Source organism: Nitrincola nitratireducens (assembly GCF_000585235.1).
Classification (GTDB): Bacteria; Pseudomonadota; Gammaproteobacteria; order Pseudomonadales; family Balneatricaceae; genus Nitrincola; species Nitrincola alkalisediminis.
Map to the genome: position 1 here is coordinate 1 of NZ_AONB01000017.1, position 57,671 is coordinate 57,671.

Annotated in this window: 50 protein-coding genes and 5 pseudogenes (1 of these 55 running past the window's edge); 25 read left to right on the forward strand and 30 right to left on the reverse strand. The window is 46.9% G+C overall.

Annotated features, from left to right (window positions below; all coding sequences use genetic code 11):
• Positions 1 to 405, reverse strand: a 405-nt coding sequence (locus tag D791_RS13540; protein WP_036512689.1) for a metal ABC transporter solute-binding protein, Zn/Mn family, incomplete at its 3' end; no start/stop codon positions are given.
• Positions 406 to 476: 71 nt separating this feature from the next.
• Between D791_RS13540 and D791_RS13545 the strand changes: the two genes are divergently transcribed.
• The 5 genes from D791_RS13545 (at position 477) to D791_RS13560 (ending at position 3,905) form a co-directional block, all read left to right on the forward strand.
• Positions 477 to 995 carry a Fur family transcriptional regulator gene (locus D791_RS13545; RefSeq protein WP_036512693.1) on the forward strand — a complete coding sequence of 173 codons (519 nt, stop codon included), beginning with the start codon at positions 477 to 479 and terminating at the stop codon, positions 993 to 995.
• Positions 979 to 1,239, forward strand: coding sequence for an ATP-binding cassette domain-containing protein (locus D791_RS22205; RefSeq protein ID WP_475096698.1), 261 nt, complete (start codon positions 979 to 981; stop codon positions 1,237 to 1,239). The genes D791_RS13545 and D791_RS22205 overlap by 17 nt, the downstream gene beginning before the upstream one ends.
• Positions 1,170 to 1,766 carry an ATP-binding cassette domain-containing protein gene (locus tag D791_RS13550; RefSeq protein ID WP_475096701.1) on the forward strand — a complete coding sequence of 199 codons (597 nt, stop codon included), beginning with the start codon at positions 1,170 to 1,172 and terminating at the stop codon, positions 1,764 to 1,766. The genes D791_RS22205 and D791_RS13550 overlap by 70 nt, the downstream gene beginning before the upstream one ends.
• On the forward strand, positions 1,759 to 2,553 hold the full coding sequence (gene znuB, locus D791_RS13555; protein ID WP_036512696.1) for a zinc ABC transporter permease subunit ZnuB: 795 nt from the start codon (positions 1,759 to 1,761) through the stop codon (positions 2,551 to 2,553). Before D791_RS13550 ends, znuB begins: the two co-directional genes overlap by 8 nt.
• An 80-nt stretch (positions 2,554 to 2,633) precedes the next feature.
• Positions 2,634 to 3,905, forward strand: a complete 1,272-nt coding sequence (locus tag D791_RS13560; protein WP_237748651.1) for an MATE family efflux transporter — start codon at positions 2,634 to 2,636, stop codon at positions 3,903 to 3,905.
• A 63-nt stretch (positions 3,906 to 3,968) separates the two neighbouring features.
• Here D791_RS13560 and D791_RS13565 read toward each other — a convergent pair whose 3' ends face one another.
• Together D791_RS13565 and prlC are read right to left on the reverse strand one after the other, a co-directional pair.
• On the reverse strand, positions 3,969 to 4,262 hold the full coding sequence (locus D791_RS13565) for a YheV family putative zinc ribbon protein (protein ID WP_036512699.1): 294 nt from the start codon (positions 4,260 to 4,262) through the stop codon (positions 3,969 to 3,971).
• A 4-nt stretch (positions 4,263 to 4,266) separates the two neighbouring features.
• Positions 4,267 to 6,301, reverse strand: a pseudogene (prlC, locus tag D791_RS13570) (oligopeptidase A).
• A gap of 104 nt (positions 6,302 to 6,405) precedes the next feature.
• On the opposite strand from prlC, the gene D791_RS13575 reads away from it, so the two are divergent.
• Positions 6,406 to 6,948, forward strand: coding sequence for a gamma carbonic anhydrase family protein (locus D791_RS13575; protein WP_036512702.1), 543 nt, complete (start codon positions 6,406 to 6,408; stop codon positions 6,946 to 6,948).
• 108 nt (positions 6,949 to 7,056) lie between these two features.
• Here D791_RS13575 and D791_RS13580 read toward each other — a convergent pair whose 3' ends face one another.
• From D791_RS13580 to D791_RS13630, 12 genes and pseudogenes are all read right to left on the reverse strand, one after another.
• Positions 7,057 to 9,156 (reverse strand): ATP-binding protein, encoded by a 2,100-nt coding sequence (locus tag D791_RS13580; RefSeq protein WP_051514533.1) that lies wholly within the window; start codon positions 9,154 to 9,156, stop codon positions 7,057 to 7,059.
• 221 nt (positions 9,157 to 9,377) lie between these two features.
• Entirely contained in the window at positions 9,378 to 10,097 is a 720-nt protein-coding gene (locus D791_RS13585) for an LrgB family protein (RefSeq protein ID WP_036512705.1), read from the reverse strand.
• Entirely contained in the window at positions 10,091 to 10,462 is a 372-nt protein-coding gene (locus tag D791_RS13590) for a CidA/LrgA family protein (protein ID WP_036512707.1), read from the reverse strand. Before D791_RS13590 ends, D791_RS13585 begins: the two co-directional genes overlap by 7 nt.
• A gap of 9 nt (positions 10,463 to 10,471) precedes the next feature.
• Positions 10,472 to 12,850: a Lon protease family protein gene (locus tag D791_RS13595; protein WP_036512710.1), complete on the reverse strand. Its 2,379-nt coding sequence runs from the start codon at positions 12,848 to 12,850 to the stop codon at positions 10,472 to 10,474.
• 74 nt (positions 12,851 to 12,924) lie between these two features.
• Positions 12,925 to 13,767 (reverse strand): shikimate dehydrogenase, encoded by an 843-nt coding sequence (gene aroE, locus D791_RS13600; protein ID WP_089503638.1) that lies wholly within the window; start codon positions 13,765 to 13,767, stop codon positions 12,925 to 12,927.
• Positions 13,760 to 14,683, reverse strand: coding sequence for an oxygen-dependent coproporphyrinogen oxidase (hemF, locus tag D791_RS13605; RefSeq protein WP_036512862.1), 924 nt, complete (start codon positions 14,681 to 14,683; stop codon positions 13,760 to 13,762). Before hemF ends, aroE begins: the two co-directional genes overlap by 8 nt.
• A gap of 26 nt (positions 14,684 to 14,709) precedes the next feature.
• On the reverse strand, positions 14,710 to 15,267 hold the full coding sequence (gene tsaC / locus D791_RS13610; RefSeq protein ID WP_036512713.1) for an L-threonylcarbamoyladenylate synthase type 1 TsaC: 558 nt from the start codon (positions 15,265 to 15,267) through the stop codon (positions 14,710 to 14,712).
• A gap of 20 nt (positions 15,268 to 15,287) precedes the next feature.
• A complete protein-coding gene (locus D791_RS21835) occupies positions 15,288 to 15,626 on the reverse strand; it encodes an ATP-grasp domain-containing protein (protein ID WP_420329347.1) in 339 nt (112 codons plus the stop codon).
• Positions 15,624 to 16,411 (reverse strand): annotated as a pseudogene (locus tag D791_RS13615) (ATP-grasp domain-containing protein); the annotation flags it as partial. The pseudogene D791_RS13615 and the gene D791_RS21835, both read right to left, overlap by 3 nt.
• A gap of 21 nt (positions 16,412 to 16,432) precedes the next feature.
• Entirely contained in the window at positions 16,433 to 16,921 is a 489-nt protein-coding gene (gene purE / locus D791_RS13620; protein WP_036512715.1) for a 5-(carboxyamino)imidazole ribonucleotide mutase, read from the reverse strand.
• 83 nt (positions 16,922 to 17,004) lie between these two features.
• Positions 17,005 to 18,123 carry a DNA-processing protein DprA gene (gene dprA, locus D791_RS13625; RefSeq protein WP_051514534.1) on the reverse strand — a complete coding sequence of 373 codons (1,119 nt, stop codon included), beginning with the start codon at positions 18,121 to 18,123 and terminating at the stop codon, positions 17,005 to 17,007.
• Positions 18,124 to 18,146: 23 nt separating this feature from the next.
• The gene (locus tag D791_RS13630) at positions 18,147 to 19,178 is read right to left on the reverse strand and encodes a LysM peptidoglycan-binding domain-containing protein (RefSeq protein ID WP_036512718.1); all 1,032 of its coding nucleotides are present in this window, start codon (positions 19,176 to 19,178) and stop codon (positions 18,147 to 18,149) included.
• A gap of 162 nt (positions 19,179 to 19,340) precedes the next feature.
• Between D791_RS13630 and def the strand changes: the two genes are divergently transcribed.
• From def to rsmB, 4 genes are all read left to right on the forward strand, one after another.
• The gene (def, locus tag D791_RS13635) at positions 19,341 to 19,859 is read left to right on the forward strand and encodes a peptide deformylase (protein WP_036512721.1); all 519 of its coding nucleotides are present in this window, start codon (positions 19,341 to 19,343) and stop codon (positions 19,857 to 19,859) included.
• Positions 19,860 to 20,438, forward strand: coding sequence for a methionyl-tRNA formyltransferase (fmt, locus tag D791_RS21840; RefSeq protein WP_337588658.1), 579 nt, complete (start codon positions 19,860 to 19,862; stop codon positions 20,436 to 20,438). It begins immediately after the preceding gene.
• Positions 20,439 to 20,527: 89 nt separating this feature from the next.
• Positions 20,528 to 20,806: a hypothetical protein gene (locus tag D791_RS21845; RefSeq protein WP_337588659.1), complete on the forward strand. Its 279-nt coding sequence runs from the start codon at positions 20,528 to 20,530 to the stop codon at positions 20,804 to 20,806.
• 1 nt (position 20,807) lies between these two features.
• Positions 20,808 to 22,115, forward strand: coding sequence for a 16S rRNA (cytosine(967)-C(5))-methyltransferase RsmB (gene rsmB, locus D791_RS13645; RefSeq protein ID WP_036512724.1), 1,308 nt, complete (start codon positions 20,808 to 20,810; stop codon positions 22,113 to 22,115).
• A 48-nt stretch (positions 22,116 to 22,163) separates the two neighbouring features.
• Here rsmB and D791_RS13650 read toward each other — a convergent pair whose 3' ends face one another.
• The gene (locus tag D791_RS13650) at positions 22,164 to 23,060 is read right to left on the reverse strand and encodes a lysophospholipid acyltransferase family protein (RefSeq protein ID WP_036512727.1); all 897 of its coding nucleotides are present in this window, start codon (positions 23,058 to 23,060) and stop codon (positions 22,164 to 22,166) included.
• Between the two features lie 150 nt (positions 23,061 to 23,210).
• Between D791_RS13650 and glyQ the strand changes: the two genes are divergently transcribed.
• Both glyQ and glyS read left to right on the forward strand, forming a co-directional pair.
• Positions 23,211 to 24,164, forward strand: a complete 954-nt coding sequence (gene glyQ / locus D791_RS13655; protein WP_420329346.1) for a glycine--tRNA ligase subunit alpha — start codon at positions 23,211 to 23,213, stop codon at positions 24,162 to 24,164.
• Positions 24,164 to 26,209, forward strand: coding sequence for a glycine--tRNA ligase subunit beta (glyS, locus tag D791_RS13660; protein WP_036512733.1), 2,046 nt, complete (start codon positions 24,164 to 24,166; stop codon positions 26,207 to 26,209). The genes glyQ and glyS overlap by 1 nt, the downstream gene beginning before the upstream one ends.
• Before the next feature lie 76 nt (positions 26,210 to 26,285).
• On the opposite strand, the gene D791_RS13665 is transcribed toward glyS, so the two are convergent.
• Positions 26,286 to 26,978, reverse strand: coding sequence for a P-loop NTPase family protein (locus D791_RS13665; protein WP_036512736.1), 693 nt, complete (start codon positions 26,976 to 26,978; stop codon positions 26,286 to 26,288).
• Positions 26,979 to 27,451: 473 nt separating this feature from the next.
• Between D791_RS13665 and D791_RS13670 the strand changes: the two genes are divergently transcribed.
• Both D791_RS13670 and D791_RS13675 read left to right on the forward strand, forming a co-directional pair.
• Positions 27,452 to 27,757, forward strand: a complete 306-nt coding sequence (locus tag D791_RS13670; RefSeq protein ID WP_051514535.1) for a type II toxin-antitoxin system TacA family antitoxin — start codon at positions 27,452 to 27,454, stop codon at positions 27,755 to 27,757.
• Positions 27,735 to 28,256, forward strand: a complete 522-nt coding sequence (locus tag D791_RS13675) for a GNAT family N-acetyltransferase (protein WP_051514536.1) — start codon at positions 27,735 to 27,737, stop codon at positions 28,254 to 28,256. The genes D791_RS13670 and D791_RS13675 overlap by 23 nt, the downstream gene beginning before the upstream one ends.
• Before the next feature lie 346 nt (positions 28,257 to 28,602).
• On the opposite strand, the gene gyrB is transcribed toward D791_RS13675, so the two are convergent.
• The 4 genes from gyrB to dnaA are packed head-to-tail and all read right to left on the reverse strand — an operon-like array spanning position 28,603 to position 34,905.
• On the reverse strand, positions 28,603 to 31,029 hold the full coding sequence (gene gyrB / locus D791_RS13680) for a DNA topoisomerase (ATP-hydrolyzing) subunit B (RefSeq protein WP_036512739.1): 2,427 nt from the start codon (positions 31,027 to 31,029) through the stop codon (positions 28,603 to 28,605).
• Between the two features lies 1 nt (position 31,030).
• The gene (recF, locus tag D791_RS13685; protein ID WP_036512742.1) at positions 31,031 to 32,134 is read right to left on the reverse strand and encodes a DNA replication/repair protein RecF; all 1,104 of its coding nucleotides are present in this window, start codon (positions 32,132 to 32,134) and stop codon (positions 31,031 to 31,033) included.
• A gap of 56 nt (positions 32,135 to 32,190) precedes the next feature.
• Positions 32,191 to 33,294 (reverse strand): DNA polymerase III subunit beta, encoded by a 1,104-nt coding sequence (dnaN, locus tag D791_RS13690; RefSeq protein ID WP_036512745.1) that lies wholly within the window; start codon positions 33,292 to 33,294, stop codon positions 32,191 to 32,193.
• 30 nt (positions 33,295 to 33,324) lie between these two features.
• Positions 33,325 to 34,905: a chromosomal replication initiator protein DnaA gene (dnaA, locus tag D791_RS13695; protein WP_036512747.1), complete on the reverse strand. Its 1,581-nt coding sequence runs from the start codon at positions 34,903 to 34,905 to the stop codon at positions 33,325 to 33,327.
• Between the two features lie 294 nt (positions 34,906 to 35,199).
• Between dnaA and rpmH the strand changes: the two genes are divergently transcribed.
• The 4 genes and pseudogenes from rpmH to mnmE all read left to right on the forward strand — a co-directional run bounded on the left by rpmH (position 35,200) and on the right by mnmE (position 38,867).
• Complete coding sequence (rpmH, locus tag D791_RS13700) at positions 35,200 to 35,334, forward strand: 50S ribosomal protein L34 (RefSeq protein WP_036512751.1); 135 nt, start codon at positions 35,200 to 35,202, stop codon at positions 35,332 to 35,334.
• Positions 35,335 to 35,358: 24 nt separating this feature from the next.
• Positions 35,359 to 35,733, forward strand: coding sequence for a ribonuclease P protein component (rnpA, locus tag D791_RS13705; protein WP_036512754.1), 375 nt, complete (start codon positions 35,359 to 35,361; stop codon positions 35,731 to 35,733).
• 13 nt (positions 35,734 to 35,746) lie between these two features.
• On the forward strand, positions 35,747 to 37,417 hold the full coding sequence (gene yidC / locus D791_RS13710; RefSeq protein ID WP_036512756.1) for a membrane protein insertase YidC: 1,671 nt from the start codon (positions 35,747 to 35,749) through the stop codon (positions 37,415 to 37,417).
• A gap of 83 nt (positions 37,418 to 37,500) precedes the next feature.
• Positions 37,501 to 38,867, forward strand: a pseudogene (gene mnmE / locus D791_RS13715) (tRNA uridine-5-carboxymethylaminomethyl(34) synthesis GTPase MnmE).
• Positions 38,868 to 38,918: 51 nt separating this feature from the next.
• Here mnmE and D791_RS13720 read toward each other — a convergent pair.
• Genes D791_RS13720 through D791_RS13735 form a run of 4 tightly spaced genes read right to left on the reverse strand, consistent with a single transcriptional unit; the run spans position 38,919 to position 46,471 of the window.
• On the reverse strand, positions 38,919 to 41,546 hold the full coding sequence (locus D791_RS13720) for an ATP-binding protein (protein ID WP_089503640.1): 2,628 nt from the start codon (positions 41,544 to 41,546) through the stop codon (positions 38,919 to 38,921).
• Positions 41,543 to 44,404, reverse strand: a complete 2,862-nt coding sequence (locus tag D791_RS13725) for a PAS domain-containing protein (RefSeq protein ID WP_036512759.1) — start codon at positions 44,402 to 44,404, stop codon at positions 41,543 to 41,545. Before D791_RS13725 ends, D791_RS13720 begins: the two co-directional genes overlap by 4 nt.
• A 35-nt stretch (positions 44,405 to 44,439) precedes the next feature.
• Entirely contained in the window at positions 44,440 to 46,089 is a 1,650-nt protein-coding gene (locus D791_RS13730; RefSeq protein ID WP_036512762.1) for a response regulator, read from the reverse strand.
• Complete coding sequence (locus tag D791_RS13735) at positions 46,082 to 46,471, reverse strand: response regulator (RefSeq protein ID WP_036512765.1); 390 nt, start codon at positions 46,469 to 46,471, stop codon at positions 46,082 to 46,084. Before D791_RS13735 ends, D791_RS13730 begins: the two co-directional genes overlap by 8 nt.
• A 135-nt stretch (positions 46,472 to 46,606) precedes the next feature.
• Between D791_RS13735 and D791_RS13740 the strand changes: the two genes are divergently transcribed.
• Positions 46,607 to 47,071 carry an EVE domain-containing protein gene (locus D791_RS13740; RefSeq protein ID WP_036512768.1) on the forward strand — a complete coding sequence of 155 codons (465 nt, stop codon included), beginning with the start codon at positions 46,607 to 46,609 and terminating at the stop codon, positions 47,069 to 47,071.
• Here the strand turns inward: D791_RS13740 and D791_RS13745 are convergent.
• From D791_RS13745 to D791_RS13755, 4 genes and pseudogenes are all read right to left on the reverse strand, one after another.
• Positions 47,054 to 47,533, reverse strand: coding sequence for an MOSC domain-containing protein (locus tag D791_RS13745; RefSeq protein WP_337588662.1), 480 nt, complete (start codon positions 47,531 to 47,533; stop codon positions 47,054 to 47,056). The genes D791_RS13740 and D791_RS13745 overlap by 18 nt on opposite strands.
• Before the next feature lie 75 nt (positions 47,534 to 47,608).
• Positions 47,609 to 47,898: pseudogene (locus D791_RS19125) on the reverse strand (MOSC domain-containing protein); the annotation flags it as partial.
• 8 nt (positions 47,899 to 47,906) lie between these two features.
• Positions 47,907 to 48,155, reverse strand: a complete 249-nt coding sequence (locus D791_RS13750; protein ID WP_036512771.1) for a GNAT family N-acetyltransferase — start codon at positions 48,153 to 48,155, stop codon at positions 47,907 to 47,909.
• Between the two features lie 78 nt (positions 48,156 to 48,233).
• The gene (locus tag D791_RS13755; protein WP_036512774.1) at positions 48,234 to 49,268 is read right to left on the reverse strand and encodes an NAD(P)H-dependent flavin oxidoreductase; all 1,035 of its coding nucleotides are present in this window, start codon (positions 49,266 to 49,268) and stop codon (positions 48,234 to 48,236) included.
• A 196-nt stretch (positions 49,269 to 49,464) separates the two neighbouring features.
• On the opposite strand from D791_RS13755, the gene D791_RS13760 reads away from it, so the two are divergent.
• The 3 genes from D791_RS13760 to D791_RS19130 are packed head-to-tail and all read left to right on the forward strand — an operon-like array spanning position 49,465 to position 52,030.
• Positions 49,465 to 50,061, forward strand: coding sequence for a LemA family protein (locus D791_RS13760; protein ID WP_036512777.1), 597 nt, complete (start codon positions 49,465 to 49,467; stop codon positions 50,059 to 50,061).
• Positions 50,062 to 50,090: 29 nt separating this feature from the next.
• On the forward strand, positions 50,091 to 51,545 hold the full coding sequence (locus D791_RS13765; RefSeq protein ID WP_051514539.1) for a M48 family metallopeptidase: 1,455 nt from the start codon (positions 50,091 to 50,093) through the stop codon (positions 51,543 to 51,545).
• 41 nt (positions 51,546 to 51,586) lie between these two features.
• Positions 51,587 to 52,030, forward strand: coding sequence for a hypothetical protein (locus D791_RS19130; RefSeq protein WP_051514540.1), 444 nt, complete (start codon positions 51,587 to 51,589; stop codon positions 52,028 to 52,030).
• A 12-nt stretch (positions 52,031 to 52,042) separates the two neighbouring features.
• Here the strand turns inward: D791_RS19130 and D791_RS13770 are convergent.
• Positions 52,043 to 54,020, reverse strand: a pseudogene (locus tag D791_RS13770) (sigma-54-dependent Fis family transcriptional regulator).
• A 394-nt stretch (positions 54,021 to 54,414) separates the two neighbouring features.
• Here D791_RS13770 and D791_RS13775 point away from each other — a divergent pair.
• The 3 genes from D791_RS13775 to D791_RS19135 form a co-directional block, all read left to right on the forward strand.
• Positions 54,415 to 56,229, forward strand: coding sequence for an NAD(P)/FAD-dependent oxidoreductase (locus tag D791_RS13775; protein ID WP_036512779.1), 1,815 nt, complete (start codon positions 54,415 to 54,417; stop codon positions 56,227 to 56,229).
• A 143-nt stretch (positions 56,230 to 56,372) separates the two neighbouring features.
• Positions 56,373 to 57,284 carry a DMT family transporter gene (locus D791_RS13780; RefSeq protein ID WP_036512782.1) on the forward strand — a complete coding sequence of 304 codons (912 nt, stop codon included), beginning with the start codon at positions 56,373 to 56,375 and terminating at the stop codon, positions 57,282 to 57,284.
• A 298-nt stretch (positions 57,285 to 57,582) separates the two neighbouring features.
• A protein-coding gene (locus tag D791_RS19135) for a deoxyribodipyrimidine photo-lyase (protein ID WP_051514541.1) crosses the window boundary here: on the forward strand, positions 57,583 to 57,671 show its 5' portion. It continues 778 nt past the right edge of the window; 89 of the gene's 867 nt are visible here — the first part of the coding sequence; the start codon lies at positions 57,583 to 57,585; its stop codon lies beyond the right edge, outside the window.

Sequence of the window (57,671 nt, forward strand, 5' to 3'; positions counted from 1 at the left end):
CGCTTCGTGCTTGGCATGATCCTGGTCGTGGCCGTGATGCGCTTCGTGCTTGGCATGATCATGATCATGATCGTGGTCGTGGTCATCTGAATGATAAAGTGCGACAACCTGAGCGGACGTTCTTTCTAGAGGACGTGTTAAAAACTGCTCCATGTCAGGCCCTATCCAAAAAAACACGTCCGCTTGTGTCAACACTTGCATATCGGATGGCTTCAACGCATACGTATGAGGAGATGCATTTGAAGGCAGAAACTGAACGGGCTCAACAATTCCATCGGTAACCGCAGTTGCGATCAAATGTATTGGCTTGATACTTGATACAATCGACTGAGCGGATACGGATGCTGAAAAAAACAATGCGGCGGCTAAGGGTAAAATACGGACGCAAGGAAATAGTTTTGGCATGATAGTATTTGATCCCAATTAAACTTTTTTAAAGTTATACTATAACATTGTTAATCGGAACTTAGGTGACCATGTCTAAAAAAAATCCGACATTTATTTGCCATCATGATCATCAACACTGCATTGACGATGCGCTGACATCCGCAAAACGTATTTGTAAAGATCGACAGCAACGTCTCACACCCATCCGAGAGTTAGTCTTACGTATGATCTGGTCAAGCCACAAACCCCTTGGGGCTTACGATCTTTTACCGAGCTTGGCCAATGCTGGTTTTAACTCGGCACCGCCAACCGTCTACCGCGCATTGGAGTTTTTACAAGAACTGGGCCTCGTGCATCGTTTAGCATCATTGAATGCATTTGTTGGCTGTGCTCATCCTGAAAAGGCACACTCAGGCCATTTTTTTATCTGCAAACAATGCCAACAAGCCCATGAAATCACATCATCTGACGTAAACTTAGCGCTAGAAACGCACGCTCAACAACTCGGTTTTTCAATTGAACAAGAAACCGTTGAAATACTGGGAACCTGTCCAGAATGCCAGTTAGCCAATCAAAAGAGTGAAGAACACAATGCCAATCTATCCTGACTTGGTTAGGCTTGAACAGGTCAGCGTTCGTTTCGGACGCCAAGAAACACTTAAAAACATTTCCTTATCCTTGCATGATAACTGTATTACCACGCTCATTGGGCCTAACGGAGCAGGTAAAACCACTCTGGTTAGGGTCGTGCTCGGTCTTATCAAGCCTACCTCTGGAAATCTATGGTGTACTCCTGGATTGAAAGTCGCTACATGCCACAAAAGCTACAAATTGATAAAACCATGCCGCTGACCGTTAAACGTTTTTTAACCCTGGGGGCTCAAAACGCATCAGCAGCTGTCTTGGAAAAAACCCTGGATCAGGTGGGCGCACAACATCTCTTGATGCACTCATTCCATGATCTCTCCGGTGGTGAAACGCAACGAGTGATGCTGGCACGTGCATTGTTACGTGATCCCAAACTACTGGTCTTGGATGAGCCCGTTCAAGGAGTCGATGTGAATGGACAAACCGAGCTTTACGCGCTCATTACAGCCATCCGCGAACAACGCAAATGCGGTATTTTAATGATCTCTCACGATTTGCATTTGGTCATGTCATCGACGGATCACGTCATCTGCTTAAATCAGCACGTCTGCTGCTCAGGCCACCCTGCACGCGTTAGCAATGATCCTTCATTTATTGAGCTGTTTGGCCGCTCACAAGCGGATGCATTTGCGCTGTATAATCATCAACATGATCATTGTCACGATACGCACGGTGAAGTGATTATTGATCATCCCTCATTATCCGAAAAAGAGGTCACAACGCGTGCCTGATTTTTTATTACTGGCTCTATTCGGTGGGCTTGGTGTTGCCGCCATTACAGGTCCCTTAGGTGCGTTTGTTGTCTGGCGACGCATGGCCTATTTCGGTGACACCTTAGCGCACTCAGCGTTGATGGGCGTCGCGTTAGGGTTTTTGTTCAGTATTAACCTTAATTTAGCGGTTATGGTCTGCTGCGTATTGCTATCGATTCTACTTGTCGCGTTACAAAAGCAACACTGGGTTGCAACCGATACCTTACTGGGAATCATGGCGCACAGTGCTCTATCAATCGGTTTAGTCGCTGTATCCCTTCTCGACCATATTCGTATTGATTTGATGGAGTACTTATTTGGTGATTTATTGGCCATTGCTCCTACCGATCTGCTCTGGGTTTATGGTGGTGGGAGTGTGGTCCTTATACTCTTATGGCGGTTATGGAATCCATTATTAGCGATCACGATCAATGAAGAGCTGGCCAGAGTCGAAGGCATCCCCGTCACACGGGTGCGGCTTCTCTTAATGTTAATGATCGCCATCGTGATTGCAGTCGCAATGAAACTGGTGGGTATTTTATTAATCACCTCTTTATTGATCATTCCTGCCGCTGCGGCGCGTAAGTTATCCACAACGCCTGAACAAATGGCCTGTATTGCTTCCGTTTTAGGAATGCTATCGGTCACTGGCGGGATATGGGCTTCGTGGACATTTGATACGCCAGCAGGTCCTTCGGTTGTGGTCACATCCTTACTTGTCTTTTTAATCCTATACACCTTACCTGCTCGCCGTTCATCTTCATGAAAACCTCATACCCTTATTGGCCAGATAAAGTGCTAAACAAGCAAGTTTGGCAACTTGCCTGGCCAATAATGCTATCGAACATGACCGTTCCTTTACTGGGTCTAGCAGATACCGCAATACTTGGTCACCTACCAGACCCTCGCTATTTAGCGGCAATTGCCGTTGCTGGCGTTCTGTTTTCGACCTTGTTTTGGGCGTTCGGTTTTTTACGCATGGGTACTACGGGCTTGGTTGCACAGGCGGTGGGACGTGACGATGGTTCATCAAACCGTACTACACTGGCGCAATCGCTTATTTTAGCCTTGGCCATTGCAAGTACGATTCTGTTGCTACAAGCCCCATTAATCCAGCTTGCATTGACACTTGCCGCCGCCAGTCCCGATGTAACAGAGCAAGCGTGGGCCTATGCCAATATTCGGATTTGGGGAGCACCTGCTGTCTTGTGCAATTATGTTTTACTGGGCTGGTTTGTTGGCAATCAAAACACTCGCATTCCTCTGCTTTTGTTAACGCTGACCAACCTCATTAATATTTTATTAAACCTCCTCTTTGTCTTAGGCTTTTCAATGAGGGCAGAAGGTGTGGCATTCGGTACTGTGATTGCCGAATACATTAGCTTGCTGCTTGGCTTGTTTTTCTGCCGACGGCATCTACGTTTAATACCAGGTCATTTTATCCTTGCCAAACTTCGATATTTAGCGGAATACACACAACTACTTAAGATTAATCGTTATTTATTTATTCGGACGCTGAGTCTATTGCTGTGTTTTGCTTTTTTTACCGCTCAGGGTTCCCGACAAGGTGCCGATGTCCTCGCCGCGAATGCCGTCTTACTGACCTTTCTCATGCTCATTTCAAATGCATTAGATGGATTTGCGCATGCAACTGAAGCACTCTCTGGGCGTATTTTAGGTGAGCGAAATACCATCCGATTTTACCAACTGGTGACAGCCACCGCGTTATGGTCATTGGCAAGTGCAGTACTGCTGACACTGGCATTTGGCGTCTTCGGCATTCCAATTATTCATTTACTGACCAATATTGCGAGCGTACGTGAGCTTGCTAGCCTGTATCTGCCTTGGCTGATCATCTTACCACTGGTAGGGGTTTGGGGGTTTTTACTGGATGGGATTTTTATTGGTACATCTCAAGCCAAAGCCATGCAAAATACCATGCTGGTCTCTGTGTTCTTTGTATTTTTTCCCGTTTGGTGGCTAACCCAAAGCTATGGCAATCATGGCTTATGGTCAGCCCTAGTCTGCCTATTTATCGCGCGCGCTGACGGGACTTTGGGTCTACCGTCAATTATGTCGACACAACCGCTGGGGGTTTTAACGAAGGTGACTGGGTAGAAAGGCTCCAAAAAAGAGGGGCAAATCGGCCCCCCCCAATCATCACTCTCTGTCAAACAATCGTTAATGACGATTGTTCCCCTCATCAGCCGCCTTTTTCGGTTTCGTAAAAAACTTGATCGGCTGAGCTTTCACTTCCGGCTCTGACCTGATGCTCGCTGGCGTTTTTGTGTCGCCATTCACACGAGTATTCAGCTCAGAGGGTTCAGGACGCCCATCCAAACGAAGCGAATCGGCAAATCCACACTCAATGCACTCTCGATGCTCGCGTTCTTCATCGCGGTACATTCGAACACAATCCATTTTTCCACAGCGTGGACACACCGCACCTGCAATAAATCGCTTTATCTGACTCATGGCGTTACCTTGTAATCCCGTTATGGCGAAGAAGGGCATCGACACTCGGTTCCCGACCTCTAAACGCGACAAATAGATTCATCGGTTCATCAGAGCCGCCTTTTTCCAATACCTGTGTTCTAAAATCAGCCCCCGCTTGACTGTTAAAAATCCCTTCTTCTTCAAAGCGAGAAAAGGCGTCAGCGATAAAACTTCAGCCCACTTATAACTGTAATAGCCTGCAGCATAACCGCCGGAAAAGATGTGGCCAAAACTGTGTTGAAAGCGATTTTCAGCAGGGGGCAGCAAGACAGACACCTGTGATCTAACCTCATCCAAGAGAGTTTGTACCTCTGTAACACCTGGCTGATATTCGGAATGAAGACGGAAATCAAATAATGAGAACTCTAATTGACGCACCATCATCATACCCGCTTGAAAATGCTTAGCCGCTAGCATCTTGTCGAGCAACTCTTGCGGCAAGGCATCTCCCGTTTCGTAATGCCCTGACATCAAGGCTAGCCCTTCAGGCTCCCAACACCAATTCTCCATAAATTGGCTGGGTAGCTCGACAGCATCCCACGCCACACCATGAATACCACTGATATCGGAGTATTCCATTTTTGTCAGCATATGATGCAATCCATGACCAAACTCATGGAAGAGGGTGGTCACTTCATCATGGGTCAAGAGGGCAGGTTTATCGCCAACAGGCGGCGTAAAATTACAGACAAGATAAGCCACTGGCAGCTGTATCGAGCCCTCTAAACGACGACGGCGCCCCCGACAATCGCCCATCCAAGCGCCTCCCCGTTTATTCGCGCGCGCAAAGGGATCTAGATAACAGTAAGCAATGACCTCACCCTGACGTGACACTTCAAAAAAGCGAACGTCCTTATGCCAAACCTCTGAATTGGGTTGTTCGGTTAATGTCACGCCAAACAAACGCTGCACTATCTCAAACAGTCCAGACAAAACCTTTGGTAAAGGGAAGTAGGGTTTCAGCATTTGCTGAGACACTTGGTAGCGCTGCTGCTTCAGCTTTTCAGCATAAAAACTGATATCCCATGGCATGAGTTCCATGCGACCATCAAGCGTCTGTGCAAAGGCTTTTAACTCGGCTAAGTCTTGCTCCGCCACAGGTTTGCTGCGAGTGGCGAGGTCTTCTAAAAACTGAATAACTTGCGCGGGCGAATCCGCCATTTTAGTGGCTAAGGAGTAATCGGCATACGAGGCAAAGCCTAATAACGAGGCAAGCTCATGACGAAGCGTCAGAATCTCATTAATAATCTCGGTATTATCCCACTGACCAGCGGTAGGCCCTTGATCTGAGGCACGGGTCGAGTACGCGCGATATAGGGTTTCACGCAGCTTTGCATCCTCGGCATAGGTCATCACCGCGTAGTACGCAGGGAAGTCCAAGGTAATCACATAACCTTGTAAATCTCGACTGCTCGCTGCCGATTTTGCCGCCGCTATCGCATCTTCGGGTAAGCCCGCTAAGGACGCTATGTCATCGGTGGCATAATACCAGCCTTGTGTTGCATCCAGCACATTCTCAGAGAACTTGTTGGTCAGCTCAGACAGGCGCTTTTGAATCTCAGCGTAACGCGCCTTGTCATCTCCCTCTAATGCAATGCCGGACAACTTAAAGTCTCTAAGCGCATTATCAATAACACGTTTTTGAATGGCATTGAGTGTTCGATACTCCTCACTCTCGGCTAAGCGTGCGTAGCATCGAACAATGCCTTGTTTTGCCCCATTTCCGTCCAGTATTCAGAAAGCTTAGGTAAGCAGCGATTGTAGACTTCTCTTAATTCGTCAGAATTCATCACGCTGTTTAAATGCGATGCAACCGACCAAGCATTCGATAAACGATCCCCGGCTTCATCCAACGTCATCACCAACGATTGCCAATCATGTGCATCTGTCTTCGCCGTAATGTCTTCGATCAACAACCTGTTCTCGGCCAACAAATGATCAAGCGCTGGCTCAATGTGTGACGCTTGAATACTAGAGAAAGGCGGCAACTGATGCTGCTCTAATAACGGATTACTCATAACTCTGGATGCTCCAATTCGATGATCGCAAGAAGTGCGCATACACGATTTACTATACAATGAGGCAGGTTTTCTCGCTTTTCAACTCATTAAGGATTTTTATTATGTCTATACGTAGCTATCAGGGTATTATGCCCAAGATTGGAAAAAAAGTTTTTATTGACGCAACCGCCGTAATCATTGGTGACGTATCGATTAGCGATGATTCATCCATTTGGCCATTAGTGGTGATTCGCGGCGATATGCATCATATAAAGATTGGCGCAAAAACCAGTATTCAAGATGGGTCTGTATTGCATATCACACATGCGGGACCTTTTAATCCCGACGGTTATCCATTAATTATCGGGGATGAAGTGACCGTGGGGCATCAAGCCATGTTGCATGGCTGCACCCTTGGCAATCGTATCTTGGTTGGTATGGGCAGCATGGTCATGGACGGCGCGGTTGTAGAGGATGAGGTGGTGATTGGAGCGGGCAGTCTGGTGCCGCCTGGCAAACGACTCGAGTCCGGTTTTTTATACGTGGGTCGTCCGGTGAAGCAAATCCGAGCACTGAGCGATCAAGAAAAGGCCTTTTTTTCCTACAGTGCCCAGAATTACTCGCGTCTAAAAGATACCTATCTAGACGAACAGGAGCCTCGTTGATCAGGTGCTGGTTGAAACACTAAACACCATGCAATCGGTAAGAAAGGCGACGCAAACACCGCCGTCAGCTCCATCCCTGAGGATGAAAACACACTGGCGGCAGACTACTCAGAAACGCGCTTGGATATTAAACGCTCCCTCTTGAGCTTCTGGTAACCAGCGCAGCAAGGTTTGAGCTAAGTCATTTGCATTTAAAGGTTTTGTTAAATAATCACTCATTCCAGCAGCTAAACACTGTTCTTTATCCTCAAGAAAAGCTCCCGCTGTTAAGGCGATAATCGGTACCGGATTGAATCCCATCTCAGCTTCCCAAGACCGGATCCCCTGAGTCGCACCAAGACCATCTAATACAGGCATCTGAACATCCATTAATACTGCATTAAAAGGTTGCGTTGCCGTCATAACTTTTTCAATCGCGATTTGCCCGTTATCCGCCACACTAATATCAAGTCCTAGCTTTTTAAGCAGTATAGTCGCAACCATTTGATTCGTTTTATTATCTTCAACGAGTAAAATTCGACCTTCCAACCGAATACCCGCAGGATTGATCCCTTTATGGCTCATGTTAGTCTTTAATGGTGCTTGCTCAGCTTGATCAGTTAGAAGCGTTTCTTCAAAAACTTCCAGTTTTACCCTAAACCAGAAACGAGATCCTTTATTTTCTTCACTTTGGATACCGACTTCTCCATCCATCAGTTGAGCCAAACTTTTTACAATCGATAACCCAAGACCCGTACCACCAAACTGACGCGTACTAGAGTCATCCACTTGACTAAAAGGCCGAAACAATAAATTTTGTTTTTCCTCAGGAATCCCCATACCCGTATCGGCCACTGAAAACTCAACGACCGCCCAATTGTTTTCTCGACTGATTTCAGTCGCTTCAATCATCACATCACCGCTAAGCGTAAATTTTATGGCGTTATTCGTTAAATTAGACAACATTTGCTGCAAACGATTTGCATCGCCTTGATAGCGACGATCAACGGGACCTTTCCAAGCCGTAGACATGTTGAGACCTTTTGCATTGGCGTTACTAATAAATAACGCATAGATGCTTTGCAGTAAGTCTTCTGGTGCTAATACGTTTTTATGGAGTGTTTGATTACCTGACTCTACTTTCGAAAGATCAAGAATATCATTTAACAACACAAGCAGTGACTGCCCCGAGTGCAAGATGGTTCGGGCATAGTGATTCACTTCCTCATTTGTTGCTGGTTTATCTAACAAGAGTTGCGCCATTCCCAAAACTCCATTCATTGGTGTTCTAAGCTCATGACTCATGGTTGCTAAAAAACGACTTTTCGCTTGATTTGCCGCTTCAGCAGCTTCCAAGGCATGACTTAATTCTGCCGTACGTTGCTCCACTATTTCTTCTAAATGTTCGCGATTTCGAGCCAACTCATTGGATCTATTTTCTACAAGTACCATCATTCGATCAAAGGCAGCTGCCGTTTTAGCGACCTCATCCTCACCAACGACAGCCACTCGTTTGGTATAGTCACCGCTTTGTTCTACCTGAATAATCGTGTTGAATAAACTTGTCAGTGGGTTGGTGATGGAATAGACCAGACGTGCGAGAAAGAAGCTAACAAAAATCAATACCAAGGTGATAACTACCGCCAATACAATCTTTACCTGAGCAATAATATCTCTTGCATCTGTTAATGTTTGGTTCATTAGATAGCGCTGCCACTCTTTTTGATCAGCAATATACTCAAGCATACGATTGCGAGCAGGCACAATTTCACGTGTTAAAAGTGCATAGGCATCGGCAGTTTGTCCCGCTTTCGCCAACTCAACGATTTGTTGAGAAAGCTGCCAAAACACCGTATCAGCTTCACGAATGCTAGAGATGATATCTCTTCCTACATCCGTTGATAAATTCGCTTCCGTTTCATTAATCAAGCTGATTAAAGTCTGACGATCGTCGGCCACACGAACCAGAGTCGCCGACAGTTCTTGCTCATCATCAACAGAAAGTATGGCATGACGAGCTTCTAGTGAAATTTTAACTAATAGCAACTCAGCCCGTGTCATCCTGTCTACTTGGGGTTCAAACATTTCGATAATTTGCTCAGCATGTGATTGGACTTTATTAAGTGCAAGCCAACTTAACGCAGCTACACCGATCAAGAAAAAACCCAATAATGCAAAACCGAGGAGAAGTCTGAAGCGAATGGACAAGTTTGCAAAATATTTTTTCATAAGACGCCCAATGACGAAAATGACATTAAGTCAAATGCTTGAGCTGAAAGCGTATTAACGGGTTCAAAGAAGGCAATACGATGTCAGCTTTTCAAATCATCTTAGCACCAAAACCTCAAAGACACGTATCATTCACTGCAACCTTAATTGAACTCGATTAACCTGTTCTTGACGTTGTCAAAAACCACGATGAACCAACACGCTTTCTAGTCTGACACGGGTTAAAACATCAAACGCCATGCAATTGGTAAGAAAAGCGCCGTGAACACCGCCGTCAGTCCCATCCCTAAGGATGAAAACGCGCCAGCGGTCGGGCTTAACTCGAAGGCTCTAACCGTCCCGATGGCATGGCCATTAATGCCCAACGCAAAGCCGATTACACGGTGATCCTGAATATTCAGAATTTTAACCAAAACGGACACCCAAAAGGTTGCCATCACCCCTGTAATCAACAGTCCACCCATTAGAACCGGGATTGAGCCACCCAGTTGCTCCGTAATACTAATGGCAATCGGTGCGGTCACGGATTTAGGAGCAAGGGAGGCCATGACTTCGGGGGTCGCACCCGCCAGCCATGCCAGCAGCACAGAATACACAGCCGCCAATATCGCAGCCGGGGGGAGGGTGAAGAGTATAGGCTTCCACAGGGCACGAATATGATGCATTTGCTGATACAAGGGTATCCCAAGTGCAACGGTCGCTGGCCCCAAGAGCAACACCAACCAAGCAGCGCCTTGCTGATAGACTTCATAGTTAACGGATAACAAGACAAGCGTTAACACGACGATCAGCGCCGCAATTAAAATGCCCGGACACCAACTGGGTCGCCCCATCCATTGAAACACTTGGTTACCTGCAAAAAAGGCCAACAAGGTCAGCGCGATAGCCGCTATCGGCGTTTCGAACAGATGATTGGGTAAAGCGAGTAGGCTGTCTAACATGACCTATCCTCATCCTTTGCAGGCTCTTTGGGGGTAAAGCGCGACATCAGAATCAAGGTCGTGAGCACACTCAGAAACGTGCCGACCACTAGAGCCGCAACAAACGCCAACCATTGATCAGCGTAACGCCCCGCCACAAAGAACACACCCACAACCCCTGGCATAATGAGCATGGCCAACACAGCAATCAGAGGCTGACTGGCAAGCGCAACATCCTCTTGCATGCGCCCACGCAACATGAACCAAAGCGTAATCAGCAACATACCCGCGACCCCTGCTGAAATTGGAAGATTCAGCAGGGTCACCAGCGCATCGCCCGACAACAAAAACAATAATAGAATCAAAAACCCTTTAATGACGTGCACGTGTCAATCTCATGCTTTTGCCTTGGCCACTTCTCTTAAGCGTTTAACCACTTCGGCGTTAATGCTGCGTTGGGAAAAACTACCATCTGCTTTGAGTTGGCCGGCTTTACGCCCCATGAGCAGCTCTAAGCACTCATCCACATTGCTAACGGCGTAAATAGCAAAGTCTCCGTCAGCAACCGCTTTGACGACCTCTTTTTTTAACATTAAGTTACGCACATTTGCTTTCGGAATAATGACAGACTGAGTGCCCGTCAGGCCACGCATTTGGCAAAGTTTAAAGAAGCCCTCAATTTTTTCATTCACGCCCCCTATGGCCTGCACCTCACCATATTGGTTTATTGAACCCGTTGTTGCAAAAGACTGTCGGATCGGAATGTCCGTGAGCGCGGAAATTAAGGTGCAAATTTCGGCCAGCGATGCACTGTCACCATCGATATAACCGTAGGATTGTTCCATAGCGATACTCGCCGACAGGCTAATCGGGAACTGCCGTGCGTATTTATGCCCTAAGTACCCAGATAGAATCAGAACGCCTTTCGAATGAATCGGCTGTCCTAACGTGACCTCGCGCTCAATATCGACAATACCCTTACTGCCAGGATGCACCGTCACGGTAATTCTAGCAGGTGTACCAAACGCGACATCCCCGACTTGCAGAACGGTCAGGCCATTCGCGCACCCCACACTTTCACCATCGGTATCTATCAAAACTGTACGATTTAAAATCCCTTCAAGGATTTTTTCCGAAAGTCGACCCGTGCGCTTTTCTTTTGCTTGGAGCGCGGCTTCAACATGTGGGGCATTAATGAGTTCGTCCCCTTTTTGCTTGCGTCGGAAATCGGCTTCACATAACAAGTCCACCAACTCACCTATGTGTGCTGATAGCATCTCCTGGTCTTCGGCTAGGCGAGAACTGTGCTCAACCAAGCGCGCAACGGCTTCACGCTTGAGCGGAGCTAAACCTTCCTCTGTTGCAAGCGTCTTCATTAAACGTGCGTAATTACGAATACTGGAAGGGGTACGGCGCACATCTTCATCAAAATCCACCACCACGCGAAACATCTTCTCAAAATCGTGGTCAAGTTCTTGCAGCAAGTAATAGGTGTCACGTCCGCCCACCAGCACCACCTTCACATTCAACTTGATGGGCTGTGGGTTCAGCGTAATGGTACTGACGCCTGTGTATTCGTTGATCGGATTTTCAATGCGTATTTCATGTGATTTAAGCGCACGCTTCAACGCACTGTATACAAACGGCTGCTCGATCAACTTTTCGGCTTCTAAAAGCAGATACCCGCCATTTGCACGATGCAAGGCACCGGGACGAATGAGTTGATAATTGGTCACCAGTGCGCCCATTTCACTGTTGTACTCAACACGTCCAAACAAGTTCTCGTAACTTGGGTGTGCTTCATACACAACCGGAGCACCTTTGGTTTTATGGTTATCCACCATTAAGTTGATGCCATAGTTTTCCTGAAAGAAGTTAATACGCATTTGGTCGGTGCGGGTTTCCAGTGTTCCCCCTTCACCGGCAATATCAGACGCATTTTTAATCAAATCGCGTTCAATGTGCGTCAAGTAATTCACAACATTCGCTTGATGCACATAGCGCTCTTTAAGGCCCGCAAATAGAGGGGCTAAGGAGCGTTGCGCCGTTTCTCGGTCCAGCGCTTTGATCTGACCTGCCGCCTCACGCCGCCATTTCGGCAGTTCGGTTAAGGCTTCATTGAGCTCTTCTTCGAGGAAATCGATGTTTCGCTGAAAGGCTTCACGTTCATCTTCTGGCAATTGTGAAAATCCAGCCTCATCCATCGCTTGGCCTTCCGAGACGGGTGTAAAGCCGATGCTGCCCGCATCTCGATACACAGCAATACTAAACTCACGTGCTTTGCGCTCAACCGAATCCACCGCTTGGTCATAACGTCGCGTAAAATCACGCTCAATTCGACTCTTACTGCGTTGGTAACCTGGGCTTTCAAATGCGGCGGGCAAGTCCGTTAAAATACTTTCGAGAAGCGTATCAACATCTTTACGCAACTGCGCCGCCTTTCCTGCGGGCAACTCTAATATAACAGGGTAACGGGAATCAGATAAATTATTGAGGTAGCACCAGTCACTCGGCTTGGAGTTTTCTTTTTTGGCGTAATTCTTAAGATTTTCAATCGCAAACGAAAAACGACCCGTATGAGGGTTGCCCATCACAAATAGATTATAACCGGGCCGACGCATGCTAACGCCAAACTCCATCGCCTCAATGGCACGCTCCTGACCAAAAAAACCACTAAAATTCTCAAGGGTTTCAGTGGTTCGGAAAGGAAGGTCTTGGTGATCGCAGACCTTGTACAACTGATCGACGCTTAATGCTTGCATTGTCTCTGACATTATCAATATCCAGTACTCAACCTTGTTTAGCAAGGTTATAGCTTGTATTAAGCGTTTGATTCAAGCCCTGTTTATTATTGATGACTTAAACTTTGTCGCAATAGCTCAATAACCGGAGCCGTATCAGGTTTAACGCCGCGCCAAATTGAGAAGGACTCTGCCGCTTGTTCAACCAACATGCCAAGCCCATCAAACACACGCTCAGCACCTTGTGAGCGTGCCCAGCGACAGAAGGCCGTTTGCGTGTTGGAATACATCATGTCATAACAGAGTGTGTGAGCACTCACTACACCTTCTGGAACAGGCGGTACATCACCTTGGATACTGGCAGAGGTTCCATTAATGACAATGTCTACGCGAGGGCTTGGAGATAACGCCGCAAACTCACATGCGTCAACGCTGACACCAGGCTGGGCCAGCTCACTGAAGATGTCAGCCAACTGTTTTGCTTTGGCAAAGGTTCGGTTCGCGATCACGATGGATGCACAACCGCTGTCCAACAAAGGTTTGATCACACCTCTAACAGCTCCACCCGCACCCAACACGACTAGGTGACGTCCTTTTAACGTTGCACCACAGTTATTTAATAAATCGTTTACCAAGCCTACGCCATCGGTATTGTCGGCATGCAGAAGGTTGTCCTGCATCCAAAGGGTATTGGCGGCACCGGCCAATTGCGCTGCCTCACTTAAGCGCTCAGCCATTTTCCAAGCCATTTCTTTGAACGGCAGTGTTACGTTCGTGCCTTTTCCACCTTGTGCAAAAAAGTGCTGAATGTCCTGTTCAAACCTATCCACATCCGACAGATGAGCCGAATACTCCAAACGTTGCTGCAACTGCTCAGCAAACAAGCGATGGATGGTCGGTGATTTACTATGGGAAATAGGGTTACCAAAGACGGCGTACTGATCAATCATTCTCTGTTTCCTCTGCCCAGTTTCGTGGCACTAAATACCGCTCATACAGGTTCGCCTCGGCGGTATCGTGCGCGGGTTTCCAGTCATAGCTCCAGCGGACCTCAGGTGGCAATGACATCAGGATCGATTCTGTTCGGCCACCGGACTGCAAACCAAACAGTGTGCCCCGATCATACACCAGATTAAATTCGACATAGCGCCCACGACGATGCAGTTGAAAGTCTCGTTCAACGTCGGAGTAGGGAAGGTGATGACGTTTTTTGACGATTGGCACATAGGCCTCAAGGTACGCATCACCGATGGCAGACATTAAAGCAAAACTGGTCTCAAAATCTGGCTCATTCAAGTCATCAAAAAAGAGTCCGCCGACACCGCGAGGCTCCCCTCTGTGTCGAAGGTAGAAATACTCATCGCACCAAGTCTTAAATTTTGGATAAATATCCGTACCAAAAGGATCGCACGCGGCTTTCGCCGTTTTATGCCAATGAATGCAGTCTTCATCAAAGCCATAATAAGGCGTGAGATCAAATCCGCCGCCAAACCACCAAACAGGCGCTTCACCGTCTTTCTCCGCAATAAAAAAGCGGACATTGGCATGTGAGGTGGGTACAAATGGGTTACGTGGATGAATGACTAAAGAAACACCCATCGCTTGAAAATTCCGTCCCGCCAACTCGGGCCGATGCGCTGTTGCTGAGGCGGGCAGCTTGTCACCAAACACATGAGAAAAATTCACGCCGCCTTTTTCAATAATCTGCCCATTTGCCAGTACGCGTGTCCGTCCACCACCACCCGCTTCACGATCCCATTGGTCCTCAACGAATTTAACGCCATCTAATATCTCGAGCTCTCGACAAATACGATCCTGAAGCGATAACAGATAGTCTTTTACACATGCGATATCGGGCTGAGACACAAACATCCTCCGTAGTAAGTATTCACTTACATTCTAATAACTTTAAAATCTAGAATTGAACGTATGGTACTTGGCTTGTCTGCTCCGCCCGTTGCACCATTCAATATATAATCGACATTAGAGCCGAAGTAAGTCATTACTTTCATCTTATTTCTTGCTGGAAGAGCCGTTGACCGATTTGCAGAGGTTGAGACAACAGGCCCTCCCCAACGCTCACAAAGAGACCTCACAAGTGAGTGATTGCTCACTCTCACAGCAACGGATGTATGTTGTCCTTTAATCCAGCGTGGAATACAATTTTTTGGATCAGGCAACAACCATGTATTCGGGCCAGGCCAGGTTGCATCCAATTCAGCACGCTGTGCCGATGATAGCCCATCCAACAAGGGTTGAATTTGCTCAATAGACGATGCAACCAGAATCAATCCTTTATGTTCAGGTCGGTGTTTAATCGCCAAGAGGCGCTGTACAGCGGCCTCATTGTAAGGGTCACACCCTAACCCCCAAACAGCTTCCGTCGGGTAGGCGATAATCCCCCCTTGATGCATCACTTCACAGGCTTTTTGAATCTGCCAAGGCTTCATAATGACTCACCCTAATGCAATTAAAAACTGAATTCAGGAGCGGGTGCATCGGGCAATAACTGCGCGACCTGATCAACTTTGCGTTTTAAGTCATCAATACTATCGGCAACGAGATTGATGTGTCCGAGTTTGCGACCCGCGCGCTCACTTTTACCATAGAGATGCAGATGGCTATCCTCTATTTTGAGGATATCGTCGTAGTTACCATTTTTACCGATGATGTTAATCATACAGGTCAGCGCTTTTGCATGTGTCGAGCCCAAAGGTAAACCTTGAACTGCGCGCAAATGGTTTTCAAACTGGCTGGTCATCGATCCATTTTGAGTCCAGTGGCCAGAATTATGGACACGCGGTGCCATTTCGTTGGCGAGCAAGCGACCGTCCGCCTGTTGGAACAGCTCCAGAGTTAAAACACCCACATATTCCAGCTCATCGAGCAATGCATGAATGTAGCCTCGGCCTGCGCTTGAGCCTCTTGACTGAAATTGGGAACTGGCGCCAAGGAATAGCGTAAAATACCTTCAACATGATGATTTTCAGCAACAGGATAAAACACAACATCACCGGTCTGACCTCGTACGGCAATAATTGATACTTCCCGAACAAAATCGACAAAGGCTTCAACAATTAAACGAGGGTGGCCAATACGCTGCCAAGCTGCAGTAGCCTCGCCAGGCCCCCTCAAGACCGCTTGTCCCTTGCCGTCATATCCCTCTGTGATTGACTTGGCAACAACTGCCTGCGCACCTGCGGCCATCAACTCTTGGCAGGCTTGCGCCAGCTCATCGGCTGAGTTAACCAGACGATAGTCAGCGACGGGAATACGCAATTGATCAAAGAGAGCCTTCTCGGCTTCTCTATTTTGGCAAACCTGCAAGGCCTTAACACTGGGAAACAAAGGCTTTTGCTCGGCAATGACTTTTACCAATGGTAAGGGCAGATGTTCAAACTCGTAGGTGACACAATCCACCTGTGCCAAAAAATCGGCTAGGGCGCTGTCAGCTTCACTATGGGTAAACAAACATCCTATATCAGCACTTGCATTTGCACTGGTATCCAAAAAGGAAAAACGACTCCCTAACGGATAACCTGCTAGCGCCAACATTTGGCCCAATTGACCTGCACCAAGAATACCGATTTTCATGTAAAACTCTCTCTTTACCGCTTAACCACGAGGGTCGGGATTGTCTATAACCGTTTGTGTTTGCTGTTGACGAAATGCAACGAGTGCTGCTTTAACTGCGGGATCGTGTAATGCCACAATTTGAGCAGCCATAATGCCTGCATTGGTCGCACCTGCTTTTCCAATCGCTAAAGTGCCGACAGGAATCCCGCCGGGCATTTGAACGATGGATAATAATGAATCCATGCCACTTAGGGCCTTCGATTCAACAGGCACACCTAAAACGGGCAAGGCCGTTTGTGATGCCACCATGCCGGGTAAATGCGCTGCACCACCGGCACCAGCAATAATCACTTGCAGACCGCGAGCATCAGCAGACTTAGCATATTCAAATAGTAAATCGGGTGTTCTGTGAGCAGACACAACTCGTGTTTCATACGCAACACCTAACTGGTCCAACATCGCAACGGCATGCTCCATTGTTGGCCAATCAGACTTGGATCCCATTATTACGCCCACTTTTGGTTGCATTGTTTTCGTCCTGTTAATAAGTTCTCAATCTGTAAAACAAGCCAAGCAGGATACCGCTAAATGCCGTTTGGGAAAAGTCAAACCTAGGTAATTCCTGCCGAATCCGTTTGAATCAAGTAGACGCCATCCTGTGTCACAAGACCCGCTAAAACCAACTCCATTATGACATTTTGCAGAGCCGAATACTGCATATTCGTTTTCTGCACCAAATCGTCAAACGTCATTTGATCGTAGGACAGTGTGTGAAGGACTTGTGCCCATTCGGGTTTGATGGAGATAGATACTCTAGGCTTTTCAGTGCTCTGGCTTTCACTTAAATAGCCCAACAATGCCCCCAAATGCTCAGTGATATGCTGTGTGGAATCCACCAAAGTGGCCCCTTGGCGGATTAACTCATGGCAACCTTTACTCATCGGATTGCTGATAGGTCCAGGAAGGGCGAATACCTCACGACCTTGCTCCATGGCCAAGCGTGCCGTAATCAGAGATCCACTGCGCGTTGCCGCTTCCACAACGAGTGTTCCAACGCTTAACCCACTAATAATTCGATTACGGCGAGGAAAGTGGGCACTCAATGGGGCAGATCCCGGCATCAACTCGGAGACTAAACACCCGCCGTTGTCTAGAATCTCACTCGCGAGGTTCGCATTGCTTTTAGGATACATTAACTCAGGACTCGTCCCCATCACCGCTAATGTAATGCCACCTGAGGACAAACACCCTTTATGTGCTTGAGTATCAATGCCCAAGGCTAAGCCACTGGTTATCGCAAAACCTGACTTCGCCAGTTCAGCGGCAAAATGATAGGCAAGACGTGCACCAGACTGACTTGGTTTGCGGCTACCAACCACCGCTAGCTGGGGTAAATACAGTGACGGTTTACGTCCTTTAAACCAGAGTACAGGGGGAGGATCAGGAAGGTTTTTGAGCAGAGGAGGATAATCTTCAGCACCAAGACAGACACATTCAATCTGATGTTGGTCCGCTTGGTCCTGTATGTGTTGCGCTTGATCTAACCAAAAACTTGCCGGCTTCTGGCGCAAGGCCATGGCCGTATCTGGACGTAATCGAATACCCTCCGGTAGATTTCCGTCTAAAAGATCACGTAAATTGACATCGAATTCTACAAGTCGCGAAAGCGTACCGGGGCCAAGCCCAGGTACGAGGAGTAACGCGATCCATTCCCTTGGATCTATCTTCATAATTCCCTCTGAGGGTTAAGTGTTTAAGGACGCGTTATTTCATCACCAATCGATATCGCATTCGTTGCGCGCATCACCAAGCCATAGCTTACTTTGTCGTATACTTTAAAAATCATCATAATACCGGCGCGCTCAGACGGTAACTGAATCACTTCATTGGTCACTGGGTCATTGAGCACTTCACCCTTACGGCGAATACTAAAGACATGGCCTGACTCTAAACCATCACGCTCACCTAAGTTCACAACAACAGCATCAAACTGGCCAATATACCCCACTCCTTGAAGCACATCGATGATCAAACCATCTGTATCAAAAGGTGCTGGTTTAGGGTAAAACACAGATTGAACGCGGGTGGTCTCGGATGGAAGCAAACGGTAACCCGCGCGAACCTCTTCAGTCGTGCCTAATAAGCGCAGCGTGGTAATGTCATTCTCAGTTCCGGTGATCCGTGCATCTGCAACCTTGAACAGTTCGTAACCTAAAAACTCACCCGTAACTGGATCGATATACTCCGTGGATGGGCGATATAGAATCTGCTGCGCATCCTCACTCAACAGCTCACCGCGAATATAGACACGATCCCCTGCACCCGAAACCAAGCGACGATTGTCACCCGCTACAACATAGGGTGCGTTCGATAAAACATCATCATCTGCCACACGGTTATCATTAAGGAAGCTGACAATATCCTTTAAAGGAATGGCTGGCACCGCCTGATCTAAGGCCGTTTCACGAATTTGGGGGGAGAGTTTACGCACGCCGGGGGTGAGTCCTAACCTTGGACGACCATCAACCCACGTCAGATACACGGTATCACCTGGATAGATTAAGTGCGGATTTTGTATTTGAGGATTCACCCCCCAAATTTCAGGCCACTGCCAAGGTTGGTCCAAAAATCGACCCGATATTCCCCATAGTGTGTCGCCTCTCACTACGGTGTATTCGGTTGGGTGTCCCTCTCTCAGCTGAAGTGGTGCTTCGTTGCGTTGAGCCTGTGCATTACCGGTTAGAATACAGGCAGCTGCCAGTAATCCTATTAGCAGTTGTTTCATTTGCAGTTCCCTATGATGAGACACCTTCGAACACCTTTTCTATCTGTGACGCAGGCATCATAACAATGCATTCAATTGAGTATTCAGTATAATATGACTTATACGCATTGGCGTCACCTATCTGACGACATTATATAGACACTTTATGAAAGTTTGAGACCTATGGCTATCTTAACAATTCTTGAATTTCCTGACCCTCGGCTCCGGACAATTGCAACCCCTGTCGAGCAGGTTGACGATTCCGTTCGTCAGATTATAGACGATATGTTCGAAACCATGTACGACGCTCCCGGTATCGGCTTAGCGGCGTCACAAGTCAACATCCATAAACAGATTGTAGTGATTGATATTTCGGAAGACAAATCTGAACCCTTGGTGCTCATTAATCCGAGTTTTAAGGTGGTTGACCCCGAGCTTGAAGAGATGCAAGAGGGTTGCTTGTCCGTGCCTGGCTTTTATGAAACGGTCAAACGCCCAAATAAAATTGAAGTCACGTCATTGGATCGCGAGGGTAACCCACAAAACTTCATTGCTGAAGATCTGTTGGCGGTTTGTATTCAGCACGAGCTAGACCACTTGAATGGAAAACTGTTTGTTGATTATTTATCGACCCTGAAGCGCAATCGAATTCGCTCCAAGCTTGAAAAAAAACATAAGTTAGAACAAATGGATAATGCCTGAATGACAGCTCCCTTGCGTATTATTTTTGCAGGCACGCCGGAGTTTGCCGCCACGAGCCTCGCCAGCTTGCTCAAGACCTCGCATGACATTGTTGCAGTCTATACTCAACCGGATCGTCCTGCAGGCCGAGGTCGAAAGTTAACCGCAAGCCCTGTTAAACAATTGGCACTTGAGCATAACCTGCCAGTGATTCAGCCTCTTTCTTTAAAAACCGAAAGTGCTCAAGCTGAGTTGGCGGACTTTAATGCCGATCTGATGATTGTCGTAGCCTACGGTCTTATTCTTCCCAAAATCGTGTTAGATACCCCTCGGTTTGGTTGCATCAATGTGCATGCATCCCTACTGCCCAGATGGCGTGGCGCCGCACCTATTCACCGAGCCTTATTGGCTGGGGATCAGGAAACCGGCATTACCATCATGCAGATGGATGTCGGCCTGGATACTGGCAACATGCTGTGCAAATCAACAACGCCCATCTATGACACAGACACCAGTCAGTCGTTACATGACCGTTTAGCGGCGCTCGGTGCGGAGACCTTACTCCAGTCATTAGATCAGCTGGCCGAAGCTCTTGGATAGGCGAAGTTCAAGATGAAGCGCTCGCCTGTTACGCCGAAAAACTGCAAAAAGAAGAGGGGCGTTTAGACTGGACACAATCGGCTGTGCACTTGGCGCGTCACGTTCGTGGTCTAAATCCTTGGCCCGTGGCCTGGTGTCAGCTCAACGACCAGATCCTTCGTGTATGGGATGCTCAGGCGATTGATACCAATACACCCCATGCTGAACCGGGCACGCTAGTGGCAATAACGAAAGAGCAGTTAATCATTGCAGTAGGTGAGGGCGCGCTTGCGCTTAACACCATCCAACTACCCGGACACAAAGCGCAACCCGTATCCGCTTTATTAAACGGTAAACATCCTTTCTTACTTCAGCAGAGATTTTATTAATTTGAAGAATGTTCGTGAAGCCGCGGCAATTGTCATCAGTCACCTCATTCAGCAGCAGGGGTCACTATCGACCCTTCTCTCTGATCAGTTTGAGACGATTCCTGAAAGAGACAAAGCGCTGCTGCAACAACTTTGCTATGGAACGGCTCGCGATTACTATCGACTCTATGCCTTGGCAGGCCAGTTCTTAAAGCAACCCTGTGACCAAACAGATACGGATGTTCTTGCATTGGTTTTACTGGGCTTGTATCAGCTGCGTGACATGCGTATTCCTGCCCATGCAGCCATCAGTGAAACCGTCTCGGCAATCAGCGCACTGGGTAAACCTTGGGCCAAGGGCTTGATCAATGCCATCTTACGTCGCTATCAGCGAGAGGGGGCTGACATTGAGAAAACACTGGCACTTAACGATGCGTCCTATCAGTTTAACCATCCTACGTGGATGATCGAAAAGCTGCGCCATAACTGGCCGGAGCACTGGCAAAGCCTATTGCAAAACAATGATGTTAAAGGTCCACTTTGCCTCAGGATCAACGCACTGAGATCATCCATGGATCAGTGGGATGCGCAGGCGCAAGCCCATAGTATCGCTTATCAATCCGGGCGTTTTAGTGAGCAGGCGATCTATCTTGAGGAAGCCACCGATGTTCATCTGATCCCGGGGTTTGATGAAGGGCTTCTGAGCATTCAGGATGAAGCTGCCCAATTAGCGTCACCGTTATTAAAGCTCGCACCTGGACAACGTGTCTTAGACGCCTGTGCGGCACCGGGTGGTAAGCTTTGCCATCTACTCGAATCTGAGGCCGGATTATCAGATGTCATCGCTCTGGAGCTTAACGAAGGCCGCATAGACCGGATATATCAAAACCTAGAGCGTTTAGACTTACAAACCCGCTGCCAGGTTTTGCAAGCGGATGCGTCAAGCCTGGACTGGTGGGATGGGCAACTCTTCGATCGCATTTTGCTGGATACTCCTTGCAGTGGCACGGGCGTCATTCGACGCAATCCCGACATAAAGATTTTAAGGCAGAATGAAAATATCCTGCATCTGGCTAAGTTGCAGTTGGATATTTTGGAAAATCTTTGGCAAGTTCTGAAAGTGGATGGTGTGCTGGTTTACGCAACCTGCTCAGTTTTCCCACAAGAGAATGAGCGCATTATCGAGCGCTTTTGCAAACTGCACAGTGATGCACATCACGATCCCATCGAAGCCGAGTGGGGGATTGAAAGACCCTATGGAAGACAGCTCTTTCCGCAGACGGCAGGCCATGATGGTTTTTTCTACGCGCGCTTAATTAAAAAGGCGTAATGGCTGACGCTCGGGGTGTAAAGTCCCGAGCAAGCTGTAGCGTTCAATTTATTGGTAAATATCCACTTCACCTTCCGGCCGTGAACTAAAGCGTTTGTATTCCCATTGATACTGCCAAGGCGCCTGTCGTACACAGTGCTCAACCGTTCGATTCATTGCCGCAGCGGCAACGGATACGTCTTTTTGATTGATATCTGGGTCTCCCTCATAAAAATAAATCTCAAAGCCCTGTGCATCTGGCAGACGCTTAGCAAAACCACATACCACACTCGCACCGGTTTGCGCCGCCAACTGGGGTAGGAGCTTCATCGTAAGGGCAGGCGAGTTAAAAAATGGAACGTAGACACCACTTTCTAGATCCGGCTCTTGATCCGGCAAAATACCCACCATTTCTCCACGCTTCAACGCCTTCATAACCATCCTCACGCCCTGCACATTCGCAGGCGCCATCCGTGAACCTAGACGTGCTCGCATACGTTTAATCAGCTTATCCATAGCGGGTTGTTTAGGTGGCTTATACATGGCGGTGAAACTGTACTTATTGGATAGGTATAAATTTAACACTTCCCAATTGCCTAGATGCGGTGCTATAAAAATAACGCCTTTGCCCTTCGCTAACGCATTTGTAATGAGTTCTTCATGGTGTATCTTGACGATCTTCTTCAAGGTTCGCTGGGGTGGCCATAGCCAAGACATGCCCATTTCAGACACAGACTTACCTGTTTCAATCAGACTGGCTTGCACGGCCGCCTGACGCTCAACATCGCTCAATTCAGGAAAGCAGTGCGCAATATTACTCTGCGTAAATCGGTACCATTTATTTTTATCCCCTTGTCGATAAAAATAACGTCCTAGTCGTATCCCCAAGCACTGAGCCCAAGACAACGGCAACAGCGCCATTAATCCCAGAAAACTGATGGCCAAAATACTCTTAATTTTCTTCACGGCATAATCCTGTATTTTTTCATTGCAAAAGTATACCTCTTCGTAAGGGTCGACTAAACCAAGATAATGACCTTAGATAGACGCTTAGCGCTTCATGTTGATGTATAATTTGGCCTTTATTTTGATCAATTAATAGCTAAGGTGATTCTCGTGACTGACAAGGCGACTCCAGACGTTAGCACATTTCAGGGGCTTATCCTCGCATTGCAGCAATACTGGGGCGACCAGGGTTGTGTTCTGGTGCAGCCTCTGGATCTTGAAGTAGGGGCCGGAACCTTCCATCCCGCTACCTTTTTACGTGCCATTGGCCCTGAGTATTGGCGTTCGGCCTATGTACAACCCAGTCGACGTCCTACGGACGGTCGCTATGGTGAAAACCCAAATCGACTTCAACATTACTATCAGTTTCAGGTGGTGATGAAGCCCTCACCTGATAACTTTCAGGATCTTTTTTTAGGATCCTTGATGCACATAGGCTTAGACCCCAGCGTTCATGACATTCGCTTTGTTGAGGATAACTGGGAATCACCAACACTCGGTGCGTGGGGCCTGGGTTGGGAGATTTGGTTAAACGGCATGGAAGTGACCCAATTCACCTATTTCCAGCAAGCCGGTGGCTTGGAATGTTACCCCGTCACAGGTGAGTTAACCTACGGCTTAGAGCGTATCGCCATGTACCTTCAGGAAGTGGACAGTGTCTATGATCTGATCTGGGCCAAGCAACCTGACGGCAGTGTTGTTACCTACGGTGATGTGTATCATCAAAATGAAGTCGAGATGTCGACGTACAATTTTGAACACGCTGATGTTCCTCAACTTTTCCTCAACTTCGACCACTATGAAAAAGAGTGCCTAAAGTTGCTTGAGGCGTCGCTTCCTTTACCCGCGTACGAAATGGTATTAAAAGCCTCTCATACCTTTAACCTGCTCGATTCACGCCATGCGATATCCGTCACGGAGCGTCAGCGCTTTATTCTTCGAGTGCGCACGCTTGCCCGAAATGTTGCCCACGCGTACTTTGATAAACGTCGTGCATTAGGCTTCCCCTTGGCACCTGAAGCCTTGCGTCTAGAAGTGTTATCGGCTTATGAGGAGTCTAAATAATGGTTGATCAACAAGATTTTCTCGTTGAATTAGGAACAGAAGAGCTGCCACCCAAGGCACTTAAAACCCTATCCAATGCGTTTTTAGCTGGCATCGAAAGTGGTTTACAGCAAAATGCCATTCAATATGATTCAGCACGCGCCTATGCATCTCCTCGCCGTTTAGCTGTGATTGTATCGGGTTTAAGTACCCAGCAACCAGACCGTGTTTTTGAAAAGCGCGGTCCCGCCACTTCAGCTCCTGAAAAAGCCGTTCAGGGTTTTGCTGGGTCCTGCGGTGTAACCCTTGCCGAACTTGAGACCATGGAGGTTGGGAAGGGGACGTATTATGTGTATCGTGGCACTGAAGCCGGAAAGCAAACACAAGATCTGTTACCTGAAATTGTGGCCCAGTCACTCAACGCACTGCCCATTCCAAAACGGATGCGCTGGGGCGCACGTCGTACTGAGTTTGTAAGACCCGTTCATTGGCTGGTCATGTTGATGGGTGACCAAGTCATCCCCTGTGAAATTCTCGGCTTAACCTCCGGCAATACAACCCGCGGGCATCGCTTCCACTTTAATCAAACAATTGAACTTGCGTCAGCGGCTGAGTACGAAGCCAAACTGCTGAGCCCAGGTAAAGTCATTGTTGATTTTGATCGCCGTATGCAGACCATTGAAGCGCGAGTTCTGGCTGAAGCTCGGAAACTCAATGCAAGAGTTGTCATTGATCCCAGCTTACTGGAAGAGGTGGCGGCACTGAATGAGTGGCCAGTCGCACTGACAGGACGTTTTGAAGAGCGTTTTCTTGATGTGCCTTCAGAGGCATTAATCTCGTCAATGAAAGCCAACCAGAAGTACTTCCATTTGGTGGATACAAACAACCAACTGCTTCCATACTTCATTACAGTGGCCAACATTGAATCCAACGATCCAGCTCAGATTATTTCCGGTAATGAAAAGGTTATTCGCCCGCGCTTAGCGGATGCCGCTTTCTTCTTTAACCAAGATAAGCAGCACCCACTCATTTCTCGTAGCGAGAAGCTGAAAAGCATCGTCTTCCAACATGACCTGGGCACGGTCTTTGAAAAGACACAGCGTATTGAGACGTTAGCTACAGCGATTTCTGAACGCATTGGTGGCAACCCTGCGTTTGCAGCACGTGCGGCTCAGTTATCAAAGTGTGATTTAATGACCGATATGGTTTTTGAGTTCACCGAGTTGCAAGGGCTCATGGGCTATCATTATGCACTGCATGATGGCGAGCCAGCCGAGGTTGCCAGCGCCTTGAACGAGCAGTATATGCCACGCTTCTCTGGTGACGAACTGCCGCAAACACGTACAGGCATTGCCATAGCCTTAGCGGATCGTTTAGACACGCTGACAGGCTTATTTGGCATCAATCAGCCACCCACAGGTTCTAAAGATCCATTTGCCTTGCGTCGGCAGTCACTCGGCATTCTTAGAATCATCATCGAGCATCAGCTGGATTTAGACCTAGTTGAATTAACCAACCTAGCGGCAAATCAATATGGCCAACTTCCTGGCCAAGCGGATGTCGCTCAGCGTGTAGTTGATTTCATGCTAGATCGTTTTAAAGCCTGGTACGATGAGCAAGCGATTTCGGCTGAGATCTACTTATCCGTCCATGCTTTACGGCCCACACAGCCACTCGATTTTGATAAACGTATTCAGGCTGTTGCTGCATTTACTCAGCTGCCAGAAGCAAAAGACCTTGCTGCAGCGAATAAGCGCGTATCAAATATTTTATCTAAGCAGGGCACTAGCGATGCTGAGGTTAACGAAAACCTGCTTGTCGAGGTTGCAGAGAAGACTCTCTATCAACTGATGTCTGAAATCGAGCCTGACGTTAATCACTTGTTTTCGACGGGTGCCTATACGGAAGCCATGCAGCGTTTAGCAAAACTGAATGACCCAATCAATCAGTTCTTTGATGATGTGATGGTAATGGCCGAAGATGAAGCGCTGCGTTTGAATCGTCTTGCGCTCCTCTCCAAGCTACGTAAACTCTTCTTGGGCGTTGCAGATATTTCTTTGCTCTAACCCTCTATATGCTCCACAAAAAACCGTATCAACTGATACGGTTTTTTTTGCTTCACGTGAAGCATTTCAGATCATTTTAAACTGACTTGGACTCAAGCGCAGAGTTCAATGCGGCATAGGCTTTTTTCAACCACACTTTCACACGTTGACGTTCCATAATACCAAGATGGTTTTCACCTTCTTTAATATTGGCTGCACCCCAAAAACTGAAGGAGGAGTGTTCAATTTTGCGCATGGTCGCTGCATGTAAGCAGGGCAGCTCAATCGAGGTCGCCTTAGTTAAGTCACTTGTTAGAAAGGCATCAACCTTTGAAAAATCAGAACCTCTGCCCAAATTTTTGACTACGACACACTTCAACTGATCAGAGTAACGTTGACTGAATGCTTTTAATAACGACAAGGAATCCAGACCATCATCCACCACATACCATGCCAGCAATTCAATATTTAACTCTTCGCAAAGTTCCGCCACACCATTCTCGTTCATCCAAAGGTCAAGAAATCGTTCACTCTGAGCTGGCAAGTCAATTAGGACATCAACATCCTTTTCAACAACCGTTTCAATAATCTGGTCGGCACCTTCAAAATCGTCCAACACAATACGCCGTGTAGACTGTCCGTACGACCGCGTTAAGGTTGCATGGGACTGATCGGCATCCATACCGATAAAAGGCATAGCATTATCCAAAAAATACTGCGACAGTAAGCGCGAAAGAACCGATTTACCAACTCCGCCTTTCTCTCCGCCAACAAAATGAACACGACGCATATCGATCTCCTAAAGAGCATAAATTCATTAATGGGGCAGGTCTAATCATATTATTAGTATATGAAGGTTAGTGTACAAAGAAATGGCTATAGATGCAGAATTAATTTTCGGCATCTTAGCTGAATCTAGAATGAAGCTCTTATGATCGAGGCAATATGAAGGGGGAAGGGATTAAGATAATGTCAAAGCTGGAAACTAACACACCCGAATAGAATAAAGATCTATCTGTGCAGATAAAACCCGTTTGTCGACTTACAAATAGAGTGAAATTAATCGAGAACGTTTTTCACCGATCAGGTAAATAACCACCTTAGCGATCTTTTTAATCTTGTGTGCCTATATAGCACACACCCTTGACAACTTGGATTCGTATGCCATAATGACACACAATGCTGATTAATATGATTAACCCTAGTGAATGACAGCATTCGCCACTTATGGCGAAAAACTAAGACCAAAAATAGGAGAAAACAATGACCGTCGTAGCACCAAAGGACGCAAGGCTAGTTGCACGTGTTTCGCAGGATGTTCAGGAATTTGTAAAAAATGCTGCGGATCTGTCTGGTGCAACACTGTCTCAATTTATCGTAGAGGCCGTAACAACCAAGGCCCGATCGGTTTACGAAAGTGAGCATAGCATTCGCCTCTCAATGCAGGGAGCAGAAACTGTTTTTGCCGCTCTAGACAATCCGCCACCAATCAATAGCAAACTTTTGGCCGCTGCCAAAACGTTTAACGAAAAAGGTGGTTTTAAATATGCTGAAGACAGTGCAACTTGATAAGAAACAACACGACCGTAACAACTTTGATTGCGGTGTTGAAGCTTTAAACGTCTACCTAGCGAAACATGCCAGCAGTTCAGATCAACGCTCACTGACTAAAACGTTTGTTCTCGTTGATTCTGAACAACCTAAGAGAGTCATCGGTTTTTATACACTGGCTTATGCAACTGTATCTGTACGAGATGGCTTTCCTCGACTCAAAAACTATCCTCACCCCGTGCCAGCCTTAAAGCTAGCTCGTATGGCTGTAGATAAAAATTTCAAAAACCATCGCTTCGGTGAACAGCTGCTACTTGAATGCATTAGAAAAACAGCACTTGCTGCTCAACCTGATAGTCCTGCAGCAGTAATAGGACTCTTTGTTGACGCGAAAGAAGATACTGTTGATTTTTACAAACAATATGGCTTTATCGAAGCTAGCTGCGAAAACACACACAGCCTCTACCTCCCCATAAAGACTTGCGAGAAGACAGCTTTAGCCATGGAAAACGGTTAAACGTGAAAATTGATCAGGCTTGTGATCCACCTGATCGCAGTCGTCTTCGCCTGATAATCGCTTTCGAGGAAAGAGTTAAGCAGACTCTATCCATTCAACAGGGGTATTGGAGGAGAGTTGAATGATCTGAGAATGAATGGAGCTCATCGATGCTGAGAAATAACTGCTGAATAGACACAAAAAATCCGATTAAAAAGCTTAATCGGATTTTCTGAGGCTATTTAACTAAATGCATTTCTTAAGTGAACAGCATTAGCCATTCGACTGTTTTTTTATTCCGGTTTCATTTTATATGAAACGCCATTTCACTATAGAAAGCATTTTACTTCAAATGAGATCTGATAGCTTAAACATCCAAGTTAGAAACATTCAGCGCATTATGCTCAATAAACGCTCTACGGGGCTCAACATCATCACCCATCAGTGTCGCGAATAGCTGATCAGCCGCAATCGCATCATCAATGGTAACCTGTAGCATGCGTCTTGCATCGGGGTCCATGGTGGTTTCCCAGAGCTGGTCTGGGTTCATTTCACCCAATCCTTTGTAACGCTGAATCGAGTTTCCTTTACGAGAGATCTCCAACAACCACTTGATCCCATCACCCAAGTTTCTTAGGGGATACTTACGCTCGCCACGTTGCAAGAATGCGCCTTCTTCAAGCAAGGCTTGCATCTCGGCACCTAACTCGGCAATTGCCTTGTAATCTCTTGATCTAAAGAAGTCTTGGTCAAACGTATAACGCGTATCCACACCGTGCTGCGTCAAGATCACTTGAGGAATAAACTGGCTATGCTCGCGGTCTTCAATGACTGAGCAGCCATACCAAGCAGAGCTTGAACTCACGTAGTCCATTAAGTAGGTCGACAGGGTATCTACCCATGCTTGGACTGCTTCACGTGAAGCAAGTGAATCAACGCTCAGCTGCGGCAAATACAGCAACTGTGACAAAACTGAACTCGGATACACACGACTGATACGTGCAATAAGCGACTCAACATGACGATAACGTGAGATCAAAGACTCCAGTGCTGCACCAAGGATTGGAGGCGCTTCAGCACTTGGGAATAGGGACGTGCCATCTAAAGCACCTTGGAGAAGGTACTGTTCCAGTGCGGCTTCATCTTTTAGGTATTGCTCTTGCTTACCTTTCTTCACTTTATACAAAGGTGGCTGAGCAATGTAGATATGCCCGCGCTCGATGATGGATGGCATTTGACGGAAGAAAAAGGTCAATAGCAGGGTGCGGATATGCGAACCATCGACGTCAGCATCTGTCATGATAATGATGCTGTGATAACGCAATTTATCGGCATTAAACTCTTCACGACCTATCCCACAGCCTAACGCCGTGATCAAGGTACCCACTTCAGTTGAGGTCAGCATCTTATCAAAACGTGCTTTTTCAACATTCAAGATTTTACCTTTGAGTGGCAAAATAGCTTGTGTACGGCGGTCACGACCTTGCTTAGCAGAACCACCCGCCGAGTCACCCTCCACCAGGTAGAGTTCAGACAACGCAGGGTCTTTTTCTTGGCAGTCAGCCAATTTACCAGGCAAGCCTGCGATATCCAACGCACCTTTACGACGCGTCATTTCACGCGCCTTGCGGGCAGCCTCACGCGCACGTGCCGCATCTATCATTTTAGACACGATGGCTTTGGCATCTGAAGGGCTCTCCAACAGATAATCAGACAAGTGCTGCGCCATCAGCTGTTCAACCGCCGTCTTTACTTCAGATGAAACCAGTTTATCTTTGGTTTGCGAGGAGAACTTTGGATCCGGCACTTTAACCGAAATGATGGCATTTAAGCCTTCACGGCTATCATCACCCGTGGTTGCCACTTTGCCGTTTTTATTCAGCTGCTCAGACTCAATGTAGTTGTTTAAACAACGTGTCAGCGATGCTCTAAAGCCCGACAGGTGAGTCCCGCCATCACGCTGAGGAATGTTGTTTGCAAAACAGTGAATGCTCTCCTGGAAACCGTCATTCCACTGCATGGCCACTTCAACACCCACACCGTTCTCATGCATGGCATTAAAATGAAATACAGAGTTAACCGTGGATTTATTCTGGTTGAGATAGGCAACAAAAGACGCAAGGCCCCCTTCGTATTCGAAAATCTCTTCACGGCCTGCACGCTCATCTTTTAAGCGGATACGAACACCCGAATTTAGAAAAGACAGCTCACGCAAACGCTTTGCTAAGATATCAAATTGGAAGTGGATATTGCTAAACGTTTCTTCAGACGGCTTGAAGCGAACAATCGTTCCTGTGGAATCTGTTTCACCTACGATTTTCAAAGGCGCTTGTGGCACACCGTGGTGATAGATCTGCTCATGCACCTTACCATCACGACGTATGGACAGTTTAAGCTCACTGGAGAGCGCATTTACAACGGATACACCCACACCATGCAAACCACCCGACACCTTGTAAGTATTGTCATCAAACTTACCGCCGGCGTGCAAAACAGTCATAATCACTTCAGCGGCTGAAACACCTTCACCTTCGTGAATGTCCGTCGGAATACCACGACCATTGTCGGCAACAGAGACGCTTTCATCCGGATGGATAATTACCGTCACTTCAGAACAGTAACCCGCCAGCGCTTCGTCAATTCCATTATCAACTAACTCAAACACCATATGATGAAGACCACTGCCATCATCGGTATCACCGATATACATACCCGGGCGTTTTCTAACCGCATCAAGCCCTTTTAGGACTTTAATACTAGTTGAGTCATAACTATTATGGTTTTCACCACTCATTTTAATCTCCTAGCGCAACCTTGTGCGATAACCGTCCAGAATCCAGATGAAAGAGCGACAGATCGATATCCGCAGCCCAAAATTGCGTCATAGTGTCAGGATCGACACAGGTTATAAAACATTGATCCAAACTTTGACTGATAAAATCACAGAATAAACGACAGTGTTTATCATCAAGCTCAGAAGGCAAATCATCGAATAAATAAATACAGGGGCGATTCGAATATCGACGATACAGGGATCCTTGTGCCAACTTCAGGGCGCTGACAACCAGTTTCTTCTGACCACGTGATAGGATATCAGCCGCATTCTTCTGCTCCAGGCGAAAACGCAAATCAGCTCTCTGTGGCCCCAAATGTGTGAAGCCATGCTGTAGATCACGAGCAAAGTTTTCTTCAAGCATATCAGCCAACGCACGCTTGCGATCCCAGCCAGCCGAAAAGCCAAGTCGTATTGGAACGTCACCTAATAAAACAGACAGAATCTGCTCGAACTCAGGAATCAGCGCTTGAATGTATCGGTCTCGAAGATCCGTTAGGGCTTGCCCTTGCTCGACAAATTCTCGGTTCCACACCTGCATTTGTACTGGGTCTATCTTACCATATTTCAGCAATGAATTCCGTTGTTTCAGCGCACGTTTAAAGCTCCTCCAGCACGTAATAAACGCTGACTCAGAGTGAAAACAACCCCAATCCAAAAACTGTCGGCGTACCGTGGGACTTCCGTCTAGTAACTCAAAGGTACCTGAGTGAATAACTTGCACAGGCAACAATGCGGCTAGCTCTGCCGAATCGAGCGTACGACCATCATAACGCGCTTTAACACCGCCTTGATCGTCACGCTCAACACCTAGCGCCGACAAGCGCTGCTCAGAAAATGGATCAATACGCGCAAACACCAGAGCGTGATGAGCCCCTTGAGACATTAGATGACGAAACTGACTGGTGCGAAAAGAACGTGTGGTGGCTAGAAAATGAATGGCCTCCAAGACACTGGTTTTACCACTGCCATTCGCACCATATAGAATATTTACACGAGAGACAGGCGTTAAATCAGCCTGACTTAGATTGCGGATATTCGTAATTTTAATTCGTTTTAGGGTCATTGATGAGATCATAACGAGCGACTGCAGGTATCAGTCGCTCGCTGTCAGACGGTTGACTACATGCGCATCGGCATTACAACATACATCGCATCGGTTTCATCAAACCCTTGGATCAATGCACTGCTATTGGAATCCGATAAGTTAAAACGTACTACATCCGTATTTAGAATCGACAAGACATCTAAAAGGTAATTGACGTTAAACCCTATCTCGATACTTTGCCCCTCAAAATCAACGGACAAAGACTCTTCCGCTTCTTCCTGTTCAGGGTTGTTTGCCGACACTTGCAGCAAGCCGTCATTGATGTTTAAACGCACACCACGATACTTCTCATTGGATAAAATCGCGATACGCGTAAATACCTGGCGTAACTCCAAACGATCGCCCAGCAGCGTTTTATCACTGTTACGCGGAATAACGCGGTTGTAATCCGGAAACTTGCCATCTACGAGTTTAGAGGTAAAAGTGAAATCTCCGACAACGGCACGAATGTGGTTTGCACCAATCACCAACTGAACGGGGGTGTCGCCACCTTGCAATAAGCGAGCAAGTTCAAGAATCCCTTTTCTTGGCACAATGATTTGGTGGAACAGTGTCGAGTCTACATCAACCGCCGCAGAACAGGTCGCTAGTCGATGGCCATCTGTGGAGACAGCTCGAAGCAGACCGTCTTTAACTTCCAACAGCATTCCGTTCAAATAATAACGAACGTCCTGTTGCGCCATAGAAAAACCCGTTCGTTCGATTAAATGACGCAGGGAAGATTGAGGCAACGAAAGGGTTAAGGCTTCAGGACTGTCTTCAACATTTGGAAAGTCAGCCGCTGGCAAGGTCGACAAAGAGAATCGACTGCGACCCGAACGTAACGACGCCTTCGCACCATCACACTCGATCTCGATGCGCGCATCGTCGGCTAACGACTTACAGATATCCATCAGTTTTCGAGCAGGAAGCGTAACAGCTCCTGGTTCAACCACTTCGGCAACAGGAATCCGAGCCACTAGCTCGACTTCTAAATCGGTACCGGTCAAGGACAATTGGCCTTGATCCGCAACCAATAGGACGTTTGACAGTACCGGCATTGTCTGACGGCGCTCTACGACACCTGCCACTAACTGAAGTGGCTTTATTAGTGCTTCTCTGGAAATAACGAATCTCATGGCTGTCTTACCTTAGTCAGGATCCGGACGCTACGCCGTCAGGTGACGCAGCAGGTTTTTATAATCTTCACTGATGTCAGCATCGGTTTCCCTAAGCTCTTTGATTTTACGACACGCATGAAGAACGGTTGTATGGTCTCGTCCACCAAAAGCATTCCCAATTTCGGGAAGACTATGGTTCGTCAACTCTTTCGAAATGCTCATTGCAACTTGACGAGGCCTAGCCACTGAACGACTTCTACGCTTGGATAGAAGGTCAGCGATCTTAATCTTATAGTACTCAGCGACCACTCTCTGAATATTATCAATGCTGACTTGCTTATCCTGTAAGGCCAACAAGTCTTTTAAAGACTCTTTAATGAAAGGTGTTGATATAGTGCTACCGGTGAAGTGAGCATTCGCTATCACTCGCTTAAGCGCACCTTCAAGCTCTCTTACATTAGAGCGTATCTTTTGTGCGAGAAAAAACGCAGAATCATGGGGTAACTGAATCCTCGCTTCCTGCGCCTTTTTCATCAAAATTGCAACACGTGTCTCAAGCTCGGGAGGCTCAATTGGAACCGTTAGTCCCCAGCCAAAACGCGATTTAAGACGCTCTTCAACACCACTAATTTCTTTTGGATAACGATCACTGGTTAAAATTAATTGCTGACCACCTTCCAAAAGCGCATTGAAGGTGTGGAAAAACTCTTCTTGTGAACGCTCCTTGCCAGCAAAGAATTGAATATCATCGATGAGCAACGCATCAACAGATCGATAATAACGCTTAAAATCATTAAAGGCATTTAATTGTAAGGCTTTTACCATATCCGCGACGAAACGCTCAGAGTGCAAATAAAGAATCCGAGCATTTGGATTGCGACGCAGCATCTCACAACCCACGGCATGCATTAAGTGTGTTTTACCTAAGCCAACACCGCCATATATAAAGAGAGGGTTGTAGCCACCACCAGGGTTGTCAGCAACCTGTTGCGCCGCGGCCAGTGCCAACTGGTTCGATTTACCTTGAACAAATGCCTGAAACGTAAATGCCGGATTAAGGTTTGATTGATGCTTGACACCACCTTCGACATCGACTTTGCGCGGTTTACGTTTACGCGTATCTTCTGCAGGCAGCATTTCGAGCTCAAGTTGAGGCTCAGGCATGGCTTGCATATCCGAAGCGGATTCAGAACCAACAGAAGGTATATCGTATGACGTCGTTGACAAAGACTCACTATAGTGAGCCTCCTGAGCGGGCACATACACCGGATCATTTGACAAGACTGTCGGCGTCACAGGTGCGGGACTTCTTGCATCCGTTGTTTGAGCAACTGGCACTGATGCTACTGGATTCGACGGTCTTAGCAAAGGCTGCGCGGAGCCAGACTGAGCAATTTCAATCATCACTTCAGCACTAATGCTACCGGTCAAATGGCTAAAGGCTTGCCTGATATGACTTAAGTACTTATCGCTCACCCAATCTTTAACAAAACGGTTAGGCGCCAATAAGACGAGAAGATCGGTTTGACACTGAGCTAATCTAAGTGGCCTAATCCAGGTATTGTACTGCTGAGCCGGAAACTCATCCCGCAGACTGGACAGGCAGCGCTCCCATAACTCGTCAGACATGAATAACCTCTGTCAACACACATTAACCCATCGATAATAAACGTCTATTCTATCGGTTCATCGTAAACTTATCCACAATGAATCGCACCCTCAACCCTGACAGAGCAAGAATTAAATAAAATAACAAAGTATTTGCAAGCACAAGCAAGGGCGAATATAATCTCGCGTCTGATTTTTTATATAAAACGTGGCAACTAACGTGGAAAACCGTGGTAAACGTGCAAATAACACGCGCGGCAACCCTAAATCACGTAGCTAACACGTAAGAGCTCTCACGTAAGCAGGACTGGTGCAATGAAAAGAACATTTCAACCTAGCGTTTTAAAGCGCGCTCGTACACATGGTTTCCGTGCTCGCATGGCAACAAAAAACGGCCGTCAGGTTTTAAACCGTCGCCGTGCTAAAGGCCGCAAAAGTCTGACTGTTTAATTCAGTTCAGCGGTTTTCGACTCAATGGCCGAATTCGGATACCCCCGTCAGTTACGTCTGTTAACTGGCGGGGACTTCAAACAGGTATTCGACAGAGCCAGTCTAAAAGTATCAGACCCCTCTCTGTTGATCCTTGCGAATCCAAATCAGCTTGGTCACCCACGCATCGGCTTCGTTATTTCAAAAAAAAATGTACGCCGGGCTGTTAAACGTAACCGCATTAGACGTATTATTCGCGAATCCTTTCGACTCCAGCAACATGATTTACCAGCAATTGATATGGTAATCCTTGCTCGCAAGGGATTGGATACCCTCTCTAATGAAGAGATTGTAGCCTTAATTAACCGAAGCTGGTCAAAGCTGAAACGAAAAGCTTCTAACGTCCTTAAAGAAAACTAATGGTTTAATCGCGATGGATGTACAGCGAGTCATATTATTATCCGTATTGTCAGTGCTAACGTATTTTCTGTTTCTCCAGTGGAATCAGGACTACAATCAACCTGTTGCGCAAGAAATCAGTAGCAGTCCTGTGGTTGCACGTTCAGCATCTGATCTCCCTTCGGCTGAGTCAGTGTCCGCTGATATTCCAGCGGTTGTGACGAATGAACCCACTTCTATAGCGTCCGAACAGGCAACGTCACAAGCGTCTGTCATTAGCGTTATTACCGATGTCCTGGACATTCGTATTGATGCCAGAGGCGGCGATATCATTTATGCAGCCTTGCCAGAGCACAAAGCCCAATTAAACTCTCCGCAATCGTTTGTACTTTTAGAGCAAAATGCAAATCGAACCTACGTTGCACAGAGTGGCTTAGTGGGTCGAGACGGCCCTGATGGGCGTGCTGAAGGACGCCCTCTATACCGTTCGCCACAAGCTGAATACAGCTTAGATGATAATGATACGCTTGTCGTTGACTTGCTTTACACCACCGAGACTGGTGTTGAAATCATCAAACGCTATTCTTTTGAGCGCGGCAGTTATCGTGTAGGCATGCGCTACATTGTGAATAACCCGTCAGAAGAGGCGTTCAGAGCAACGCTCTTCGGGCAGTTAAAGCGCGACCGTAGTGCAGATCCAACCAGTTCAACGTCAATTGGTATGGCGTCCTACTTAGGCGCAGTCTTCTCAACTGAAGACAATAACTACCAAAAAGTCTCATTCAGTGACATGGACAAAGGTAACTTCCAGCGTACCAGTAACAGCGGTTGGGTTGCATTTAGCCAACATTACTTTGTATCTGCGTGGGTACCTGAAGCTGGTCAAGAGATCGCTTTCCAAACACGTCGTGCAAATAATGAATACATTGCTGGTTTCCTCGCCCCTACGTTTGAAGTGGCACCTGGTGCATCATTTGAATCCAGTGCAACCTTGTTTGTTGGTCCTAAGGATCAAAAACAACTTGAAGCAACAGCGCCTAATTTAAAGCTGACTGTTGATTACGGTTGGCTCTGGTGGATTGCTTACCCTCTCTACTGGTTACTAACGACTATTCAGAGCTTTGTAGGAAACTGGGGTCTAGCAATTATTGGGATCACCATCGTTGTTAAAGCAGCACTCTTTCACTTGAATGCAAAAGCCTTCCGCTCTATGGCCAAAATGCGCAAATTTGGTCCTGAAATGATGCGCATGAAAGAGCTTTACGGTGATGATCGCCAAAAAATGTCTCAGGAAATGATGAAGCTCTACAAAAAAGAGCAGATTAATCCCCTAGGCGGCTGTCTACCTATATTGGCTCAAATGCCTGTGTTCATTGCACTCTACTGGGTGTTGATGGAATCCGTTGAACTGCGTCATGCACCTTTCTTCGGATACATCCAAGATTTATCGGTAATGGATCCTTATTTCATTCTGCCGATTTTGATGGGTGTGACCATGTTCTTGCAGCAAAAGCTAAACCCGACACCACCGGACCCAATGCAAGCGAAGATTATGAAAATGCTTCCTATAGTTTTCACTTTCTTCTTCTTGTGGTTCCCTGCAGGTTTGGTATTGTACTGGTTAGTGAACAACATTCTGTCGATTGCTCAACAATGGTACATTACGAAGCAAATCGAGAAAGAAGACGTCAAAAAAGCGGCCTAGTGCTAGCTGAAAACACAAGAGGCTCCTTCGGGAGCCTTTTTGTTGTATAACGATACATGTGATCCCTGACTTGGAGTTTATTCATGCCACACTACACACAGGATACGATTGCTGCTCAAGCCACTGCACCCGGTAAAGGTGGTGTTGGGATTATCCGAGTATCAGGACCCGACTGTCTCAAAATTGCTGAAACGCTTTTGAAGTTAATCCCTAAGCCACGCTATGCGCATTATGGAGACTTCTTTTCCAGGGATGGAAGAGTGATCGATCAAGGCATTGCTCTGTATTTTCCAGGTCCAAACTCATTTACAGGAGAGGATGTTCTGGAGTTTCAAGCACATGGCGTCCAGTCGTTATGGATTTTATTTTACAAAATGTGATCGCACTGGGCGCTCGCGCTGCAAGGCCGGGAGAGTTTAGTGAACGGGCTTTCCTCAATGACAAACTAGATCTTGCCCAAGCCGAAGCCATTTCCGACCTAATCAACAGCACGTCCGAGCAAGCCGCACGTTGTGCACTTCGCTCACTGCAAGGCGAGTTTTCCAAGCGCATTCATCAACTGGTTGAGCGACTGATTCAGCTGAGAATTTATGTCGAAGCGGCCATCGATTTCCCAGAAGAAGAAATCGATTTTCTGGCGGATGGCAAAGTCCAAAGTGATCTTATCCACATTATGCAGGATCTAAAAGATGTGCAGAAAGAGGCCCATCAAGGCAGTCTGATGCGCGAGGGTATGAATGTCGTCATTGCAGGCAAGCCCAATGCGGGAAAATCAAGTTTACTCAATGCACTAGCAGGCCGTGAAACAGCCATTGTCACCGATATTGCCGGCACAACCCGAGATGTGCTGCGCGAACATATCCACATTGACGGCATGCCACTGCATATTATCGACACTGCGGGTTTACGCGATGCCCCCGATACTGTGGAGCAAATTGGAATCAACAGGGCATGGGAAGAAATACATAAGGCTGACCGCATTTTAATGGTGGTGGACTCCAGCGAAACACGCGCGCACACACCTGAGGAAATTTGGCCAGAGTTTGTTGCCCAACTAGCGCACACCACGCATATTACCGTTATACGCAATAAGATTGATCTACAAGCAGAGAAACCGCAACTTATTAGTAACAGTGAGTACTCACTGATTTCTATTTCAGCCAAACAAGGGGAGGGAATAGACTTATTGAGAGAGCACCTGAAAGCCTGCATGGGATTTAGCAGCACAACGGAAGGTGGCTTTATGGCTCGCCGTCGACACCTTGATGCGTTAGATAGGGCTCAACAACAGTTAGAGAAGGGCTTAGAGCAGCTGCAAGGCTTTAGTGCTGGTGAACTGCTGGCCGAAGATTTACGCGCTGCACAGCAGAGTTTAGGGGAGATTACAGGGGAAGTTACACCCGATGATTTACTTGGGCGAATTTTTTCGAGTTTTTGTATCGGGAAGTAAGTCTCCATTCACACACCACTGCGGCTAATATACGCAACGAGTATATCGACGCTACGGCGTCGATCCTCGATTAACAAATGGCTGCACAGCCTTTCCGATACCAAAGCCAATCTGATTAATTAATTCCTCAACAGACTCTCGCGACTTCAACAAAGCCAGATCAACCTTTTCAAGTTCATGACTCGTCAAATCCGAACTGGATAATACGATGATTTTAGCATCAGGCAGGGAAGCACGGATCTCCGGAAGCAGGTCCCACCCTGAACCATCGGGTAACGCTATGTCTAGCAGTACAACATCAAACCACGCATGAGATAGAGCACGTCTCGCGTCTTCAAGTGAGTGTGCAGAGGTCAATTCAAGCTGTTCTCCCAGCATTGCATTGATCACAGCCTGCAGATCAGCATCATCTTCTATGTGCAACACTCTGGGCCGATGGACGTGTTCTTTAGTTGGTTCAAATGTAGGTAACACGGCGGATGAATGAACAATCGGCAGCTCGACGAAAAAACGCGCCCCCTTACCTTCTTCGGATTCGAAATCGATACGCCCCCCCATTTTTTCAACTAACTCACGGGTAATCGCCAATCCTAAGCCAGTACCCTCTTTTGCACGAGTATCAGAAGCATCCGCCTGAGCAAAGCGTTGAAATATTTTGCTACGAAAGGAATCGGCTATACCTCGCCCCTTATCAATCACACTAATAATCACTTTTCTGTCTCTGATATCGGCCTTGACCCTAACCTCACCCTTGTCCGGAGAAAACTTAATTGCATTGGATAACAGATTCGCCAGAACCTGCATAAAGCGTTGAGAATCAACATATACACGCGTATCGGATAAATCGCTTGACGTAAATAAGAGACGAATACCTCGATCACGGCCGTAATCTTGGTTAGACTCCACAGCCTGCTCAATCAAAGGCATCAAGGCTTGAACCTCCATGTCATAATGCAATTTGCCAGACGTGATCTTTTCAATATCTAGCAAATCATTGATTAAATTCGTCAAGCGCTTACTGTTTCGATAGGCAGTTGCCAGCAATGTTAGAGCTTTTTCTGGAAGTTCGCCTAAACCGCCCCCAACTAATAATCCCAATGCGCCGGAGATTGAGGTGAGGGGCGTACGCAGTTCATGGCTCACAGTAGAAATAAATTCACTTTTCATTTTATCCAAGCGTTTAGGTTCGGTGATGTCTTCGGCAATACCCAAATAACCCGTAATCTCACCTGCATCATTGCGCATAGGTGTTACCACTAACGATACTGGGAAACGACGTTGATTCTTATGAACGTATGTCCATTCACGCTTTTCTGCTCCCGTTTGCTCAGCTTTTTCAACAAACACCCTAAAACCCTTAATCGGGTAGCCTAACTCAGTACTCAACTCTGCAGACCGTTGCTCAACTTCATCCATCAAATGTAAGCATGCGGGGGTTTCTTTACCCACTAAATCGACAGCCTTGTAGCCTAACATCATTTCAGCACCTTTATTAAAGACTGTGATGACACCCTGTTTGTCAGTCGCGATAATCGATATTTCGGATGCAGAATCGAGGACATTAGTCAGAAATTGTTCGACTTCACGAACCGCAAGGTTAGCGACCTTTTGCTCTTTAGCTAAACGATTCATTGCATGTGCCAAGGCCTTGACTTCCGGGTTGCCCTTGTCAGGAAAAACCTCATCTATGAGTCCATTATCAGCCATCTCTTCAATGCGTTTGGTCATTTTTTCCAACGACTGTGTGAGATTTCGTGCAAGCCACACACCAACGATTGCAATGAGTGTCGTTAAAATAAGTGCAATGAATAAAAATTGACGAAAAGACACTTGAGCAGGTGCAATCACCTCGCTATAAGGAACCGCTCGTAACACGATCCAGTTTGGCGAGCTCAGTTGCATGGTCGCAACTAAGAACGATTGCCCCATATCATTCAATACGATACTTGGTGGGGCCAAGTTTAAGGCGGCATCAACCAAGGCATCGGTTCCGTCTTTTGGCAGAGGCTCAGGTTTTTCAAAACGCTCACGCATAGAAACGAAAAGACGGTGTTGTGGATCAATAATGAATGTTATTGAGTTGCTTTCAACATCATGCTGACTGCTTTTGCTCAGCAATGGTGTATTCGCAAGATCCAACGACCCCCCAGCATAAGCAAGAATCTCTCCCTCAGAAGATAATACAGGTTGTAGATAGGAAATTAAGGGTACGCCAGTGACACGACCTAGAATAGGCTCTGAAATCACAGCCGTTTTCGTTTTCTGCGCCCTTCGAAAGTGAGGGCGATCCGCGTAGTTTGTCCCTAAACGCCCCTCGGTAAATTGACTCTCAGCAATCGCCGTCGCATTGGAATCGAAAACCAAAAGACCATCAGGAAACAGCTCCTTGGCAACCGAAGGCTGATTTAAAAGCATTTTAAGTGCTGGAGTCGTTAGTAATTCTCCATTTTCATTGAGTAAACGCGCAGCAAACGCTTCTAGACCCAACACTCTTTGTTGTTGAGTCAACTCTAGTTCAGTGGCTAATCGATGCAATTCTGACACATTGCGCTCAGACACCACTAACTCATAATCCGCTATTTTTAATTTGTATACGGTCATCAACATACCGCCTACCAGTGTGCTACTGATAACAAGCACCAGTAGGATAATTCGCATGCTCAAGGACAGATTCGTCAACTGCACACCTCGGGTAACAGAACATAAAACTCAGCGCCACCACCGGTAGCCTCTCGATAATTGACTTCGCCTCCAAGCTGTTGAGTAATCTCTCGCGTGATTGCTAACCCCAACCCTGTCCCGGGTAGCTTGCGCCTATCACTGCTGTCCGCTTGAGAAAAGCGCTGAAATAGCTGACTACGAAACACAGGATCCACTCCAGGTCCATGATCTCGCACAGCAACTTCTACAGCACTCTCTTTCGGCTCGACACGCACTTCAACCCCTGTATCTTCAGGGGAATGTTTAATTGCGTTGGACAGTAAATTGGTCAGCGCTTGTATCAAGCGTGGTCCATCAACGTTAACCCAGACATCCGGCCAAGTAAGAGGGGTCGTGATGGTTACTCTGTGCTGATCACCGTAACTCGCCATGGACTCAACAGCCTCATCAATTAAAGGGCCTAGCGCTTGCACTGACATATTCATCGTCATTTTTCCCGCAACCAGCTTTTCCATATCCAACAGATCATTGATTAGCGTTGCCAGACGCTGTACGTTCCGATCAGCATTACTCAACAACACCTTGGCTTTATCCGGTAAAATTCCTGCGGCTCCACCAGACAGTAATCCTAAAGAGCCCTTGATAGAAGTGAGTGGAGTACGCAGTTCATGGCTAACCGTGGCTATAAACTGATCTTTCATTTTATCCAGCCTTCGCCGTTCAGTGATATCTTCAATCAAAGACCAAATAACTCGCCTACCGTCTTGCTCCTCGCTCAGCATCCCTTGTAGGCGCACGGGGTAGCGACTGCCATCTTTGCGGATATATTCTTTTTCAAAGGGACCATAGCGGCCAAGCTTTGTTAAATCAGCAAGAGCTTTTTCTTCTTCAAGATGATAGTCGATTGGGGTTATATCCCTATAGCTCAGGGCAACAAACTCCTGACGGGTATAGCCCGTCGGAGCCAACAGCGCATCGTTTAAATCGATAAACTGACCACTCTCAAAGTCATTAAGCGCTATGCCAATTGGAGAAAACTCAAACAATCCTCGAAGACGCGCTTCATTACGTGCCAACGCCAAACGAGCCAACTCCTGCTCATGAATGTCTTGCAAATATCCATGCCATAAAACACTGCCATCCACAAGACGCTCTGGCCTTGCCTGCCCAAAAATCCAACGATACTGATTGTGCTCCGTGCGCACACGAAACGTGACTTGCCAATAGTCTAAAGTAACGGCAGAGTACTCGATTGAATTGCTAATTGTCTCCAAATCATCTGGGTGAATTCTACTAAATGCAGGGCTTGCATCCAACGCAGCCTCTTCTGGGGTCATACCATAGAGGTTCTGGATCTGTGGCGAACTGAAGGGGAATGACATGTGCCCATCAGCGTAGCGACGAAACTGATAAATGACACCGGGTAACTGCACCATTAGCTTTGTTAAACGTTCACTACTGAGGCTATTCGTTAATGCATCAGAAAGCCAACCGGCCAGCAAGCGCATAAACAACTGTTCGCTTTCATCGAATTCGTCTGCTCGAGGACGGCTAGAGGAAAAGTTCAATGTACCAAATGCATGGCCATCGACCTCAATCGTTATTCCAGCATACGAACCTAGAGGATACTCCTGATAGCAGGGATGAGAGTAAAACTCACTCAGTTCGGCATTCGCAATAAACAATTCATGCCTTTCAACTAAAAGATGGCCGGAAAAGAGCAATTGACACCAGGTTTGATCAAGTGAGAATTGTTGCCCTGGCACAACGCCCATCGTCGGCCCTGCATCCATCCACCGAACCGTATAAACGTCACCTTCTATCTGGCTAATAATCGCAAGATCCGCTTTTAAAAATTGCCGAGCGGTTGTTAATGCATTCTGTATTTTGCTGTCTAGTGTATCCTCTGACGCAAAGGCAATGTCGTTCAGCAACATCAACGCGTCATGATGTTTATTCATCTGACTCAGCGCATTGCGCTCACGAGTAATATCCACAATAAAGCCTTCAAGGATTTCGGGGTATTGTGGATCACTGCGTATGCATTTTCCACGCTCCTCAACCCAACGCCAATCTCCATCCAGATGACGCACTCGATATTCAACATGCCATTGCTCATTGATTGACATCGCCAAAGCCACTGCCTCATCCAAGCCTTGAGCATCATCGGGATGAATTAAATCAGCGTAGCTCACCCGTCTATTGCCAATCAGATCTTCTGCAGAATAACCACTTACACGATCAACTTGACCACTGATATACAGCATTGTCCAATTATTATCCGGCAAACAGCGATACGTCACCCCCGGCATATTGTCTATTAATGAGGACATCTCATCTCGACTGGCAATCAACTCAGACTCTAAGTTTGTGTAGGCTAAACGCGTCATTTCATCGGCTTGTATCAACTCTTCAACCGTACCCGCAAAGTCGACAAGCATATCGATTTGCTCTAAGGATAAACTTCGCGGAACTGTATCAATTAAGCATAGGGTACCAATGCAGTAACCTTCCGTCGTATGAAGAGGAGCGCTGGCATAAAAACGGATATTCGGTGTGTGTGTTACTAGCGGATTATCAAAAAAACGAGGATCGTCTAAAGCATTCTCGACGATCAAAGGCACATGACCGAGAATAGCATGACCACAAAAAGAAATATCGCGAGGTGTTTCCTCTGCATCGAGTCCTTGACGCGACTTAAACCACTGTCGATCCCTGTCAATCAAGGATACCAACACAATCGGCATTGAGAATACTTGACGAACCAGCCGCGTGATACGATCAAAGCGCTCTTCAGCTTTGCAACTCAGAAGACCTGTTGCATCCAATGCCCGCTGACGTTCTGCTTCATTTTCAGGGATCGGCGGTCGTTTCATAGTACCGTCCTAAATAGAATGTGTTAAGAAACTCTTCAATGTGTTGCTAAACAAGTACGATTTCGACCTGTATGTTTAGCGTTATACAATGCATTATCTGCACGCTCAAGCAGTGCTTCCGGACCATCATCCGGACACAAATGATTGTCAACCACGCCTGCAGAAAGCGTGCATGAAAAACTCTGACCATTAGCTGTAAATTGGATAGCTGCAAATGCTTCACGCATCGCATTCACCATACTCATAGCATTCTCAGCCGTACAGTCAATTAGCACGAGCGTAAACTCTTCACCACCATAGCGACCCAGCTTATCGGTGTTGCGAAAACGCTGACGCAATAAGGTCCCTACCGCTGAGATCACTAAGTCACCCACCGCATGGCCATAGGTATCATTCACACGTTTAAAGTGGTCTATATCCAGCATAACCACACTGAACACTTGCGGTTGCCTCTGAACATACTCCCAATGATTTTGTATGGCTTCTTTAATACTGGCGTGTTTAAGCAGGCCTGTGAGACTGTCTTGATTTTGAGTTTGTTTTAAGTGCCGAACCCTACGAACTCTGTCTTGGCACAAACGCACCAGAAACTCCATATCAAGTGGCTTTTCTACAAATGCATCTCCACCCATGAGTAAAGCTTGATGACGAAGATGAACGTTTGACTCAGCTGACAAATAAATCACCGGCATATGCGCCCAACGATCAACTTGCCTGAGTAAAGAGGCCATTTCTGCACCACTGATATCAGGTAACCAAAGATCCATCAAAATTAAATCTGGGTTAAAATGACTTACTGTTTCAAAGAGGGCTTGAGGATGGTCAAGGCAAACGACTTGCATGCCTGCCTGCTCAAGATATGATTGACAGTGTCGAGCCAAATCTTGGTCATCTTCTACAATCAAAAGACGTTCAGGTTCGACCTTTTCAGGTTTAATCAACTGTGCCAAAAATGAGGTCAGTTTGATCATGTCTAAGGGTTTAACAAAATAGCCATGACCGCCGCTGCGAAGTGCATTCAAACGCGCATTAAAGCTTTCTTCAGCGCCCATAAAAAGAATAGGGCAATCAATTGTCTTAAAGCACTCCTGCCAAAAGAGTACAGGGTCTGATAAAAGGGCTTTCGCTTGACTTCCGTGGTGATCGACTAAGATACAGTCTGGTGGTTTTGCTGGGTTATCGGCTAAATGCAAAGCATCACTAAAAGACTTCACGGAAAAACCAAAGCTTTGTAGTTGGTGAGTTAAATACTGCTGGAGTATTGTGTCGCGCTCAACTAACCAGATAAGCGGTTCTTCTAGAGATAAAGACGACTGACGCGTCTCAATACCAACGGATGGATTGGACTTTTGATCTGCTTTAAGGGCAGTTTGTAAATCATCTAGCCAGTCTGCAAATGGAAATGTTTCGTGTAATGGCTGTGGTGCTTTAAGGGCTTCAGAAAGAAGAGACTCATATTCTCGTACCTTACGACCTAGTTGTTGAAAACCAAAGGTCCCAGCAGACCCCGCCATTTTATGAAAACAGGAGTGCAGCAATTTAAGATATTCGGTATTTGACGCATCGTCTGTCAGTCGCTCAACCAGTATATCCAACTCCTTAAAATCCGTTTTTAAGCGTTTATTGTAGGCAATTCGGAGTGTTTCCATACGAGCCGTCAGCGAATTGGACGAGGCCTTAATCATTGAACCTCTCCCAAATAGCACGAACCTCATCGGCAAGCGTCATGGGATCAAAAGGTTTAGCAATCACCTCCGTAACCCCTAGCTGGCGATATCGGAGTAACTCATCAGGATAAACTTTTGCTGTCATAAACGCGACAGCTGTTTTTTCAGTAACCGATCCCTGTTTACGCAAGGCTTTTAAGGTTTCAGGACCGTCCATACTGGGCATCATCACATCGAGCAATATGAGTTGTGGCGCGAATGCATCTACTTCGACTAATGCGCTAGCACCCGATTCACAAACCTTAATCGTCAAACCGCCTACATCTCGCAAAGCCAACGTGGCAATTTCACGGATATCACAGTCATCTTCAACATACAAAACTTTTTCTAGCCTACTCATGCTCTCGGCCTTTGTATTTTAACGTTTGACGAACATTAGCATACATCTATAGGTTTTCTTATACTCTGGATGATACAACATCGACTCTTTACAATAGCCAATATTTAGCATGAAATCACCACAAGGGATAGGGCAATGAATTACTGGCTTGCAAAAACAGAACCGGATGAATTCAGTATCTACGACTTTGCCAACCTACCCACAACCGCTCTGCGCTGGGACGGTGTTCGTAACTATCAAGCCCGTAATTATTTAGCCGACATGCAACTCGCCGATAGGGTGTTGGTGTATCATTCAAGCTGCAAACAGATAGGGGTGGCAGGTATCGTAGAAGTGACCAAAACAGCCTATCCAGATCCCACGCAGTTTGACCCGGCATCTGTTTATTACGACCCCAAAAGCACGAAAACCACACCTCGATGGCAAGCCGTCGATATGCGCTTTGTTGAGGTGTTTAACGAGGTCTTACCCTTAAAGAGCCTAAAGACTCTGCCTGAACTAAACGACTGCCCCTTGGTTAAACCCGGCAGTCGTTTATCGGTTATACCGCTGTCTAGCCGCATGTTCGATGCGATCATCGCCTCAGCTTCGCGGCGCTGAAGGGGCTTTCAACTCAGGTGCGGCTTTGTGAGAAAGCACCTCCACAGATGCTCCTTTGGTAATCAGGCCAGGTTTAATGACCACTAGGTTTTGACCAAAAATAGCGCCGCCGGACGCTAAACGTCGATATTGGCTTAAGGTGCGCAAAGGCTCCTGCAACGTATTAAAGGTTTCGGCCCCCACGGGCAATGTAATCAACTTACAACGCTCACAAGGTGAATGAACGGAAAACTCGGCTTCACCGATCTTTACATGCAACCACTGATCCTCTGCAAATGGCAGATTCCCCGTGATCACAAGATTAGGCCGAAACTGATGTATATCAAATGAAGCAGGGCAACGTTCTTGCAACCATTCATGAGACGCTTCAGTGGCCAGAAGTAGGGGATAGCCATCGGCAAAACTGACTTCAGATGTTTCGACATCCTTCACAGGGCGATGCGTCAACTCACCGAAATACACCAACCGACAGTCAATCTGCAAAAACTCACTCAACCATTGGTCGGCTTCATCGCTGCACTTTTGTGCAGAAACAACTTGTCCCCAGACCTTAACCTCGACATAGGTCTCTGAAAACTCATTAATCACTAACGATAGGCTGTCTTTATCCACAGCCGAAAGCACTAAACCCGTCTCAGTAGCGTCGCCAACAAACGTGTTAATTTAGGATACTTACGCGCTGTGATAAACAGGCCGTCTTTATCCACTAGCATATAACGGCGATCTGCATTAAGACCTTTATAGTCAGCCCATGCACGGTCAATGCTGAGCGGTGCGCAGGATTTAACTGGATATATCACGATATCACTTACAAACAGACTCGACACAGTGCCCCCTATTTAGCAGTCCTTTTAATAAACCTATCCACATACCAACAGCTCGCAGAGAGTTGATACTCATTTGATCGTGCCCATTCTAAACCTGCATAGACCAGTGTTTCTGCAATTTTTCGTCCTCGCAGCTCATTGGGTACATAAGTACGTGTGAAATCAACCGATGTCCCAGTGACGTCATATTCCAAGACGGACTCTAGGTTGTCTTCAACCCAGACAAACCGATTTTTTTCAGGTTGATGTTTGACCATTTTAATCACCTCAATTAAAAACAGGGAAAGGTTGAGTCTCTAGGCTATTCGGATAACCCAACTTACCCCCATCGGCTGTCAATCGCCCGCTAACCAGTGAGTCAGTTCACCCGCAGCAATTTCTTGGCAACCCTTCACATTTTGCCCCGCCCAAAGTGGACTAAAGTCAGCATTGTTAAGCGCTTCAGATGCGGCACGAAGAGGTGCTATCGCCGTGCTCGCCAAAGGAAAGGCAGGGGGCAATGACGATAAAGGACCCAGTTCACGCATGATTCGATTCACGATGCCACGTGCAGGTCGTCCTGAAAATAGACGTGTCAGTGCCGTATGATCAGCCGCTGAGCTTTTTAAAGCTTGCCGATGCACCGATGTCGTTTTGGCCTCAGGACAGAGCAAATAGGCTGTCCCAATTTGAACACCGGCTGCACCCAAGGTCAAAGCCGCACGAACCGCTTTTGGACTGGCAATTCCACCTGCCGCAATAATGGGAGTCGATGTATGCTCAAGCAGTTGTGGAAGCAACGCAAATAGGCCTTTTTGCTCTGTTACATCATCGGTTAGAAACATCGCGCGATGCCCACCCGCTTCTAACCCCTGTGCGATGATGGCATCAACCCCTCTGGCTTGTAACCAAATTGCCTCCTCTAAGGTTGTCGCGGAGGATATAATTTTTCCTCCCCAGCCTCGGATACGGTTAAGCAATTGCTCATTTGGCAGACCAAAATGAAAGCTCACCACTTCTGGTTCAAACTCACTTAAGACATCACAGGCTTGAGCATCAAAAGGCCGACGCCCTGGCACCTCAGGAATGGCATCAGGGTCTAACCCTAACTCAACGTAATAGGGACGCAACGCTAAACGCCAACGCGCTTCGTGTTCTGCATCGGGGATAGGGGCTTGATGACAGAAAAAATTCACATTAATAGGTGACGTTGTTGCCATCCGAATCCTGTGAAGCTCCTGTTGAATCAACTCAGGCGATAACATCGCACAGGGCAACCCTCCTAATCCACCCGCTTGTGCCACGGCGATGGCCAGTTCACTGCCTTGAACGCCGGCCATCGGCGCTTGTAGAATCGGGTGTTTGATACCAAATAGCTCAGTTACCTTCACATTCAGATCCTCTTTGAGTCAGGATGTCTATTCACTCTAAACCTTAATGTTCACGTTCACATGCTCTTATACTCTTTCAACCGCTAAGAGTACAATTAGCACTTCATCTGAACTCTTTAAACTTTTACAATCAGGCAGGCATCAAACATAATTCACGCTAGACTTAGTGCAATCAACTTATCAAAGGGTTTTGAATATGGATATTTCATCAATCATTATTATTGCCGTTATCGCACTGCTTGTGTTCTACACCATCGGCATCTTCAACCGCTTAGTTGCCCTGAAAAACCGTTTCGAAAATGCGTTTGCGCAAATAGAAGTCCAGTTAAAACGTCGTTACGATCTGATCCCCAACTTAGTCGAGACAGCAAAGGGGTATATGAAGCATGAACGCGAAACGCTTGAAGCCGTTATTTCTGCCCGAAATACAGCCTTGGCCAGCTTACAAGCCGCCGCTGCCAATCCAGGGAGTGCCGCCGCACTTACTCAGCTTATGAGCTCAGAAGGCGCATTAAAAAGTGCCCTTGGCAGCTTAAACATCACAATGGAAGCTTATCCTGATTTAAAAGCATCTGAAAACATGCGCCAATTGTCTGAAGAGCTGATAAGCACTGAAAATAAAGTGTCTTTCTCGCGCCAAGCCTTCAACGATGCCGTCATGGCCTACAACACCTATAAGCAAAGTTTTCCACAGACCTTATTGGCAGCCACGTTTGGCCATGCGGCAGATGCATCCTTACTCGTTTTCGAAGACAGTGCTGCCATTCAAGCCGCTCCTAAAGTCTCTTTTTAAAAGCCAAATACGCAGGGTGAGGGTGTGTTATGAACTTCTTTGAGCACCAGGAACGTGCCAAACGTAAAACACTGCAACTGGTCTTTTTATTTGCGCTTGGCGTCGGCAGTCTGATTATCAGTTTAACACTGGTCATCGGATTGCTGATGTTCTTTGCAGAAGGCGGAACAGGGGAAGCCTTATCCCAAGCTTCCAACACGCCTTCCTCATTGCCGAGTCTTTTATCACCAGAAAACCTTCAATTACTGATCACCCTAACCATTGCCGTGATCGGCGTTATTGCTTTAGGCAGCCTGTTCCGGCGTGCGCAATTAACAAAAGGTGGGCAAGCCATTGCCGAAGCAATGGGAGGGCGTTTACTCAATACAGCAACGCTCAATAGCGAAGAACAACGCATTCTCAATATCGTAGAGGAAATGGCGTTGGCATCGGGTATTCCTGTGCCGCCTGTGTACCTAATCGAAGACGATGCAATTAATGCGTTTGCGGCAGGGTACCGTCCCCAAGATGCAGTGATTGGCATTACCCGTGGCTCTATACAACTCCTGACACGGGATGAATTACAAGGTGTCGTCGCCCACGAGTTTAGCCATATCCTCCACGGTGATATGCGCCTTAATATCCGTTTAATTTCAATGCTATATGGCATTTTACTGATCGGTATGATTGGCCGATTTATTGTGCGTTCTCTACGATATCGTCCCATCGCACGCACTTCCAATAAGAATAACAGTGTCGCCTTCTTGATGGTGTTGGGACTGGGGTTGATGATCGTGGGTTTTGCAGGTTCATTTTTTGGGAATTTAATCAAAGCCGCCGTTAGTCGCCAGCGTGAATTTCTTGCCGATGCCTCAGCGGTTCAATACACCCGCAACCCTCTGGGGATTTCCGGCGCTTTAAAGAAAATAGGGGGTCATGTTGCCGGATCAAGTTTTAATAATCCGCGCGCAGAAGAATTCAGCCATATGTTTTTTAGCCAACATCTCAGCAATGGCTTTAGTGACTGGTTCTCGACACACCCCCCTTTAGAAGACCGCATCAAGCGTGTTGAGCCACGATGGACAGGGTCATTTACGACACCCACTCACATCACTACTGACGATACTCGGCCCTTATCCACCTTAACAACCGCTGGTTTTGTCTCCACACCCCAGCCCCAAAACTTCAGTGCTCAAATCGCACTGAATCAAGCCATGGCAGGGATGGCAGACCCAACACCGGAGCACCTTGCGTATGCTAGACGGATACTGGACACCATAGATCCAGAGCTGTTAAACGCGGCTCATGAGCCATTCTCAGCAAGAGCGCTTATCTATGGTTTATTGATGAGCCAAGACAAAGGGATACAAGAGCAACAACTCGATCAGTTACAAAAAGCGGCGCATCCCGATACCTTCAAAGCCTTAAACGCGTATTTACCCAAATTGCTGTCTTTGGCGGCAGAGTTCAGATTACCCCTCGTTGAAATCAGCTACCCGCACTAAAACAGCTCTCGGATGCGCAATATGAAACCTTTAAAACCTGCTTGGAACTCTTAATTGCCGCAGATAAACGTACCTCGCTGTTCGAATGGTCAATCAAAACCATCGTGACTCGCCACATTCGAGGTGTACCACGCTCGGCAAAGCGCTATTTACCAACAGAAACACGTGCTGAAATCAGTCGACTCGTCTGTTTGATCGCTAAAGTTGGCCATAAAAATGATGAGGATGCTGAAGCCGCGTTCCATCAAGCGATGCAAAGCCTTAATTTTCCCATGCGTTATCAACCTGACGCACGGCCAAAATTAAAACAGCTTGAGCTGGACTTAGAAAAACTTTCACATTTACGTCCGTTGGATAAACCCGCCATCCTTCGTGCCTTAGTGATCTGCGCCAGTCATGATGATGTGATAACCACTGCAGAGGCGGAGCTATTAAGGGCCATCGCCGAGTGTTTAGACTGCCCTCTGCCTCCTTTACTCGTCTAGTTGTTTTAACTGTTACGCATCTTTAGGCATCGGTATGTTCAGTTTTTTAATACGCCGATAAACCGTTGGGCGTGACACCCCCAGTTGGTTGGCCACCGCCGATATATTCCAGCGCTGCTGACGTAATAGGCTCAACAGCCGTTCTTGCTCTGAGTTTTTCGCATAGTGTTGCGTATGACTGTCGATGGTTTCACTTAAACAATCTGAAGCCGTGTGGTTCGTGCCCATGAATGCAGGCCACTCTGGCGGATGCATGGTAATGTCTTTGGGTAAATGGTGAACGGTAATTTCATCGCCCTCACAGATGGCTTCGGCAAAGGTCAAGGCATTCACCAGTTGTCTTATGTTCCCGGGCCATGCATAAGCCAGTAATGCACTCACAGCATCCGCACGCAATCGCACAGTCGGGTTAATCTGCTTCATCAAGGTTTGAATAAGATACTGCTTATCTGCGCGAGCTTTCAACGAGGGCAATGTCAGTGTCGCACCGTTGAGTCGATAGTATAAATCTTCACGAAAACGACCTTCAGCTATCAGTTTTTGAAGATTGCAGTGAGTCGCCGCCAAGACTCGAATATCAACGTCGACGGGTTCTAGCGCCCCCAAAGGCATGACGTGTCCTTCGGCTAACACGCGAAGCAAGCGCGTTTGCAAGGGTAAAGGCATGTCACCAATTTCATCTAAAAAGAGCGTGCCACCATTGGCTTGCTGAATCAGCTTTCGCGCCTTTTGCACGCCCGCCTGTAAACGTGCCCGGCGCATAACCAAACAACTCACTTTCAATCAGTGATTCAGGAATCGCCGCACAATTAACGGCCATAAAAGGATGTTTTGCTCGAAGACTCGAGGCATGAATGGCCTGCGCCAGCACCTCTTTACCTGTGCCAGTCTCGCCCAGAATAAGTACGCTTACCTCTTTGTTGCGTAAGCGCTTGGCAAGACTCAGGGTTTGACGCATCGCGGGGTCATCCGCACACAAGCAGTCCAACTCAGGTACCGACTCTTCTTGCTGAATACGACTTGATAAAGGATTAAGTCGACTGGACACTCGTGATTTAGGTTCAATAAGGGTGCCAAACAGCGTTTGCTGTGTACCCAGCACTCGAAACGCACGCGTCCCGTCATTGCACTGGTTAATGGCTAAAATATCTTGCCATTGGCACTCAAGCAGCTCCGGTAAAAAAAGTGTCGGCTGATCCAGTTTCTGCAACTGAGCCAGCAAGTCTCGAGCGATGGTGTTCGCCGCTAAAACATGACCTTCTTCATCCAGAGCAAACAACAACTGCCCACTCACTTGCACTAACTCTCGCGATTGATCGCATTTGAACACTAAATGATGGCGATAACGTCTTAAAAAATAGACGTCTTCTATCAAGCGTGCGTAGAGCTGAGTCAGATGCAATGCGAAATTTTGGCTTTCCGGCGTACGTGATGAGTTTAAGGCCGAAATATCCAGAACGGCTAAAAGTTGTCCCGATGGGTCTTTGATCGGGGCGGCGGTGCAGGTTAAACGAATATGGGAGCTGTCGAAATGATCAACCCGATGACAGGTCAGTGCTTTTTGCTCTTGGATACAGGTGCCCACCGCAGACGTGCCAGCATATTGCTCACTCCAATCTGCACCCAAATACAATCCTGCCTTATGTAAACGCTCATCGCGTCGATCACCTAAAAACTGAACGGTAATCCCTCGATAGTCACTCAACAGCAACACATACCCAAGGCTTGCGACCTGAGCATACAATTGTTCAACACCGGCGCGTGCCACATTCAAAAACTCATCGACAGAGTCCTGATGCTCACGCAGGGTTTGGTGCGTGACGATCCGGGCAGGTCTCGGTTGGGAAGGATCTAAGCCATAATCGCTCAAACATCGTTTCCACGAGCGTCCAATCATCTCGTGGGTGGGTGAATAGCTTTTAGATACCGATTGATAACCACCATAGCTAAGTATCGTGTCAATATGACGACGCTGACTTGAGATACTCATATGTCCCTCATTCACGACTGTTATTTTTATTTCAGGGCCTTTTCGAGTTTACTCCCGTACACCTAGGCTTTCTATACTTCTTTAGCGCCTTAATTTGACCGCGTTACACCTGTAAAACTTCGGACAAATTCGCGTTACAGATGCAACGACAGTCCGTTACAGGTGTAAAGCTAGGGAAGGACGAATTCCTGAACTCACATACAGACCAAGCTTCGAATGTGGTTTTTATTTCAATATAAATCATATAGATACAATTAAATTCCACACCGTACATAGACTCTGGCACGCTTGCTGCTCTATCTCTCTTATCAACATTGCTCAGGAACACCTGATCTAAGCGCAAACGTTGGTGTTAACGCAGTTACAAAAACAATAGTCTGCACTGGAGAGATTTATGACACATACCTCACTCACCCCAACCCATGAACCAACACTTGCGGCTGCCGCGTGGATCGAAAAATTATCCACAGCCCTAAGCTCTAACACACCGACCGAAGCCGCTCAATTATTTGAAGAAGAGGGGCATTGGCGAGACCTAGTCGCGTTTACTTGGAATATTAAAACACTCTCAGGCCGAGCCGCCATCCGTGACATGATTGTGGCAACCCAAGCAACAGCCGCTCCAAGCAATTGGCGTCTGGAAGAAGATGCAACCGAAGCCAATGGAGTCGTTGAAGCCTGGATCTCCTTTGAAACAAAAGTGGCAAAAGGGCGAGGCTATCTACGATTGCGCAATGGCCTTGCATGGACATTTTTAACCACCATGGTTGAGTTAAAAGACTACCCAGAAAAACGCAATAAATTACGCCCGAAAGGTGCAGAACATGGCGCGAGTAAGAGTCGCCAAACCTGGTTAGAAAAACGTCAGCATGAAGAGGCAACACTTGGCTATAGCGAGCAACCTTACTGTCTAATCATAGGGGGTGGTCAAGGTGGTATCGGCTTAGGCGCTCGGCTTCGCCAGCTTGATGTCCCGACCATTATTATTGATGCATTGCCGAAGCCCGGCGATACCTGGCGCAATCGCTACAAATCTCTCTCGCTGCACGATCCCATTTGGTATGACCACATGCCGTATATCCCTTTTCCTGAAAACTGGCCTGTCTTTACTCCAAAAGACAAAATCGGTGATTGGTTGGAAATGTACACCAAAGTCATGGAATTGAATTACTGGGGCTCCACACGCTGCACCCAAGCAAAATTCGATGAGGAAAGACAAGAATGGACGGTAGAAGTTGATCGAGACGGTGAAAAACTGACGCTTCACCCCAAACAACTGGTTTTAGCAACAGGTATGTCGGGCATTCCAAATATCCCCAACATACCGGGCATGGACAGTTTTGAAGGGGAGCAACATCACTCCAGTCAACATCCCGGTGGCGAGGCTTACAAAGGGAAAAAATGCATAGTTCTTGGTGCCAACAACTCAGCTCACGATATCTGCTGTGCGCTTTGGGAAAACGATGCCGATGTCACCATGATTCAACGTTCTTCGACTCATATCATCAAATCGGATTCGCTAATGGAGCTGGTGTTAGGGGGGCTTTATTCAGAGGAGGCGGTTGAAAATGGGATGACGACCTACAAAGCAGACCTCACCTTTGCCTCCATTCCCTTTGAAATTATGCCGCAGTTTCACATTCCAGCGTATGAAGCGGTTGCAGAAAAGGATGCAGAGTTTTACCAGCGCTTAACCGATGCTGGATTTATGCTCGATTTTGGTGAAGATGGTTCAGGTCTGTTTATGAAATACCTACGCCGTGGTTCAGGCTATTACATTGATGTAGGGGCATCGGACTTAGTGGCCAACGGCGATATAAAATTAAAATCGGGTGTCTCAATCGAACGTATCAACCCCAAATCCGTGGTGCTAACCGATGGCACTGAGCTAGACGCCGACTTAATTGTCTATGCAACGGGCTTTGGCTCGATGAACGGATGGGCGGCAAAGATTATCTCGCAAGAAGTGGCCGATAAAGTCGGAAAATGCTGGGGGATGGGCTCCAACACCGCGAAAGATCCAGGTCCCTGGGAAGGTGAACTGCGCAATATGTGGAAACCCACGCACCAAGAAGCGCTGTGGTTCCATGGTGGAAACCTCCATCAATCTCGTCACTACTCACAGTACCTTTCACTGCAGATAAAAGCACGTATGGAAGGAATCGATACGCCTGTTTATGGCATGGAGCCTGTTTACCATCTGAATTAAACACGCACCTGTTGAGCAACTCTGCATTGTAGTTGCTCGACTTTTAGTCCATTTTTTACAAAAAAAAATCAAAAATCATCCGTCATTACGCAGGCTTAAGGTACTCTATAAAGCTTAATCATTTGCCATGAACTCTCAATTCGATGAAAAATCAAAAAACCGCACTCATGTTTGCACTGGCCGCTGTTGCGTGTTGGTCAACCGTCGCCACTGCGTTTAAGCTCTCACTGAATTATTTTGCGCCCGCTCAATTGCTGCTTGTTGCGACCTTAAGCTCAGCGGTGCTGCTGATCCTATTACTTGGCTATCAGGGTAAGCTCGGCTTGTTGAAAACGCTCTTCCGTGAACGGCCTTATTTTTACTTACTAATGGGGGCGCTTAACCCCGCACTCTATTACCTTATTTTATTTCAGGCTTACGACTTACTGCCGGCGCAACAAGCACAAACGCTCAACTACACTTGGGCAATTAGCCTAACCTTGCTGGCCGTGCCTTTTTTGGGACAAAGTATTCGACGTCAGGATTGGATTGCCATTGGCTTGGGCTATTTAGGTGCCTTAGTCATTGCCACCAAGGGCGATCTCCTCGGCTTACACTTCGAAAGTCCGCTCGGCGTTTCACTGGCATTGCTGTCCACCTTGATTTGGGCAAGTTACTGGATTCTCAACACACGTAATCAGGGGGATTCACTGGCAAGCCTTGCCTTAAGTTTCTTACTGGCACTTCCAATTGTCTTGGCTGCAACTGCGATAGGTCCTGGGTTTTCAATGTCGGCATGGCAGGGTTGGGCAGGGGCCATTTACATTGGCATCTTCGAAATGGGCATTGCCTTCTTTTTTTGGTTGATGGCAATGAAATACGCAGAAAACACAGCGAAAATTTCAAATCTAATTTTCATATCACCTTTTATATCATTGATTTTATTAAAATTTATAGTTGGAGAAGCGATATATCCTGCCACACTTGTCGGCTTGGTGTTAATCATTGCGGCCTTACTGATCCAACAAATATCAACATCGAGAAAACCATCAACACCTGTAAAAACGATTGAATAACCTTACGCACAGTTGGCCTGTTAAATACTTGGATTTATCCATTGATACAAAGGCTTATTCAAGAAGATATACAGTTAGCTAACAGACTTATCAACAGGATTAAATGTATTTTTTATTATATATTTCAATATATTATGTTTTTACTTTTAATCCTTGATATTTTTTAATCACAAACAGAAAGGGTCAGTAGTCAAGAATTGTTGGTAAGTATGTGTATAAGTTGAATGTTTGCTGAAATAGATCCAGAAGTGTTGTTTTTTCGTTAATAGCGACGGGGAAATCTGATTTAGGATCGACGGTGCAAACAATCAACTTAGTATGGCTAAAACGAGATCTTCGTCTACTTGATCACAAACCACTCTCTGAAGCCTGCTCATCAGAGCACCC

Excerpts from the sequence above, each read along its gene's own strand:
- D791_RS13545 (WP_036512693.1), top strand. The coding sequence starts at position 477 with ATGTCTAAAAAAAATCCGACATTTATTTGCCATCATGATCATCAACAC.
- D791_RS22205 (WP_475096698.1), top strand. The coding sequence starts at position 979 with ATGCCAATCTATCCTGACTTGGTTAGGCTTGAACAGGTCAGCGTTCGT.
- D791_RS13550 (WP_475096701.1), top strand. The coding sequence starts at position 1,170 with ATGGTGTACTCCTGGATTGAAAGTCGCTACATGCCACAAAAGCTACAA.
- D791_RS13560 (WP_237748651.1), top strand. The coding sequence starts at position 2,634 with ATGACCGTTCCTTTACTGGGTCTAGCAGATACCGCAATACTTGGTCAC.
- D791_RS13565 (WP_036512699.1), bottom strand. The coding sequence starts at position 4,262 with ATGAGTCAGATAAAGCGATTTATTGCAGGTGCGGTGTGTCCACGCTGT.
- D791_RS13575 (WP_036512702.1), top strand. The coding sequence starts at position 6,406 with ATGTCTATACGTAGCTATCAGGGTATTATGCCCAAGATTGGAAAAAAA.
- D791_RS13580 (WP_051514533.1), bottom strand. The coding sequence starts at position 9,156 with ATGAAAAAATATTTTGCAAACTTGTCCATTCGCTTCAGACTTCTCCTC.
- D791_RS13585 (WP_036512705.1), bottom strand. The coding sequence starts at position 10,097 with ATGTTAGACAGCCTACTCGCTTTACCCAATCATCTGTTCGAAACGCCG.
- D791_RS13595 (WP_036512710.1), bottom strand. The coding sequence starts at position 12,850 with ATGTCAGAGACAATGCAAGCATTAAGCGTCGATCAGTTGTACAAGGTC.
- aroE (WP_089503638.1), bottom strand. The coding sequence starts at position 13,767 with ATGATTGATCAGTACGCCGTCTTTGGTAACCCTATTTCCCATAGTAAA.
- tsaC (WP_036512713.1), bottom strand. The coding sequence starts at position 15,267 with ATGAAGCCTTGGCAGATTCAAAAAGCCTGTGAAGTGATGCATCAAGGG.
- D791_RS21835 (WP_420329347.1), bottom strand. The coding sequence starts at position 15,626 with ATGGCACCGCGTGTCCATAATTCTGGCCACTGGACTCAAAATGGATCG.
- purE (WP_036512715.1), bottom strand. The coding sequence starts at position 16,921 with ATGCAACCAAAAGTGGGCGTAATAATGGGATCCAAGTCTGATTGGCCA.
- dprA (WP_051514534.1), bottom strand. The coding sequence starts at position 18,123 with ATGAAGATAGATCCAAGGGAATGGATCGCGTTACTCCTCGTACCTGGG.
- D791_RS13630 (WP_036512718.1), bottom strand. The coding sequence starts at position 19,178 with ATGAAACAACTGCTAATAGGATTACTGGCAGCTGCCTGTATTCTAACC.
- def (WP_036512721.1), top strand. The coding sequence starts at position 19,341 with ATGGCTATCTTAACAATTCTTGAATTTCCTGACCCTCGGCTCCGGACA.
- fmt (WP_337588658.1), top strand. The coding sequence starts at position 19,860 with ATGACAGCTCCCTTGCGTATTATTTTTGCAGGCACGCCGGAGTTTGCC.
- glyS (WP_036512733.1), top strand. The coding sequence starts at position 24,164 with ATGGTTGATCAACAAGATTTTCTCGTTGAATTAGGAACAGAAGAGCTG.
- D791_RS13665 (WP_036512736.1), bottom strand. The coding sequence starts at position 26,978 with ATGCGTCGTGTTCATTTTGTTGGCGGAGAGAAAGGCGGAGTTGGTAAA.
- D791_RS13670 (WP_051514535.1), top strand. The coding sequence starts at position 27,452 with ATGACCGTCGTAGCACCAAAGGACGCAAGGCTAGTTGCACGTGTTTCG.
- D791_RS13675 (WP_051514536.1), top strand. The coding sequence starts at position 27,735 with ATGCTGAAGACAGTGCAACTTGATAAGAAACAACACGACCGTAACAAC.
- gyrB (WP_036512739.1), bottom strand. The coding sequence starts at position 31,029 with ATGAGTGGTGAAAACCATAATAGTTATGACTCAACTAGTATTAAAGTC.
- recF (WP_036512742.1), bottom strand. The coding sequence starts at position 32,134 with ATGACCCTAAAACGAATTAAAATTACGAATATCCGCAATCTAAGTCAG.
- dnaN (WP_036512745.1), bottom strand. The coding sequence starts at position 33,294 with ATGAGATTCGTTATTTCCAGAGAAGCACTAATAAAGCCACTTCAGTTA.
- dnaA (WP_036512747.1), bottom strand. The coding sequence starts at position 34,905 with ATGTCTGACGAGTTATGGGAGCGCTGCCTGTCCAGTCTGCGGGATGAG.
- rpmH (WP_036512751.1), top strand. The coding sequence starts at position 35,200 with ATGAAAAGAACATTTCAACCTAGCGTTTTAAAGCGCGCTCGTACACAT.
- rnpA (WP_036512754.1), top strand. The coding sequence starts at position 35,359 with ATGGCCGAATTCGGATACCCCCGTCAGTTACGTCTGTTAACTGGCGGG.
- yidC (WP_036512756.1), top strand. The coding sequence starts at position 35,747 with ATGGATGTACAGCGAGTCATATTATTATCCGTATTGTCAGTGCTAACG.
- D791_RS13725 (WP_036512759.1), bottom strand. The coding sequence starts at position 44,404 with ATGAAACGACCGCCGATCCCTGAAAATGAAGCAGAACGTCAGCGGGCA.
- D791_RS13730 (WP_036512762.1), bottom strand. The coding sequence starts at position 46,089 with ATGATTAAGGCCTCGTCCAATTCGCTGACGGCTCGTATGGAAACACTC.
- D791_RS13735 (WP_036512765.1), bottom strand. The coding sequence starts at position 46,471 with ATGAGTAGGCTAGAAAAAGTTTTGTATGTTGAAGATGACTGTGATATC.
- D791_RS13740 (WP_036512768.1), top strand. The coding sequence starts at position 46,607 with ATGAATTACTGGCTTGCAAAAACAGAACCGGATGAATTCAGTATCTAC.
- D791_RS13750 (WP_036512771.1), bottom strand. The coding sequence starts at position 48,155 with ATGGTCAAACATCAACCTGAAAAAAATCGGTTTGTCTGGGTTGAAGAC.
- D791_RS13760 (WP_036512777.1), top strand. The coding sequence starts at position 49,465 with ATGGATATTTCATCAATCATTATTATTGCCGTTATCGCACTGCTTGTG.
- D791_RS13765 (WP_051514539.1), top strand. The coding sequence starts at position 50,091 with ATGAACTTCTTTGAGCACCAGGAACGTGCCAAACGTAAAACACTGCAA.
- D791_RS13775 (WP_036512779.1), top strand. The coding sequence starts at position 54,415 with ATGACACATACCTCACTCACCCCAACCCATGAACCAACACTTGCGGCT.
- D791_RS13780 (WP_036512782.1), top strand. The coding sequence starts at position 56,373 with ATGAAAAATCAAAAAACCGCACTCATGTTTGCACTGGCCGCTGTTGCG.